General features: G+C 63.0%; 51 protein-coding genes (2 of these 51 cut by a window edge). 19 read left to right on the forward strand and 32 right to left on the reverse strand.

Features of this window, described 5'->3' with window-relative positions; genetic code table 11:
• Positions 1-851 carry the 3' portion of a zinc-binding dehydrogenase gene (locus JQN66_RS16250; protein WP_204675946.1) on the forward strand. It extends 232 nt beyond the left edge of the window, so 851 of the gene's 1,083 nt are visible here — the last part of the coding sequence; the start codon falls outside the window, past its left edge; the stop codon is at positions 849-851.
• A 39-nt stretch (positions 852-890) separates the two neighbouring features.
• Here JQN66_RS16250 and JQN66_RS16255 read toward each other — a convergent pair whose 3' ends face one another.
• Entirely contained in the window at positions 891-1,442 is a 552-nt protein-coding gene (locus tag JQN66_RS16255; protein WP_204675947.1) for a hypothetical protein, read from the reverse strand.
• 215 nt (positions 1,443-1,657) lie between these two features.
• Here JQN66_RS16255 and JQN66_RS16260 point away from each other — a divergent pair, with 215 nt between their 5' ends.
• Positions 1,658-2,044, forward strand: a complete 387-nt coding sequence (locus JQN66_RS16260; protein WP_204675948.1) for a nuclear transport factor 2 family protein — start codon at positions 1,658-1,660, stop codon at positions 2,042-2,044.
• Positions 2,045-2,125: 81 nt separating this feature from the next.
• Here the strand turns inward: JQN66_RS16260 and JQN66_RS16265 are convergent, their stop codons facing one another.
• The 3 genes from JQN66_RS16265 to JQN66_RS16275 are packed head-to-tail and all read right to left on the reverse strand — an operon-like array spanning position 2,126 to position 6,202.
• Positions 2,126-3,271: a flavin reductase gene (locus JQN66_RS16265; RefSeq protein WP_204675949.1), complete on the reverse strand. Its 1,146-nt coding sequence runs from the start codon at positions 3,269-3,271 to the stop codon at positions 2,126-2,128.
• On the reverse strand, positions 3,268-4,698 hold the full coding sequence (locus JQN66_RS16270) for an MmgE/PrpD family protein (protein WP_204675950.1): 1,431 nt from the start codon (positions 4,696-4,698) through the stop codon (positions 3,268-3,270). The genes JQN66_RS16265 and JQN66_RS16270 overlap by 4 nt, the downstream gene beginning before the upstream one ends.
• 7 nt (positions 4,699-4,705) lie before the next feature.
• Positions 4,706-6,202: a 4-hydroxyphenylacetate 3-hydroxylase N-terminal domain-containing protein gene (locus tag JQN66_RS16275; protein ID WP_149597530.1), complete on the reverse strand. Its 1,497-nt coding sequence runs from the start codon at positions 6,200-6,202 to the stop codon at positions 4,706-4,708.
• Positions 6,203-6,448: 246 nt separating this feature from the next.
• On the opposite strand from JQN66_RS16275, the gene JQN66_RS16280 reads away from it, so the two are divergent.
• Both JQN66_RS16280 and JQN66_RS16285 read left to right on the forward strand, forming a co-directional pair.
• On the forward strand, positions 6,449-7,819 hold the full coding sequence (locus JQN66_RS16280; RefSeq protein WP_239464064.1) for an MFS transporter: 1,371 nt from the start codon (positions 6,449-6,451) through the stop codon (positions 7,817-7,819).
• 167 nt (positions 7,820-7,986) lie between these two features.
• Complete coding sequence (locus JQN66_RS16285) at positions 7,987-9,315, forward strand: LLM class flavin-dependent oxidoreductase (protein ID WP_204675951.1); 1,329 nt, start codon at positions 7,987-7,989, stop codon at positions 9,313-9,315.
• Between the two features lie 3 nt (positions 9,316-9,318).
• Here the strand turns inward: JQN66_RS16285 and JQN66_RS16290 are convergent, their stop codons facing one another.
• Entirely contained in the window at positions 9,319-10,284 is a 966-nt protein-coding gene (locus JQN66_RS16290; protein WP_204675952.1) for a LysR family transcriptional regulator, read from the reverse strand.
• 72 nt (positions 10,285-10,356) lie between these two features.
• On the opposite strand from JQN66_RS16290, the gene JQN66_RS16295 reads away from it, so the two are divergent.
• Positions 10,357-11,922 (forward strand): FAD-binding oxidoreductase, encoded by a 1,566-nt coding sequence (locus JQN66_RS16295; protein ID WP_204675953.1) that lies wholly within the window; start codon positions 10,357-10,359, stop codon positions 11,920-11,922.
• A gap of 115 nt (positions 11,923-12,037) precedes the next feature.
• Here the strand turns inward: JQN66_RS16295 and JQN66_RS16300 are convergent, their stop codons facing one another.
• The 13 genes from JQN66_RS16300 to JQN66_RS16360 form a co-directional block, all read right to left on the reverse strand.
• The gene (locus JQN66_RS16300; RefSeq protein WP_128470984.1) at positions 12,038-12,754 is read right to left on the reverse strand and encodes an SDR family oxidoreductase; all 717 of its coding nucleotides are present in this window, start codon (positions 12,752-12,754) and stop codon (positions 12,038-12,040) included.
• Positions 12,751-13,392: a TetR/AcrR family transcriptional regulator gene (locus tag JQN66_RS16305; protein ID WP_161567513.1), complete on the reverse strand. Its 642-nt coding sequence runs from the start codon at positions 13,390-13,392 to the stop codon at positions 12,751-12,753. The genes JQN66_RS16300 and JQN66_RS16305 overlap by 4 nt, the downstream gene beginning before the upstream one ends.
• 104 nt (positions 13,393-13,496) lie before the next feature.
• On the reverse strand, positions 13,497-15,479 hold the full coding sequence (locus tag JQN66_RS16310; protein ID WP_204675954.1) for a flavin-containing monooxygenase: 1,983 nt from the start codon (positions 15,477-15,479) through the stop codon (positions 13,497-13,499).
• Positions 15,476-16,315, reverse strand: a complete 840-nt coding sequence (locus JQN66_RS16315) for an ABC transporter ATP-binding protein (RefSeq protein ID WP_204675955.1) — start codon at positions 16,313-16,315, stop codon at positions 15,476-15,478. Before JQN66_RS16315 ends, JQN66_RS16310 begins: the two co-directional genes overlap by 4 nt.
• Positions 16,308-17,078: an ABC transporter permease gene (locus JQN66_RS16320; RefSeq protein ID WP_128470980.1), complete on the reverse strand. Its 771-nt coding sequence runs from the start codon at positions 17,076-17,078 to the stop codon at positions 16,308-16,310. The genes JQN66_RS16315 and JQN66_RS16320 overlap by 8 nt, the downstream gene beginning before the upstream one ends.
• Entirely contained in the window at positions 17,075-17,923 is an 849-nt protein-coding gene (locus JQN66_RS16325; RefSeq protein ID WP_204675956.1) for an ABC transporter permease, read from the reverse strand. The genes JQN66_RS16320 and JQN66_RS16325 overlap by 4 nt, the downstream gene beginning before the upstream one ends.
• A gap of 51 nt (positions 17,924-17,974) precedes the next feature.
• Positions 17,975-18,970, reverse strand: coding sequence for an ABC transporter substrate-binding protein (locus JQN66_RS16330; RefSeq protein ID WP_204675957.1), 996 nt, complete (start codon positions 18,968-18,970; stop codon positions 17,975-17,977).
• Between the two features lie 97 nt (positions 18,971-19,067).
• Positions 19,068-20,759: a bifunctional 3-(3-hydroxy-phenyl)propionate/3-hydroxycinnamic acid hydroxylase gene (locus JQN66_RS16335; protein WP_204675958.1), complete on the reverse strand. Its 1,692-nt coding sequence runs from the start codon at positions 20,757-20,759 to the stop codon at positions 19,068-19,070.
• Positions 20,756-21,502, reverse strand: a complete 747-nt coding sequence (locus JQN66_RS16340; RefSeq protein WP_204675959.1) for an HpcH/HpaI aldolase family protein — start codon at positions 21,500-21,502, stop codon at positions 20,756-20,758. The genes JQN66_RS16335 and JQN66_RS16340 overlap by 4 nt, the downstream gene beginning before the upstream one ends.
• A complete protein-coding gene (locus JQN66_RS16345; RefSeq protein WP_149597538.1) occupies positions 21,499-21,951 on the reverse strand; it encodes a nuclear transport factor 2 family protein in 453 nt (150 codons plus the stop codon). Before JQN66_RS16345 ends, JQN66_RS16340 begins: the two co-directional genes overlap by 4 nt.
• Positions 21,944-22,744, reverse strand: coding sequence for a 2-keto-4-pentenoate hydratase (locus tag JQN66_RS16350; protein ID WP_204675960.1), 801 nt, complete (start codon positions 22,742-22,744; stop codon positions 21,944-21,946). The genes JQN66_RS16345 and JQN66_RS16350 overlap by 8 nt, the downstream gene beginning before the upstream one ends.
• 2 nt (positions 22,745-22,746) lie before the next feature.
• On the reverse strand, positions 22,747-23,601 hold the full coding sequence (locus tag JQN66_RS16355) for an alpha/beta fold hydrolase (protein ID WP_204675961.1): 855 nt from the start codon (positions 23,599-23,601) through the stop codon (positions 22,747-22,749).
• Positions 23,602-23,609: 8 nt separating this feature from the next.
• A complete protein-coding gene (locus tag JQN66_RS16360; RefSeq protein WP_204675962.1) occupies positions 23,610-24,533 on the reverse strand; it encodes a 3-carboxyethylcatechol 2,3-dioxygenase in 924 nt (307 codons plus the stop codon).
• A gap of 656 nt (positions 24,534-25,189) precedes the next feature.
• Here JQN66_RS16360 and JQN66_RS16365 point away from each other — a divergent pair.
• Complete coding sequence (locus tag JQN66_RS16365) at positions 25,190-25,771, forward strand: hypothetical protein (protein ID WP_204675963.1); 582 nt, start codon at positions 25,190-25,192, stop codon at positions 25,769-25,771.
• Positions 25,772-25,817: 46 nt separating this feature from the next.
• Here the strand turns inward: JQN66_RS16365 and JQN66_RS16370 are convergent, their stop codons facing one another.
• Entirely contained in the window at positions 25,818-26,528 is a 711-nt protein-coding gene (locus tag JQN66_RS16370) for a GntR family transcriptional regulator (RefSeq protein ID WP_204675964.1), read from the reverse strand.
• A gap of 136 nt (positions 26,529-26,664) precedes the next feature.
• Between JQN66_RS16370 and JQN66_RS16375 the strand changes: the two genes are divergently transcribed.
• The 6 genes from JQN66_RS16375 to JQN66_RS16400 all read left to right on the forward strand — a co-directional run bounded on the left by JQN66_RS16375 (position 26,665) and on the right by JQN66_RS16400 (position 34,366).
• Positions 26,665-28,647, forward strand: coding sequence for a flavin-containing monooxygenase (locus JQN66_RS16375; protein WP_204675965.1), 1,983 nt, complete (start codon positions 26,665-26,667; stop codon positions 28,645-28,647).
• A gap of 2 nt (positions 28,648-28,649) precedes the next feature.
• Complete coding sequence (locus tag JQN66_RS16380) at positions 28,650-30,020, forward strand: carboxylesterase family protein (protein WP_204675966.1); 1,371 nt, start codon at positions 28,650-28,652, stop codon at positions 30,018-30,020.
• A gap of 146 nt (positions 30,021-30,166) precedes the next feature.
• Complete coding sequence (locus JQN66_RS16385; protein ID WP_204675967.1) at positions 30,167-31,051, forward strand: VOC family protein; 885 nt, start codon at positions 30,167-30,169, stop codon at positions 31,049-31,051.
• 42 nt (positions 31,052-31,093) lie between these two features.
• Positions 31,094-31,984: a fumarylacetoacetate hydrolase family protein gene (locus JQN66_RS16390; protein ID WP_204675968.1), complete on the forward strand. Its 891-nt coding sequence runs from the start codon at positions 31,094-31,096 to the stop codon at positions 31,982-31,984.
• A 50-nt stretch (positions 31,985-32,034) separates the two neighbouring features.
• On the forward strand, positions 32,035-33,663 hold the full coding sequence (locus JQN66_RS16395) for an FAD-dependent monooxygenase (protein ID WP_204675969.1): 1,629 nt from the start codon (positions 32,035-32,037) through the stop codon (positions 33,661-33,663).
• The gene (locus JQN66_RS16400; RefSeq protein WP_204675970.1) at positions 33,656-34,366 is read left to right on the forward strand and encodes a GntR family transcriptional regulator; all 711 of its coding nucleotides are present in this window, start codon (positions 33,656-33,658) and stop codon (positions 34,364-34,366) included. The genes JQN66_RS16395 and JQN66_RS16400 overlap by 8 nt, the downstream gene beginning before the upstream one ends.
• Before the next feature lie 61 nt (positions 34,367-34,427).
• On the opposite strand, the gene JQN66_RS16405 is transcribed toward JQN66_RS16400, so the two are convergent.
• Positions 34,428-35,261: an alpha/beta fold hydrolase gene (locus JQN66_RS16405; RefSeq protein ID WP_204675971.1), complete on the reverse strand. Its 834-nt coding sequence runs from the start codon at positions 35,259-35,261 to the stop codon at positions 34,428-34,430.
• A 257-nt stretch (positions 35,262-35,518) separates the two neighbouring features.
• Between JQN66_RS16405 and JQN66_RS16410 the strand changes: the two genes are divergently transcribed.
• Positions 35,519-37,342, forward strand: a complete 1,824-nt coding sequence (locus tag JQN66_RS16410; RefSeq protein ID WP_204675972.1) for an alpha/beta hydrolase family protein — start codon at positions 35,519-35,521, stop codon at positions 37,340-37,342.
• On the opposite strand, the gene JQN66_RS16415 is transcribed toward JQN66_RS16410, so the two are convergent.
• On the reverse strand, positions 37,327-38,508 hold the full coding sequence (locus JQN66_RS16415; RefSeq protein ID WP_204675973.1) for a glycerate kinase: 1,182 nt from the start codon (positions 38,506-38,508) through the stop codon (positions 37,327-37,329). The genes JQN66_RS16410 and JQN66_RS16415 overlap by 16 nt on opposite strands.
• 69 nt (positions 38,509-38,577) lie before the next feature.
• A complete protein-coding gene (locus JQN66_RS16420; protein ID WP_204675974.1) occupies positions 38,578-39,594 on the reverse strand; it encodes a sugar diacid recognition domain-containing protein in 1,017 nt (338 codons plus the stop codon).
• An 810-nt stretch (positions 39,595-40,404) separates the two neighbouring features.
• Here JQN66_RS16420 and JQN66_RS16425 point away from each other — a divergent pair.
• Positions 40,405-41,757 carry an integrase core domain-containing protein gene (locus tag JQN66_RS16425; RefSeq protein ID WP_204675975.1) on the forward strand — a complete coding sequence of 451 codons (1,353 nt, stop codon included), beginning with the start codon at positions 40,405-40,407 and terminating at the stop codon, positions 41,755-41,757.
• A gap of 95 nt (positions 41,758-41,852) precedes the next feature.
• Here the strand turns inward: JQN66_RS16425 and JQN66_RS16430 are convergent, their stop codons facing one another.
• Entirely contained in the window at positions 41,853-42,032 is a 180-nt protein-coding gene (locus JQN66_RS16430; RefSeq protein ID WP_204675976.1) for a hypothetical protein, read from the reverse strand.
• A 169-nt stretch (positions 42,033-42,201) separates the two neighbouring features.
• Here JQN66_RS16430 and JQN66_RS16435 point away from each other — a divergent pair, with 169 nt between their 5' ends.
• Both JQN66_RS16435 and JQN66_RS16440 read left to right on the forward strand, forming a co-directional pair.
• Positions 42,202-43,638 carry an IS1380 family transposase gene (locus JQN66_RS16435; RefSeq protein WP_204675977.1) on the forward strand — a complete coding sequence of 479 codons (1,437 nt, stop codon included), beginning with the start codon at positions 42,202-42,204 and terminating at the stop codon, positions 43,636-43,638.
• A gap of 233 nt (positions 43,639-43,871) precedes the next feature.
• Positions 43,872-45,356 (forward strand): SulP family inorganic anion transporter, encoded by a 1,485-nt coding sequence (locus tag JQN66_RS16440; protein ID WP_204675978.1) that lies wholly within the window; start codon positions 43,872-43,874, stop codon positions 45,354-45,356.
• Here the strand turns inward: JQN66_RS16440 and JQN66_RS16445 are convergent.
• A complete protein-coding gene (locus JQN66_RS16445) occupies positions 45,353-46,288 on the reverse strand; it encodes a GGDEF domain-containing protein (RefSeq protein ID WP_204675979.1) in 936 nt (311 codons plus the stop codon). The two genes, JQN66_RS16440 and JQN66_RS16445, sit on opposite strands and share 4 nt — an antisense overlap.
• A 227-nt stretch (positions 46,289-46,515) precedes the next feature.
• Here JQN66_RS16445 and JQN66_RS16450 point away from each other — a divergent pair, with 227 nt between their 5' ends.
• Positions 46,516-47,211: an EAL domain-containing protein gene (locus JQN66_RS16450; protein WP_204675980.1), complete on the forward strand. Its 696-nt coding sequence runs from the start codon at positions 46,516-46,518 to the stop codon at positions 47,209-47,211.
• Here the strand turns inward: JQN66_RS16450 and JQN66_RS16455 are convergent.
• The 4 genes from JQN66_RS16455 to JQN66_RS16470 all read right to left on the reverse strand — a co-directional run bounded on the left by JQN66_RS16455 (position 47,173) and on the right by JQN66_RS16470 (position 51,128).
• Positions 47,173-47,394 carry a hypothetical protein gene (locus JQN66_RS16455; RefSeq protein WP_239464065.1) on the reverse strand — a complete coding sequence of 74 codons (222 nt, stop codon included), beginning with the start codon at positions 47,392-47,394 and terminating at the stop codon, positions 47,173-47,175. The two genes, JQN66_RS16450 and JQN66_RS16455, sit on opposite strands and share 39 nt — an antisense overlap.
• Before the next feature lie 2 nt (positions 47,395-47,396).
• Complete coding sequence (locus JQN66_RS16460; RefSeq protein ID WP_204675981.1) at positions 47,397-48,827, reverse strand: glycosyltransferase family 2 protein; 1,431 nt, start codon at positions 48,825-48,827, stop codon at positions 47,397-47,399.
• Between the two features lie 123 nt (positions 48,828-48,950).
• Positions 48,951-50,567, reverse strand: a complete 1,617-nt coding sequence (locus tag JQN66_RS16465) for an AMP-binding protein (RefSeq protein WP_204675982.1) — start codon at positions 50,565-50,567, stop codon at positions 48,951-48,953.
• 219 nt (positions 50,568-50,786) lie between these two features.
• Complete coding sequence (locus tag JQN66_RS16470; RefSeq protein ID WP_239464066.1) at positions 50,787-51,128, reverse strand: DUF1801 domain-containing protein; 342 nt, start codon at positions 51,126-51,128, stop codon at positions 50,787-50,789.
• Between the two features lie 288 nt (positions 51,129-51,416).
• On the opposite strand from JQN66_RS16470, the gene JQN66_RS16475 reads away from it, so the two are divergent.
• Positions 51,417-52,805, forward strand: coding sequence for an MFS transporter (locus JQN66_RS16475; protein WP_420870935.1), 1,389 nt, complete (start codon positions 51,417-51,419; stop codon positions 52,803-52,805).
• Between the two features lie 15 nt (positions 52,806-52,820).
• A complete protein-coding gene (locus tag JQN66_RS16480; RefSeq protein WP_204675983.1) occupies positions 52,821-53,237 on the forward strand; it encodes a DUF1801 domain-containing protein in 417 nt (138 codons plus the stop codon).
• Here the strand turns inward: JQN66_RS16480 and JQN66_RS16485 are convergent.
• From JQN66_RS16485 to JQN66_RS16500, 4 genes are all read right to left on the reverse strand, one after another.
• Complete coding sequence (locus JQN66_RS16485) at positions 53,234-54,343, reverse strand: hypothetical protein (RefSeq protein ID WP_204675984.1); 1,110 nt, start codon at positions 54,341-54,343, stop codon at positions 53,234-53,236. The two genes, JQN66_RS16480 and JQN66_RS16485, sit on opposite strands and share 4 nt — an antisense overlap.
• 73 nt (positions 54,344-54,416) lie before the next feature.
• On the reverse strand, positions 54,417-55,277 hold the full coding sequence (gene purU / locus JQN66_RS16490; protein ID WP_204675985.1) for a formyltetrahydrofolate deformylase: 861 nt from the start codon (positions 55,275-55,277) through the stop codon (positions 54,417-54,419).
• A 335-nt stretch (positions 55,278-55,612) separates the two neighbouring features.
• Positions 55,613-56,224: a sarcosine oxidase subunit gamma family protein gene (gene soxG, locus JQN66_RS16495; RefSeq protein WP_204675986.1), complete on the reverse strand. Its 612-nt coding sequence runs from the start codon at positions 56,222-56,224 to the stop codon at positions 55,613-55,615.
• Positions 56,217-57,005 carry the 3' end of a sarcosine oxidase subunit alpha gene (locus JQN66_RS16500; protein WP_204675987.1) on the reverse strand. 2,115 nt of this gene lie beyond the right edge of the window, so 789 of the gene's 2,904 nt are visible here — the last part of the coding sequence; the start codon falls outside the window, past its right edge — the gene reads right to left on this strand; it ends in the stop codon at positions 56,217-56,219. The genes soxG and JQN66_RS16500 overlap by 8 nt, the downstream gene beginning before the upstream one ends.

The following is a 57,005-nucleotide window of genomic DNA, read 5'->3' on the forward strand; positions in this document are numbered from 1 at the left end:
GCGACCATGTGATCGCCACCGAAATCAGCTTCTGCGGAGGCTGCGAGGAATGCGTCAACGGAGCAACCTACCGCTGCCTCTCCCCGCAGCATGCGCTGCGCGGCCCCGAAGCCCCGGCCCGCCTGACGCGCAACGGCGAGCGCGTGGAAGGCTTCGGCGTCGCCGGCTTCGCCGAGCACACCGTGCTGCACCAGAACAAGCTGGTCCGCGTGCCCAAGGACATCCCGTTCGCCCAGGCCGCGGTCCTCGGCTGCGCCACCGCGACCGGCGTGGGCGCAGTGCTCAATGCCGCCAAGGTCGCACCGGGCGAAACCGTGGCGGTAGTCGGCCTGGGCGGCATCGGCCTGAACGTCATCCAGGGCGCCAAGCTCGCCGGCGCAAAGACCATTATCGGCATCGACCTGCAGCCGCAAAAGCTCGAACTGGCCAAGAAGTTCGGCGCGACCCACGTCATCAATGGCGGCGAAGAAGATGTTGTCGCTGCCATCCGCGCCATCACCGGACGCGGCGTGCACCATTCCTTCGAAGCCATCGGTTTGGCCGCCACGCAGCGCCAGGCCATGGAGGTCGCCAAGACCGGCGGGCACGTGTACTTCATCGGCATCCCGCAGGGCAAGCCGCTGGAAATGAATATCATGCTGGATCTGCTGATTCCGCAGCGCAGCCTGCACGGCATCTACATGGGTTCCTCCACGGTGCGCAAGGACATTCCCTACTATGCGGAGCTCTACCTGCAGGGGCGGCTGAACCTCGATGACCTGATCGCACAGGAGATCCCGCTGGACGGGATCAACGATGCCTATGCGAAGCAGGAGACCGGGGCTATCGCCCGCTCGGTCATCCGCTTCTAGCTTTCTGCGCGGCTGGCCGCAAGCCAGCCGCGCAGGACGCTACTTCTGCTTGCCTTCGGCGTCCTTGCGCTCAACCAGGATTGCCTGCACCTGGCTTTCGGTATCCGGCGCGAACCCATAGAGCTTTCCATCGGCCTGGTGGACCCAGAATCGTCCGCACAGATCTGTGGTGCTGGCCTGCGCGGTTTCTGGCCACCAGTCCGCCTCCAGGGTACGGGTCTTGGACATCTTCTCGGGCTCCAGGTTCTTCGTGCGCGAATCAGAGGCATAGGCCTGGGCAAGTTCGGCATCACTCGGCTCCCCCACGATTTTCAGCGGCTGGCACTGTCCACTATCCAGCCCTCCGTCGTAATCCATGACGAAGATCCGTTCACTGCCGGTATTGCGCTGCACCAGCTCGATATTGGTGCCGCCGTCGGGAACCCACGTTGGAAGCAGGCCATCGGCCACGGCATCCTTCGACCTCTCTGCGGTTCGGGTTGTGGATTCGTCGAGCTTGTCGCCAAACAGATCACTGGCGCTGCATCCGGTGAGCAGCAGGGCAAATGGAAGGGCCAGGGCGCCAGCGGCGAGGTACTTTTTCTTGAGCATGATTCCATCGTAGAAACCCGCTGGCACCGTGGCATCGGCGTCCCGGGGTAAACCTGCGCCGGCGGGCTCATACCCTCGGCTGAGTCCCGGCCAACCCTTTCTGCACCCGGTGCCAGATCGTCTCACTGGGCAAGAACTCCGTCCCGAAATCTCCCATCGACCTCACGCTATTGATAAATTACCTGCAAGCCCACCACTAAATAGGAGAGCGAACGTTGACCACCCTCGATCCCTCGAAGTCGGAAATCGAACTGCGCGACGCGGAAGACCAGCGTCTGGCAGCCATGCTCGCAGGCGACCTAGCCACCTTGGAAAGGCTGCTGTCCGCAGACCTGCAGTACACCCATTCCACCGGCCGCGTCGACGATCGCCAATCGCTGCTTGAGCTGCTGGACTCCGGCGCCACCAAATACCTGGCACTGCACCACGACTTCGATTCGATCACCCACGAGGGCAATGTGGCAGTCATCGAGGGAACCATGAAAATGCATCTGGTATCCGGCGGCGTGGAGAAGCACCTGGAAACGGTCAACCGCACGGTCTGGGCCAACGCCGATGGCCAGTGGAAGCTGCGCCTCTTCGTAGGTTCCAAAGCCGCCTAGCTCCGCTTAATGACCAGGCGGCGGCAGGTTGGATTTCCCCAACCTGCCGCCGCAACTTTTCACGCTAGGTCCCCTGAAGGCCTAGACCTGCCCGCCGTGGCGTTCCACCACTTCTCGCGCCAGGGTCTTGCCGAACTCGGTGTGGGCTGCCAGTGCCGCTTGGGCAGCCGGCGCATCTCCGGAGGCCAGCGCTTCGGTCAGCTCTGCGACGTGGCGGTGATCCAGCTGCCGCGACCACTGCTCTGCGGTCAGGGCCTGGCGCCACACGGTGCCGATGCCCAGGCGGCGGAAGGAATCCACCAGCTGGCTGGAGCCTGCTACGCCGACCAGTGCATCGTGGTAGGCAACGTTCAGCGCCAAGAACTCTTCCAGGTCGGATTCCGAGGTCTCGCGCAGGTCAGCCAGCTTCGCGGTGATCTCGCGCAGATTGGCGATGGTTTCCTCAGAAACCTTGCCTAGGTGCGAGGCGATCACACCGGATTCAATGGTGGCACGCGAATCATAGGCCGAGTCGGTCAGCTCGGCGGTGATCGGCTTCGGCTGGTACTTTCCGGTTTCGGTGCGGAAGACCAGGTGTTCGCTTTCCAGCTTCACCAGGGCGTTGGCCACATGATCAGCGTCGGCACGGGAAGCCGCGGCGATGGCATCGACATCGAGGTCTTCGCCCAGCGGACTGGTGCGCAGCAGCACCCAGTTGCGGGTGGCTTGGTAGGCGGCCAGTTCCTTGGTTGGCTCCAGGCGTCCCATGGTTCCGCGGTAGTAGGCCAGCGGTTCGCGGTCATGCGCTTCAGCGTGGCTGACCAACCCGAGGAACACCGTGTGGGTACCTCCGGTCGGTGTTTCTGCCACATGGCACACGATCGTGGCCAAGGCGCCGTCGATCAGCGGGATGCCTTCCTCGGAGAGCGTATGCGGCACGGTGGCGAACTTGTCCTCGCCCTTGCGGCCGAAGTGGAAGGCCAGCGCCCCCTGGTCCTCGGCCAGGATGTTGATGCCGAAGATGCCGGCTTCCACCACCCGGTCGTGGGTGGAGCTGGAGCGGTTCAGGCAAGCGAGCATCATTGGCGGTTCCATCGACAGCGAGGACACTGCGGAGGCGGTGGTGCCGTAGAGCTGGCCGTCCACAGCGGTGGTGATCACCGTGACGCCGGAAGCGAAGTGGCCTACGACGTTGCGGAAGATGTTCATGTCTACCGGGGTGACCGATTCAAGGTTGGTGATGCTCATGAGAGTTGCTCCTGGTAATTCGGGGTGAAGTTTTTGGAAGGGTCCAGCGCTGCGATCAGTTCATTGACGTCGCGGGCGCTGGCGAGGTGTTCGAGCTGGTGCAGCAACGCGTCTTTGCGCGCTGCCAGCTCAGGATGGGAGAACTCGAGATTCTTCGAGAACTTATCAACGACCTGGTCATGCTCCAGGGCTGTGCGCAGGATGTTTCCGTCCGGATGTTCCACGCGCACGTGGCGTATTTCGCCGTTGCGCAGCCGTGCGGTGATTTCAGCGGTCAGGCGCTGGCTGTTGGGCAGCGAGGCCACCAGCTCGATCCGTCCGAGCATCTGCGCCAGTACCGGATCGGCCAGCGCGTTGGCGGTCAGGTGCTCCGGGCGGACCGTTCCATGGATCAAGGCGATCGCCGCGGTGGCATGCACCGAGAACAGCGCTGCCACGGTGCGGGTGTCCCCGGCCTCGAAGCGCGCCCCCACGAATCCGTTCAGGGTCCGTTCGCTCAGGTGCACGGTCAGGCATTCGATGTCCTTGTAGTCCACCGAGCCATCGGCCACCAATTCCGCGCAGGCCTGCAGCGATGGCTGCGCTGCGCGGCAGCTGGCAAACGGCTTGATGGTGCAATCGCCATGGAAGCTTTCGCCCAGACCTTGAACTGCCAGTTCCGGCTGCGCGTCGATGCCGAACAGCTGGAAGTAGCCGTGCTTGCCGGTCAGCGGGTCAGCGGCTGATTCCAGGCCGGCCTTGGCCAGCTGCGCGGCGGCGATTCCGGATCGCGCGGCGAAGGCCATGGGCAGCTTGAAGCTGTTGGCGCCATCGAAGATGGCGGCCACGTTGCCCGCGGCCTGGTTCACCGCGATGCCTGTTGCATGCCGCGCCTGGGCTTTGGTCAGCCCGAGCATTCGGCTGGCGATGAACGCGGCGGCCAGGGTATTGAGCGTACCGGTATTGTCCTGCCCCGAGTACACATCGAAGCCGCCAGCGATGGCCAAGCGGGCTGCCAGGTCATCACCCAGCGCCAGCGCGGCCAAGGTTTCTTCGCCGCTCGCCCCGGTCGTTTCGGCCAGGGCCAGCACGACGGCCACGGTGGTGCCGGAAATATGGGCTGCCACCTGTTTGCCGGCTGGGCCTTCGGCTTCCACCGGCTCGAAGTCGAAGGACCGGATCAAGGCAGCATTCACGAAGGCCGCCGAGGTGGCCGGAAGCTTGATTCCGGTCCCCAGCACGGTGGCTTCTTCACCGCTGCCCCAGGCTTTGGCTACCTCGATGAGGCCCGCCGCATCATCGGCACGGTGGCCTGCTACCCCGACTCCCACGGAGTCGAGCAGGCGCTGGTTCACACGCTGGATCGTTTCCTCTGGCAGCTGGGCGTACTGGGTTTCCAGCAGGTGCTCCAGCAGCGCATCGAGCACATCGGGCGTCGGGTTAGCCATGATTTCCTCAGGCGCGCGTTGCCGCGGCGTCGAGGTCCAGTCCGGACTGCTCTGCCAGAACCGGGTCGATGCCCAACTCCGCGAACATCGCCTCGAAGGCACCGGTTTCGCCCTTCATCTGGGCCTTGCGGTGGTCCAGGCCGCGGGCACGGCCCACCGAGCCCAGGTAGAAGCGCTCGTAGAGCTCGATGCGGCTGCCCAGCGCGGATCCGGCGAAGTCCCACGCGGTGCGGAAGATCTTGGCGCGTTCCTCCGGCGCAATGCCGTTGGCCCCTGGCAGGTACTTCTTCAGCAGTGGGCCCAGGCGAGGATCCTCGAAGGCGGACGCGGTCGGGGTGGCCAGCAGGTTGTGCGAGCCCATCGACTTGATGATGTCGTTCACGCGTGCCATCCAGATTGGCATCATGGTGCGCAGCGCGGAGATGTCATCGTGGCAGAAGAACGCTCCGCCGCCCCATTCCGAGGCGTTGACCTCGGCCGAGTGGATCACGGCGCGGGCGATGCGCAGGTAGGAGTAGATTTCGCCGAGCATCGCAGCGGTGTCCGGCTTGGTATCGGTGGCGGTGACCTTGGCCATCTGCACGCACAGGTCATAAGCGAATTCGAGCTTCACCGATGCGCGGATGGCGGTCTGTTGCTGGGTGTTTCCGGTGGCGGTGCCGGCATTCAAGGAGTTGTAGACATCCAGCTGGCCGTCGATGAAGACGCGGTCCCACGGAACCAGCACGTCGTCGAAGATGATGACCGCATCCTGCTCGTCGAAGCGCGAGGAGAATGGCTTGTCCACCACTGGCTGGTCCACGCCGTAATGGTCGCGGCATACCGAAACCACGCCCTTGGTGGCGACCGGGATGGCGAAGGACAGCGCGTATTCCTCGAAGCCCTTCTGGATCGGCACGGCCGGGTAGACGTAGAGCTCGTCGGCGATGGGGCCCAGGGTGGCGAGCATCTTCGCGCCGCGCACGATCAGGCCTTCTTCGGTGCGGTCCACCACGCGCAGGGTCAGTTCTTCATTGATGCCCTGCAGTTCGCCGACCGACTTGTCGATGGCAGCGTGCACGATGGTGTGGGTCAGGGCCAGGTCCTTCTCCTGGACCAGGCGCCAGTAGTTCTGCAGGCGCTCGAAGTAGACCGGGTCCCCGGACTTGGCGAAGATGTCAGGGCGCGAGGCATGGCCGGCCAGCACGACGTTCACATAGTCCGGGGTGCGGCCGAGCATGCCGTTGGAGTAGCGGGCCAGGCGGTCGAATGCGCGGTGGCGGCGTGCGATGTCTTCCGCGTTCTTCGGGCGAAGCAGCGAGACGTTATGCTGCTCGCCGGTCTCTTCATCGACCATCAGGCAGTCATCTGCATACTTGTGCTGGTAGTCGAAGTACGCTGCCATGCCGTTGATCGATCCGGCAAAAGCCGGATGCTCGGTGACGTCAATGCGCTGATCTCCCAGCCAGACCTCGCGGGAATCCTTGAGCCCTGCCAGGTACTGCTCTCCAGTGCGTGCACTCATCTTTGCTGCTCCTTATCGGGCGTCCCGCCAAGCGGGTTCAAAAATATATTCTGTGCATCAGTTTATATAACCTCTGTGATCCAGATCAAGTCACTCGCTGAAGAAATTTTTCAAAACCGCTGAATTCCACGGTTTTTACCCGCTCAAGAAAATATTATTAGTCTTAAAATGCGTAAAAAGTGGACAGTGCGAGTGAAATAAGACACTATGGCTTAAGTCACATCAGCGAAAAGGAAGGGTTCTCAGGTGTCCTCATCACAGCAGAACCGCCCAGCACAGGCAATGGAGCCCAGCGACTCCCTCAATACCAAGGATTTGCGCCGCATTCTCGGTTCCAGCTTCTTGGGCAGTGTCATCGAGTATTACGACTTCATCTTGTACGCCACCGCGGCGTCGCTGATTTTCGACAAGGTTTTCTTCAGCAACCTGACCCCTGGCTTGGCTCTCTTCGCCTCCTTCGGCACCCTGGCTGTCGGATACATCGCCCGCCCGCTGGGCGGCATTGTCTTCGGCCACTTCGGCGACCGCTTGGGACGCAAGAAGATGCTGGTGCTGTCCATGATGATGATGGGCGTAGCCACCGTTGCCATTGGCCTGCTGCCAACGACCGCAACCATTGGCGTGGCCGCCCCGATCATCCTGGTCCTGCTGCGCGTGGTCCAGGGCGTCGCGGTCGGCGGCGAATGGGGCGGCGCCACGCTGATGGCACTGGAACATGCACCAGCTTCCAAGCGCGGTTTCGCGGCATCCTTCGCGAATGCCGGCGCCCCGGCCGGCGGCCTGCTGGCCACCTTCCTGGTCTCCTTCGTCTCCTTCTCCACCGGTGATGCCTTCCTGGAATGGGGCTGGCGCCTTCCATTCATCTTCTCGGCAGTGCTGATCATCATCGGTATGGTCATCCGCCTGAAGGTGGCAGAAACCCCGATTTTCCAGGAAATGGATGCGAAAGCGACCGAGCGCCAGCAGGAACGCAAGACCCCGATTTCACTGGTGCTGAAGAACCACTCACGCACGGTCATCATTACCCTGATCGCTTCGCTGGGGTTCTACACCTGCCAGGGCGTCTTGACCTCATGGGGCGTTTCCGAAGCCGCCGCCCAGGGAGTGGACCGCTCCTTCGTGCTGAACACCAAGGGCTACGCTGCCATGGTCACCATCGTGGTCTGCCTCTTGGCCGCCAAGCTCTCTGACAAGTACGGCCGCAAGACCATCCTGACCATCGGCGGCATCGCCGGCATCCTGTGGGCCTTCCCAGCAGTCTTCCTGATGAGCAATGGCACCGGCTGGGGCTTCGCAGTAGCAGTGATCGTCGGCAATGGCGTCATCCAGGGCATTCTCGCCGGACCGATTGGCGCTTACATCTCCGAGCTGTTCCCGGCCGAAGTCCGCTATACCGGCGCGTCGCTGGCCTACCAGGGATCCTCAACCCTCGGCGCCGGCTTCACCCCGATGATCTGCACCGCTTTGGCCGTCAGCTTCGGCATCACCGCGGTTGGCATCTTCTGGGTGGCGATCCTGGTGATCGGACTGATCGCAATCCGCATCAGCCCGGAAGGCGCCGCATTGTCTCCGAAGACCGCTGGCTCAGCATCGGCCGACGCAAAGCTGAACGCCTAACCCCACCGCCGGTCCGCGTACCTGTCGGTACGCGGACCAGTTTTTGACTTCTAACATCAATTTTTCTGAATGCTATGGCACAAAAGTTCTCTATTTACTACTTTATGGACTCTTGTAAACATGGATTCAGTGCTTCCCGTCGCATTCGCAGGAAAGGATGAGTTTCAATGACTCCCAAGAACCCCCAGCACATGGTGCTCACCACCTTCATGCTGCCAGCTGGCTACCACAAGGACTCGTGGCGCATGGACGGCTCGCGCTCCGAGGAGCTGGCCAACCTGGAATTCGTCTACGACCTGACCAAGATGGCTGAAGACGCCAAGCTGGATGCCATCTTCTTTGGCGACATCGTCCATGCCAACACCGTGATGCGCGGCGACATCAAGATGAACGGCTTCTACGAGCCCATCTCGGTACTGTCCGCACTGGCAGCACGCACCAAGAACATCGGCCTGATCGGCACCGTCTCCACCTCCTTCTCGGAGCCATACAACTTGGCCCGGCAGATGGCCGGTCTGGACCACATGTCAGGTGGACGCGCAGGCTGGAACATCGTGACCAGCTCCGATGGCTTCCAGAACTTCGGCATGGACAGCGCTCCGGATCCAGCTACCCGCTACCGCCGCGCCACCGAGTTCGTCGAGGTAGCCAACAAGCTTTGGGATTCATGGGAAGACGACGCCGTCACGAACGACAAGGAATCGGCCTGGTACGTCGATACCGACAAGATCCACCCGATCAATCACGAAGGCGAATTCTTCAAGGTCCAGGGCCCGATCAACATGCCACGCAGCCCGCAGGGCCGTCCGGTGCTGGTCCAGGCAGGATCCTCGGGACCGGGCATGGAGCTGGGTTCCTCGGTGGCCGACGGCATCTACACCGCGCAGCCGCTGAAAGAGCCTTCGGTCGAGTTCTACGCGAAGTTCAAGGCCATGGCCGCGGCCAAGGGCCGCAACCCCAACGATGTGAAGATCATCCCCGGCATCCTGCCGATCCTCGGCGATACCCAGGCTGAAGCAGATGAGCTGGCCGAAGAGCTGGCCAACCACATCCACTTGGAGAACGGCCGCGTGCAGGTTGGCGCCGATCTGAAGATGGACCTGTCGTCGCTGGACTTCAACGAGAAGATTCCAGCCGAATGGTTCTCCGATGACCCGGCGCTGGGTTCGCGCTACCAGATCTACCGCCGCAAGTCGGTGGACCAGGGCATGACCCTGCGCGAACTGATCGTCGATCTGGCCCGCTCCACCGGCCACCAGTGGATGGCCGGCACCGCCTCGGCAGTGGCCGACCGCATGATCGACTGGTTCGATTCCAAGGCCTGCGACGGCTTCAACCTGAACGCCCCGTTCAACCCGGGCGGCTTCAAGCTGATCTGCGACAAGCTGGTCCCGGAACTGCAGAACCGCGGCTACTTCCGCACCGAGTACGAGGGCACCACCCTGCGGGACAACTTCGGTTTGTCCTACCCGTCCTCGATCCGCTCGCGCGTCTAGCCGCTAGGCGCGCCGGCCTGCAGTCTCGAAGAGCTCAGCTGCCACTTCCACCCAGGCTTGGGCACGGGAGTTCAGCCGCGAAGTACGGGGCCAAGCCACCGAAACCGGAACGACTGCAATATTTCCGTCATCCAGTTTCAGCGGCTTGAGCACCACATTCAACTCTTCATAGGGCGCCTCCAGGGCCGGCTGCTGGAACAGCACCGCCACACCACGGCCGGTGCTGACCAGCGAGCGGACGGTCGCATAGGAACGCGAACGGTGCCGGATCATCGGCTCCAGCCCGCTGCCCTGATAAAGGCCGAGGATGCGCTGGGTGATCGGCTCGGATTCGAAGAGGACCAGCGGCTCCTCGGAGATTTCACGAAGCGACACCGAGGGGTTGCCCGCCAGCGGATGACCCGACGGCAGCAGGATCTGCGCTTCGGCCATCGCCACGGTGGCCGAACGCAGGGCAGGCGAGATCTCCGATCCGTAGAGGAAGGCGACGTCGATGGAACCATCGAGCAGCGCGTCCTGCATTTCCTGGTGGAATCCCTCCAGGAAATCGACTTCCACCTTGGGGCACTGCTGGGCGAAGGCGCTGAGCATCGGAGGAATGATGACCGGCCCCAGGGGCATGAAGCAGCCAACGGTCAGCGGGCCTTCCAGCTCCTCGCGAGTGCCCTGGCCCATGGTCTGCAGATCGTGGGCCCGGTCAAGCAGTTCGCGGGCCTGGAGCAGCACCATCTTGCCGCTCGCGGTCAGCGTCAGCCCCTTGGCCCGGCGCTTGACCGCCAGCTCGGCACCCACGATGCGTTCCAGCTCCGCGATGGACATGGAGATGGCCGAGGGCGCCAGGTGCAGCCGTCGGGCGGCTTCGGCCATGGTTCCTGCTTCGGCGGCGACAACGAAATGCCAGAGCTGGCGCAAGGTCAGCTGAGGGTGGGACACAAGACTCATGGCATCAAGCTTATTGATGATGGCCATGGGCAAAGCAAGTTTTCTAGATTAAGACAATGAGGCCGCGGCACCTGCCAACGGCCAGTGGAAGGGTGAATCATGGATCGTCGTGAAGAGTTTCTTCGGGCAGCCAAGGAAATCGTGGGCGCGGAGAACGTTGTTTCCCTGGGTGATTCCGAGGGGTATCTTGATCCCTACCCGCTGAACCCGGGCCGCACCCCCTGGCCCGGCGTCCGTCCGGCCAACACCGAAGAAGTACAGGCCATCGTCAAATTGGCCACCGAGCACGAGGTTCCGCTGTGGACCTTCTCCTGCGGCAAGAACCTGGGCTATGGCGGCCCGGAACCGCGCGATACCGGCATGGTGGCGCTGGATCTGAGCCGCATGAAGCGCATCATCACCGTCGATGACCGCCTGTGCTACGCCGTGGTGGAACCCGGCGTCACCTTCTTCGAGCTCTTCGAATACATCAAGGAACGCGGCCTGAAGGTGTGGATGTCGGTGCCGGCCCTGGGCTGGGGTTCGGTGATGGGCAACATGCTCGACCGCGGCTACGGCATGACCCCGCTGGGCGACCACGTGAAGTCCCTGTGCGGCATGGAAGTGGTCCTGCCCGATGGCGATCTGGTCCGCACCGGCATGGGAGCCATGGACCGCACCGAGCTCGGCCCGATCTTCCAGGGCGGCTTCGGTCCGACGCTGGACGGGCTGTTCACCCAGTCCAACTACGGCGTGGTCACCCAGGTCGGCCTGTGGCTGATGCCGGCGCCGCACACCTACGTCAACGGCGACATCTTCGTCGACGATGAAGCGCACCTGCCGCAGCTGATCGATATCCTCACCACCCTGCGCCGCGAAGAGATCATCCAGAACAATGCGCTGTGCGGCAACGTTGTCCGCGCGGCGACCATGCGCGGGTCCCGTGCCGATTTCTGGGATGGCGAAGGGTCGATCCCCGACTGGCGGCTGGAAGAAATGCGCCAGGAATTCGGCATTGGCCAGTGGAACTGCAAGTTCGCCTTCTACGGCGACCGCGAGCTGTGCGAACGCCGGCTGCAGATCGTCAAGGACCGAATCAGCGCCATCCCCGGTGCCCGCGTTGATGCCCGCTTCTACTCGGGCGAAGAGGGCCTGGCCTTGCAGCATGATGACATCGCCGCCCTCGACCGCACCCAGATGGCTGGCGTCCCGACCCTGAAGCCGCTGTCCACCGTAGGCTGGGCAGCCGAAAACGGCGGGCACATCGACGCGGCCCCGATCATCCCGGCCCGCGGCGAACTGGTGGCCGAGTTCTACCAGGAAGCCAAGAAGCTCTACGAGAAGCACGGATTCGATCTGTACATCGGGTACCACCTGTACCCGCGCCACATGGTCCACGTGACGATGATCTTCTTCGAGCGCGGCAACGAGGAAATGCTCCAGCGCGCCCGCGCCCTGTACTCCGAGCTGCTCGATGCCGCCCGCTCCCGCGGCTACGCACCATACCGCAGCCACGTGGACTACATGGACCGGATTGCCGACGGTTTCGACTTCAACGGCAACGCGGCCCGCCGCTTGCAGGAGAAGATCAAGGACGCACTGGATCCGGCAGGCATCCTGGCCCCGGGCAAGCAGGGCGTCTGGCCTGCACGCTTCCGCGAAGAGCGTTCAAGCGTCCAGAACTAGCACCTGGCGCACTAGCCACAGCAATTCCCCTTGCCGCAAAAGCGGCAAGGGGATTTGTTGTACCCGGACACGGACCGATTATCCGTTGCCTGGCATGGATTCTGGCCGAAACGGCTTAGATCGAACGGGCAACTCCACCGTCAACACGAATGTTCTGTCCGGTCATATAGCTGGATTCGTCACTGGCCAGGAAGCGCACGGCCTTGGCAATCTCGGTGCTGCTAGCGGCACGGCGCAAGGGAATCTTCTGGACCCATGCTTCAGGCACCGTGCTCGGGTCCTCTTTAGTGAAACCCGGAAGCACATTATTCATGCGTATGCCTTTGGGACCGTATTCATCGGTGTACAACTTGGTGAAAGAGGCTAGGGCAGCACGGAAAGTTGCGGAGACGGGGTATTTGGGATTCGGCTCGAAAGGCGAGCTGGTGGAAATGTTCACGATGGTTCCTCCCCCATTGTTCTCTAAGTGAGGTGTGACGATGCGGCACATCCGGACCACGTTCATCAGATACATTTGCATGCCGGCTTCCCAGTCCTCATCGGTGATATCCAGGACGGGACCGGAGGCCGCGTGGCCCGAGCCGTTGACAACGACATCAATCCGCCCGTAGGTCTCCAGAGCAAGGTCAACCACAGCCTGCAGGTCTGCGGTCAAGCAGTTCGAGCCGGCCAAGCCGACACCGCCCAGTTCTTCGGCAAGTGCCTTGGCTTGGCCTGACGGCGAGAGGGCAACAATTCTATGCCCATCGCCCAAGGCCAATTCACGGGCTACCGCAGCGCCTATCCCGGAGCCTGCTCCGATAACAACAGCTACTTTCCGTGTTTCAGTCATTCAATCCCCTCATCGGATACCCGCTGAACTTCACGTGCAATCAACGCATTGACCGCGGCGGAAGAAAGCTCGGCGAATTCCATAAAATCAATCTCGTCGCCAGCAGAAGCGGCAACGTAAAATCCATCAGTGAGTGCCCGGCCGAGCACCACCATTTTTCGTGCGAAGGCCGGGTCGGCCTCCAGCACTTCATCTGGGATTTCCGGTTCAACCCGGGAAACCATCAGCTCAAACATTTCTTTTCTGACTTCCAGGTAGCGCTCACGCGCGGCATTGCCTTCCAACCGCTTTTCGAGCGCAAAGAGCAGTGCCAAGACCCAGAATGCTTCTGTCTCATTTTCGGGGTTGGTGGAACCACCGGCAGAACCTGCGATGCTGCGGCGCAGCAGGTCGCGGTTCGTTGGCCCGGTATGGTCGAGCTTCCACTGCTCAAAGCAGTAATCGATCAGGTTGGAAAATAGCTGCTCTTTATTGTTGAAGTGCCAATAGACTGAACCAACAGGCAATCCGGATAGTTCGGCGACCTTGGACATCGTGGTGCCTTCGTATCCGGCGTTAACTGCCAAAGTAAGCGCTGCATTAAGAATTGCCTTCTCGTTTTCGGGGGTTCCCTGGTGCGATCCATTGCGTCGGGCCACGAACTGCTCCTTCTCCTGTACTGCTTCAGTCAATACTGCAGAGACTACTGCACGCGGAAGCGCCCAACCCTCTTCCGCGTGCACCAAGTCATCACCGGCTCTTTTCAGCGCAGAAATTCATGCTCATCTGGACGAACGGATTCCGTTGCTTCCCAATATTCAATGTTGGTGAATGGCCAGACTTGGGAAACCCTGCCCTTGCTGTTCTGATACCACGTTCTGACATAGGGCTGACCCCACGCCATTTGGCGGTTCTCCGCGTCCACCCATGCCGTGAACCGACCCAGTGCTTCCTGGGTGACCGTCAGCGCTTTTGCGTCGCGCTTGAGCACTTCGTGAATGGCCTTGAGTGCGTACTCACTGGCTCGTTCCAGCATGAAGTGCAGACTACCGGCCACCACACCGCCAACGTTCGGTCCGTACACCATGAAGAAATTCGGGAATCCCGGAACCGTGACGCCGTTATGTGCCCGTGCATCTGCTTGCCAGTAGTCGTGGATGCGCAAGCCTTCACGCCCAACTATTTCAATACCGTCCAGGTAATCCGACGGCTTGAACCCGGTGGCATAAATGACGATGTCCACCTCGTGATGGACTCCATCCGCAGTCATAATGCCGGTTTCGGTGAATTCGGCGATCGGTGAGACTTCCAGTGTGGAGTGCTCAGCCTTGAGCGCTTGTGCCCAAACGCCGTTGTCGCGCAGCATCCGCTTGGCACCGGGCGGGTAGCTAGGGATCGCGTGCTTCAACAGCTCGGGATGGCCTTCGAACTGCTCGCGGAGCAAGTCGATGAGCTCTTCACGCACCTGGTGGTTTTTGCGCGAAACACTCAGCGGCGCCTGTGGCCAATTCTCTTCAGCACGCACGGTATGGAAGCGCCCCGGTATTCCCAAGACCGTCGTCCACAGGCGGAACCACTGGGCGTAATGCGGGACCTTGCGCACCAGCCACGAGAAGGTTTCACTGACTTCCTGGTGGTATGCCGGTGCTGGCAGCATCCATGGTGCGTTGCGTTGGAAGACCACGAGTTCTTCAACGTCCTGGTAGATCGCCGGAACAATCTGGTAGGCACTTGCCCCGGTGCCAATGACCGCGACCTTCTTGCCCCGCCAGTCGACGCTCGAGTCCCATTCCTGCGAATGCATCTGGATTCCAGCGAACTTGTCCCGATTCGGGAATTCTGGAATGTTCGGGATATCAAGCTGCCCCGAGGCACTGATCAGGGCGTTGAAGCGACGGGTCTCGGCCCCATTGCCATCTTGGGAAATCACGGCCTCCCATTGCCCCGCAGCTTCATCCCATGTGGCGCTGATCAGCCTAGTGCCATACTGGATTTCGCCGGACAAGCCGGCTTTGGCTGCCACCGTCTCCAGGTATTCCCGTACTTCTTCACCCTGTGCGAACTGGTGCGGCCAGTCGGCTTTCTGCGCGAAGGAATACGAGTAGCCGAAGGTCGGGGTGTCCAGCCGTACCCCTGGATATTTGTTCTTCTGCCAGGTCCCGCCCAAACGGGCGCTGGCTTCAATGATCTCAAAAGGCACCCCTGCCTGCGCGAAACGGTGAGCTGCCGCAATCCCTGCCACCCCCGATCCGACGATCAGCGCGGTGAACTCCTTGCCTGCGGCAGCGAAATCCTCATACTGCCACGTCGGTGCGCCGCTATTTTCAGGCAGTATCGACAGCTCGTGCTTGAGCATGTCGGCCCATTCGGAGTGGCCATTGCTCAGATAAGCCAGGATCTCTTCAGCGGCCTGCGGCTGCAGAGCTGGCGTTGCCGTGATCTGCTGATCGCGCAGCTGTATCAGTCCGGACAAGGCCACGGCCTTCCCCTTCAATACTGCTTCTTCACCCATGCCGCCATGCGGGTGGTTCTTGGTATCCACCGGGGTCAATGGGGGACGCAGCTCTTCGGCAAGGATCGCGGTATTCGACGTCGCGGCAGCGATGGCGGCCAGAAGCGCGGGCAGGTCCGCCTGATCCACGATTCGGGCCAGCTGCTCATCGCTTTCGGTGATCAGTTCGCTGTTCGCCTGCCAGAACAAGTCATCGGCTGCCGGTGCCAGGGTGTTCACGCTGTTCTCGCTCATGCCGCTGGTTCCTTGACTCGCAGGACGTCGGACTGCCCGTCGGTATTCGTCTTGGCCCGCTGGACTTGTTCGTAGACCTCCGAGCGCAGCTCGCCAAAACGGGCTTCGCTGCGGGTCGTCAGCTGGTTGCGGTCGACAGGCAAGTCGATCTTGATGTCGTTCTGGATGACGGTCGGTGAGCTGGAGAGCACCAGCACGCGTTCTGCCAAGTAGACGGATTCGTCGATATCGTGGGTGACGAACAGGATCGTCATGTTGTGTTGCTTCCAAATGCGGCGCACCAGATCTTCCAGCTCTGCGCGGGTTTGCGCATCCACCGCGGCAAATGGCTCATCCATCAGCAAAACGCTGGGCTGTGCGGCTACGGCGCGAGCAATCGCTACGCGCTGCTGCATGCCGCCAGACAGCTGCCATGGGTACTTCTTGCCGGCCTTCTCCAAGCCCACGGATTCCAAGGCATCCTTGACCCGGCGGGCCCGCTCGCCCTTGGCTACGCCGCTGGTTTTCAGCGGCAGGTCGACGTTGGCTTCCACCGTCATCCAAGGGAAGAGGCTACGCCCGTACTCTTGGAAGACCACGGCCATGCCCTTGGCCGGGCCATTGACCGGTTTGCCGTCCAGCACCACAGTGCCGGAGGTGGCGTTCATCAGGCCGGCGATACACTTGAGCAAGGTGGTTTTGCCACTGCCTGAAGGGCCTACAAGGCAAACGAATTCACCTTCATGCAGATCGAAGGTCAGCGACCTCACGGCTTCGAATTCATTGCCCGAGGACAGCTTGTAGATCTTTTGGACCTGATTGACCTCAAGCCGGACGCTGCTTTGCTGATTAGTCATTTTCGTTTTCCTTTAATCCTTCGTACCAAGCTAGGGTGCGCCGATGAACCCACCCGAAGATGATGGAGAGCACGACGCCGATCAGGCCAAGCAGGAATACTCCGCTCCACATTTCAGGGATGGCAATTCGGTTCTGGAAGTTGATGGTCCAATGGCCGATGCCGTCTGTGGAAGCGAACATTTCCGAGACCACCATCAGGATCAGCGCCACTGCCAAGGACTGGCGGATGCCGGCCATGATCTGCGGCGAGGCGCCGGGCAAAACCAGATAGCGCAGGCGATCGACTTTGTTCATCTGCATCATCTGTGCGGAGTTCTTCAAAACCTCGTCCAGCGAGGTGACGCCGGCTACCGTGTTCAGCAGGATCGGCCACATGCAGCTGAGCACAATCAGGGTGATCTTCATAGTGTCGTTGATGCCAATCAGCAGCAACAGCACCGGGATCAGGATGGTGGAGGGAACGGCTCGGATAAATTCGAACAACGGTTCCAGCAACCAGCGAAGCCACCGTACCGACCCCACGAGGACACCGAGCAGCACGCCAATGACGATTGAAATCCCCAGTCCGGCCAGCAGGCGGTAAAGGCTCGGGATGACATCCGATAAGAAGCGCTCGGCGAACCAGATGTCCACGAAGCGGTCAAAGAGCTCCAGCGGCTTCGGGATGAAGAAATTCGCGTAGAGATCCGTGTAGATGAACCACGTCGCAAGCAGAATGATCGGCAGGCCCAGCAGGTAGGCGGCCTTCTTGAGCAACGTCATAGCGAAGTGCCTCCTCGTACGCTTTGATGCCAGAACAGGGTCTTGCGCTCAACGAAGCGCATAATCATGTTGATAGCAATGCCCAGCAGTCCGCTGGTGATGATCAACGCATAGATTGCTGGTGCTGATCCATTGATCTGGGCGAAGGCCACTTCCTGACCCAAGCCCGGGGTGCCCACGATCAGCTCCACGCTGATAGCCAGGATCAGCGCAATCGTTGCCGACAAGCGCAGCCCGGTCATCAAGAACGGCAGCAGTGTGGGGAAGAGCAGGTAGCGCACACGCTGCGCGAAATTCATGCGCAGCGTCCGGGCTGTATCCACAGCAACCTTGTCCACGTCTGAGATCCCGTAGAACACCTGGATCAGCACCACCCAGAAGCAGGCGTAAATGATGATCATCAGCTCTGTGCCGATCCGTGGGCCGAAGAGCAGGGCCGCAATGGGAATCAGCGCCACGGCCGGGATCGGGCGGAAGAATTCCACTGTCGAATGGGTGGCCTTTGTCAGGATTCGACTCGAACCGATAATGATGCCCGCAATGATTCCCAAAACGGTGGAAATCGATACGCCCAGCAGCCAGGCCTTCATCGTGTTGCCCACGGCGGCCCAGAATTCCGCGTAGGCGAAATTCATCACGAAGCGTTCGAGAACTACGGTTGGCGGAGGCATGTGGGTTGCGTTCACCATCCCGGACACCGAGACCACCTGCCAGATGGCAAGGAACAGCAGGATCCCCAAGGTGCCCAGGGCAACCGGTCCCACCGAGGTCCACGAGACCCGCTTGCGCCTCGACGTGATATGTACCCTGCGAACCGATGCCGCAGGAAGCGCTGGATTACTCATGAGTTCCAGCCCCCTTTCAATTGTCGCTGGCTCAATCGCCAGGCGCTGAAGCTACTTGCTCCATACCGTCTGGTCGATGTCCGGACGTTCTTCCACGAGTCCGTATTCCTTCATCAGATCGGCGAACTGGTTCAATGCGTCTTTGTCCAGATCCGCGTGCCATTCGATGAAGTCGGTCTTCTCAGCGGCAGCCTCCGAGGTGCCCAGGACTTCCGGCAGCAGCGCCCGGACTTCGTCCTGATGCGCTTCGGCGTAGGTCAATGTCTTATCCAGTGCAGCAGTGAAGCCGTCAACCAGCTCCGGGTCTTCCTCGGTCAGAGCGCCACTGGAGACGATCACCAATTCCGCTCCGCCAAGCTTCGATTCCTTGATGAAGTCGCTGATGACGACGCCTCCGTCTGCAACAATTTGCTGCAGGAACGGAGGGCCGGCCATGCCGGCGTCAATCTGGCCGCTTTCCAGCTGCGCGGCGACTTCGTTCAAGCCCAACTGCACGAAGTTCACCTTGCTCGGGTCGCCTCCGTCCAGCGAAATCGCCTCGCGAATGCCGATGTCCCCGATGCTTCCCAGCGCGTTGATGGACACGGTCTTGCCCTCGAGGTCCTTAGCGCGCTTGATGTCTGACTTCGGACCGACCAATACTGCAACGGAATCCTCGATGATGTCCGGACGGTTCTTGGCATAGCCCGAAACGATCTTCACATCAAGGCCCTTGGTGGTGGCCACCAGAGGTGTGGTGGGGCTCGCCAGCATGAATTCCAGGCTTCCAGAGGTCAGCGACGGAAGCTGAGCCGCGCTGCCCTGACCGAGCAGCATTTCAAGATCGATGCCTTCCTCTTCGAAATAGCCCTTGTTGATGCCCAGCTGGATAGCGCCAACTGCGGAGGACGGGAACAGACCGATGGTCGCCTTGGCAAGGCCGCTGCCGGCGTTTGAGTCCGATCCCGTATCAGCGCCACCGGAGATGGAGCCCTGCGCGCAACCGGTGAGGCTAAGCGCTGCGATCAACCCGAGAGCGGACAGTTTGCGAGTGGTTTTGGTGTTCATGAGAGTTCTTTCTTTCGTGGATGGGGTGAGCCGTGGTTGGTCAACGAAAAGGAATTCGGCACCGGAATACGGCGGTGTCGTGCGGTGTGTCCGCGTCCTAGCGGGCCGGTTGGATTTCTGCGGCCTGCGCTTCAGCGATGGTGTTGCTTTCGTTCCTTCCAGCTGGAGCAATGCTGGCTTTGTCGAGAACACGATTCAGAGTCTGATCCAAGTTCTGAATGAGGCATTCAGCGGCGACCACGTGATCCGGGCGGACCACCACTGCAGAGACTGGGTGCTGATGGAACCATTGCTTCAAGACACCTGCGGGGTCGCCCACGACCTGGACTCCCGGCATGGCATTCTGCTGCGCCCAAGGAAGCTGGACGCTCGGAACTACCTGCACCAGGCTCGCCCCCAAGGCCTCGAAGCGGCGACGGCTCTGTTCGCTCAGGAAGTTCGATGGATCGTTGTTCCATGCGTAGATTCGCCAGCCGAGATCGGTAGCGTCATCCAGCAGGACCTCGCCGCATTCGCCGTCGATCACCTTGGGCTGCGGGAAGAGCATCCCGGTACTCGACTTCGCACCTTCTTCCACGGGGACCGCCTTGGAGTCCTGCGAGGTATCGTGCACCACTACCCCCCGCGTGTACTTGGGCATCGGCTTGAAGCCCTGACCCGATACGTAGGATTTGAGTTTTGGCAGATGGTCGATCACCGCTGCCGTGGCATCGCGCACCGCCGAGGTGATCTTGCTGCGATTGGTGACCACCTTGGACATGCCCACCGACAGGTCAACCATGGCTTTGACATGGTCACGCCGCTCATCCGCATAGGTGTCCAGCAGCTGATCGGTGGCCAAGCCGCGGGTGACAGCATGCAGCTTCCAGCCCAGGTTCATCGCATCGCGAATGCAGGAATTCCATCCCTGGCCTGCGACGACCGGCATGACATGAGCGGCGTCGCCGGCCAGCAGCACACGATCCTTGCGGAAGCTTTCGGCAACACGAGCATGGTGCGCGTAGACGCGGCGCCGGATGATGTCCAGGCTTGCTGGATCGTCCACATGGTCCTTGAGCAGCTTGTCCAAGAACTCGTCGCTGTCGACGAGTTCATCGCTCTCGTCTTCCATCAGCGAGAACTCCCAGCGGCGGATGCCATGCGGCAAGCTCAATGTTGCGTAGGCGCGAGATGGATCGCCGCCGAACACCGCGTGCGGGGTGCCCAGCGGATCATTGGCAACGTCGATCACCACGCCGCGCTGCGCACGGGTGGTCCCGGGGAAGCCAATGCCCAGCTTCTTGCGGGTGAACGATGCACCGCCCTCGCAACCGACTACGTAGTCTGCGCGGATGGTGCGTTCTTGCCCGGCATCCCCGATGGTGACGGTGACGCCCTGGGCATCTTGGACCAAGTCGGTGGCTTCCGCTCCAAAGCGGACGTCGACGCACTGGTAGCGGCTGATGCCTTCGAGCAGCACCTGGTCAACCAGCGGCTGCACGAAACCGTTTCGGCGAGGCCAGCCGAATTCCCGGGTGGTCGGATTGATGTTCGCGATGACCTTGCCCGACCCGTTGACGATGCGAACCTGCTGGTCCGGAACGGTGTGCACCAGCACTTGGTCAACTAGGCCCAATGTCTGCATGGCCCGCAGCGACTCGTCGTCGATGCCCACGGCCCGAGGGTAGTCGATCAGCTGCTCACGGGCCTCGATCAGGATGGTCTTGACCCCCAGCTTGCCCAGCAGATTCGCCAAGGTCAGGCCGGTGGGACCGGCGCCGATGATCAGGATTTCAGTTTGCTCGCTCATGCCTTTTCCTCCAATGCCGCGAGTGAAACCCGTGCTTGTTTTCCAACGTATAAAAGGTCGATGCCCAGTCCTGCGTAGGCCAGGGAATGGCTGCGCATGGCAGCCGCGGCAAAGGCCGGGTCGCTGCAGTACAGTCCCAAGCCGATGCCCTGCTCTTGCGTGATCGCCGCCAATTGCTCGACAGCCTCCGCCACCGGGCCCTCTTCCCAGTCCGCCCGTCCGGGCAGTCCGTAGGTCACGGCCATATCGGAGGGTCCGATGTACAGCGAGTCGAGTCCCGGCACCGCAGCGATCTGCGCGGCCGCTTCCACGCCGGCGGCCGATTCAATCTGCACGATGGCCGATACCGCTTCGTTGCCTGCTTGGCAGTAGTCCGCTCCCTGATAAAGGTTCGGGCGCGTCGGGCCAAGGCTGCGGCCGCCCAACGGCGGGTACTTCACCGCTTGCACCAGTGCACGGGCCTGTTCCACGGTTTCCACGCTGGGTGCCACGATGCCGCGTGCTCCGCTGTCGAGCAGGCGGCCAATTACTCCGGAGTCGATGCTGGCCACACGCGCGTAGACCCACTGGTTGCCGCGAGGGATTGCACGCAGCATGCTGCACGCTTGGTCGAGCCCGATCTCTCCGTGCTGCAGATCGATCATGACGCCGTCGTAGCCGGCGTTCAGCGCGCTTTCGACTACCGCCATTGAAGGGAGCGCAATGTGCAGCAGTACCGGTGCGTTGTCTGGTTCGCTGCTCATTTTTCTGAACCTGCGGCAATCTTCGCCGCATGCTTTGCGGCGTTTTCCGCTCCGAATACCGGGACGATCTCGCGGCGCTGGATCAGCCACTTGCCATCAACGTTGGTGTACTCCTCTTGGAATTCGCCAACACTTGCCGGATGCAGTGGATCTGGCTGGCTGTCGCGGAAGGTCATGTAGTAGGTGGTGCTCTTGACGACACCGTCCTCGACGTAGACGCGGGTGCCGCCGGAGAAGTGGCGCACGATTCCAGCGTTGATCTTGCTGCGGCGTTCGCCCCATGCCTTGATCGCTTCGCGGCCTTCCATCACGCCCATGGGGCCGACCGAACGTCCGTCTTCGGCGTACAGCTCATGCAGCTTGTCGGCGTGGCCGTGGTCCAGGAGCCAGTGGAATTCAGAGACCAACGCCAGGATTTCGTTGCGGATATCTGTGGTCAGTTCAGTCATTGCTGTTTTCCTTGCTGATCAGGGTCGCGGAGACTTCGCCGAAACCGTGCGAGTACTTGGCGGTGTAGGTGACGTCCTCGTCCCAGTCGACGATCATGCCGATCGATCCGGACAGCAGGATCTCGCCTGCGCGCAGCGGCTTGCCGGTGCGGATCGAGGTCTCTGCCAGCCATTGGACGGCGTTGATTGGTCCCTGCAGGACGTTGCGTCCCACGCCGCGGGTGACTTCCTCATCACCGCGATAGAGCACCATCTCCACCTCGTCCAGATCGACTTCGTCGAGCTTCTTCCGGGCTCCTCCCACCACCAGGCCTTCGCAGGCGGCGTTGTCGGCCACGGTATCCAGGATGCTCATCTTGTAGTTGTGGTATCGGCAGTCGACTAGTTCCATCGCCGGGACCACGTAGTCGATAGCTGCCCTGATGCTGTCCATGTCCGCTTCAAGGATGTCGTTCTTGAGCACGAAGGCGAGTTCGGCTTCGATCTTCGGGCGGATGAATGCCGAGCGCGGGCGGTCCACCGGGCTTTCGAAGACCATGTCATCGAGCACGATTCCATAGTCCGGCTGGTCTACACCTGCTTTCTTCTGCACCATCGGGTTGGTCAGCCCTACTTTGCGGCCCACCCTGCGAAGATTGAATTCTTCTTCGCGGCGCTTGGTGTTCAGCTCCGAGATCGCGTAGGCGGAATCCAGGTCGCCTTCCTCAAGCTGATGGCGGATGAAGTCGATGGAGGTGAGATTGGTGCGCGCCTCATACAGGGCATCCGCGAGCTTCTGGATAGTTGCCGACATGTTCAGCCCTTCCTTGAAAGAAAATCGATGGCTCGTTCGTTGAATTTCTTCGGGTCTTCCCACTGCGGCCAGTGCGCCGCATTTTCGATGACGAGCAGTTCGCCGTCGGGCAGGTGCGATGCGAGCTCGTGGCCCGTATCCACACCGCCAGTTGGCTCGTGGTCGGTCCAGACCAGCAATGTCGGGACTTTGGCCGCCGCATAGTCTTCTTCGGTCACCCGGTTCCGGAAGCGGATCTCAGAATTCTGCAGCACCAGAATGTGTCCGATGGACTGGCTGAATCCTTCACGTGAGTAGACAGCCTGCCGCATCCGAACCAGCTCGTCGGAGATCAGGTCTTCGTTGTGGATGACGACCTGCAAGCGAGCCTTGACGTTTTCGAATGTTGGGTTGTCGACGGCGTCGCGGGTGACCGAGCGTCCTTTGCTCATGGCTGGTTTACCTACGATGCGGCCCCCCGGTGCGCTGAGAATCAAGGTGTGCACGCGATCTGCATGCTTCTGTGCAAACTTCAGTGCAATCCAGCCGCCCAACGACTCACCGCACAGGTGTGCACGCTCCAGGCCGAGAGCATCGAGCAAACCGATAAGGTGCTCTTCATAGTCGCTGATTTCCAGATCGGCTGTCGCCAACGTCGAGAAGCCGTGTCCTGGGTAGTCGTAGGCTACGACGCGGTAGTTCTCGGCCAGTGCGCGGATGTTGTGGGTGAAGGCTTCGAGGTGACCACTGGTTCCGGCCAACAGCACGATGGTTTCTTCACCGGATCCGACGGTCAGGATCCGGGTGTTCCATTGGCCAATTTGCTTGTATTCCAAGGTGTGCGGGACATCGCCGATGGCCTGCCACATGGTGGTCATGCCAGTGTTCATTTGGCACCATCCGCGATTGCTGCAACGACGCCGAAACCGGCGCCCCACGTTTCCACCGGCCAGTACTTGTCTACTGCCATGGAGTAGCTGCCATGGGCGGACAGCGCAGCGAAGGCCGCGATCCAGGTACGGACTTCATGCGCGCCGCTGCCGCCTTCTGCTCCGAACCATTCGTTGGTCCACTGGTCTACCACCGACAGATCTCCGCTGCGCAGCACGTCGAGCACTTCGTTATCCCAGGCTTCGTTCAGCGGCTGGGTGCTGGCCTTGCCTTCAGCGAACTTGCGGATATTGGCAAGCATCGTTGATTCCTTGATCTCGCGCTGCTCTGGGGTCATGGTGGCCTCGATCAAGCGCTGGCGCACTTCGTCAGGAGCGTCGTCCCATACGGGGATCGGCGGATTGTGGGACAGGCCGCCGGACGCGAAGACCAGCACCTTCTTGTCCAGCTTCTGCGCCGCGCGCCCCAGTGCTTCGCCGAGCAATCGAACCCGGCTCATCGGGGTGAGCGGGAGGCCTACGGAATTCACGAAGATCGGGACAAATGGGTTGGTGAACCCGTGGCCGAAGACGAACTCGAGTGGCTGGAGCACACCGTGATCCACCTGGAGATTCTCGGAACGGGCAATGTCGATTCCATCTTCAAGGATCAATTTATGCAGTTCACGGGCGGTGTCTCCATCCACCGGCAGTGGACCGGCCGCAGTTCCCCAGTCGCCAACGCCGCTAGCCTGCGCGCCAACGCAGAACGGCGGCATCATTTCGTACATCACGCCATTGAAATGGTCCGGACCCAAGGCGATGGTGATGTCTGGAGCGAAATCTTCGACGAATTTGCGAACGTCTTCGATGGCTTCATTGATCTCGGCAAAGGTCGTCCCGCCTGGATCGACATTTCCAAACGATGGCGCGTGGGACATGGCAGCAACTGCAAGTGTCATTTTCAGATTCCCTCGGATACTTCGGAGCGCCCTAGCTCCGCGAATTCAACAAAACGTGATCTAGATCATTACTTCTAGAACCACGATTCTAGAGTCTTGCGTCACATAAGGCTAGCCCTCGGAATGATTTTGTCTCGCAAGAAAGGGTCCAAGTCAACGGGAAAGGCCCCTTTGGGCAAGGCTGTTATTCAGGGAAATAGCCATGGGAAAATCGTCTATTTATTTGTCGAACAATGCATAACTTGAGATCAAGTAGAGTTTCCCTAGAAGGTTTCAATGGCGCTCTCACGCCATGAAGACGATGCCAGGCGCGCATCGGCGTCTGATCGAAAATTGAAGAAAATTCTTCAAAAATAGTTCGCCCCTCTATCGCAGATGCGGCAATTAGGCTGCAGAGCCGCGCAGGAGGGCACTTGGAGTCGTTGGGGACAACAAGTTGGCAGCTCGTCAAGCCTGAGCGCCAGCAATGCTCGAAATCCACTGCGTGCCGCTATTAAACGGAACCGAAGTACACTGAAAACCGGCGGGGCAAGCAAGCGACTGCAGCTTGGGGCAGCTGGCGCGATGCCAGGAACCAGAGGCTCACCGACAGGGTCGAGCCATCCATTTCGCCCCTCGGCAAGAATCAAGGTGAGATGAAAGAACAAGCCGTACAGAGCGAACCGTATATCTTGGTTCAGCACACAGTGACGGACCTAGACGATTTCGTCGCGCATCCCGAAAACTACTTGGTCAGCATGTTCCAGGAGCCTGGACGCGCCGCCAGCATATGGCGGGATCGACTGAAGAGAAACCCTTACGGCAGTGAAGGTTTCCTTTCGCTGTCGTACCACGGGATCGAATTAATTCCAGGCGAGCTGTGGGATGAAGTGACCGGAATCTGGTTCGAGTTGATTGAACTTGTCGAGGAGTATCTGCACAAGGGATCAGCTGAACGGCTGTTTCCAGGCCAGCCAGTACCGCTGCGGCTGGAGGTGGAGGAACGGTCGACGCTATTCACCGTGAGCCAGCAGAAGAACCGTGTTGATCCCAGCGATTTCATTCCGGGAATCCTGGAAGAAGCCCACCGCTACTTCACTTGGGTCGAAGAAAACATCGGAACGGGCGAAGGCCAGGCGCTCCAAGCCATCGATTCCTTGCATACCGCTTTCTTGAATAGGCGCATTCCCACACGGCACTCTCGGTCCCGGCCTCTGGAACCGAGCTTCCGAGAATGACGGCGGGCCGCATCTTGCCTTGGCTGCGCCGCGCAACAGGCTCCGGCTACTTCAGCAGCTTCACGTGCGGCAGGCAGGCCAAGCCCGCCTCGCCGCCATTCTTGACTGCGCTGAGCGTGGTTTCGTAGTGGGCTCGCAACAATTGCCCTGCCAATTCGGCGTCACGGTCCAAAGCCGCCTTCAGGATGTCGCGGTGCTCCTTGTCCAGATCGCGTTTGGCATCACGCGTTGCCGGCCCGGCCCAGCGCCCGTAGAGCTGGATGAGATCCGACAGCGTTCGGGTCATCTCGGTCAGCAGTGGAACTCCGCAGGCTTCGACGAGCTTGTCGTGGAAGGTTTGGTGCGCGTGATTCCATTCCGGGGTGTGGTTATCCGGGTCTTCGTCCGAACGGCGCGGAGTACGTTCCAGGGTGTGGTGCGCGGCCATGAGCTCGCTCTCCCACTCCAATGGCGCGCGCTCGAAGCCCAGCGAGATTGCCAACTGCTCATTGACGCAACGCATCTCCACGATGTCCGTCAGTTCGGCCAGCGACAGCTCGGGCACGAAGAAACCCTTATTGGGGCGAAGGGTCACCAACTTGTCGCCTACCAGACGGGTCAACGCTTCGCGAATGACCGTACTGGAGGTTTCATAGTGCTCGGAAAGGTGGGTGAGCTGCAACCGGGCACCAGGCTCCCAGCGCCCATCGAGGATATCGGTGCGCAGGGTGTCACGGATGTGCTTTGACATCGTCTCTGAATCGGTGCGTTTGGCCATAACCCAGATCATACCAAAGTCGGTAAAGAATACATTTTTAGTTGACTTATGCATAACTTGGAGGTGACACTGGTTACATAACGCGTCTGCCGGCCCTGGCCGCGCACGGCCCGAAAAGACTTGCTAGGAGTAACCAATGAGCGAATCACTGATCGAGACCGCCACCACCAAACAGGTAGATGACCTGTACTGGCGTGACAACTACTCGGCGATCACCGAAAGCGACGAGCAGCTGCGACAGATCGTCGCAAGCACCGAACTGCCGCCGCTGATGGTGGCCCTGGCCGCTGCCACCGGCGATTACTCGATCCTGCGTGATGAGCTGCGCCCGCCGCAGCCGCCGGTTGACACCGTTGGCCAGCCGCACGGCGGCATGGATGCCGCAGCGCAGGAGGCAGCCCGCGAGCTGGCCTTCGAGGCGCTGCGCACGATCCGCGACGAGAAGATCACCTCGGTGGGCACCCTGGATGACGAGCAGGCCACCACGATCCTTGACTGGATCACCAACCAGGCCACCAGCGATTACCACGAGATGCTCAAGCACGACATGGCGCTGGTCCCGGAAGTCAGCGGCGCACCAGCCTTCACCAAGGAACAGGTAGCACCGACCCGCGACTTCACCGTGGCGGTCATCGGCTCGGGCGTGGCCGGCATGGCCGCCGCCTACCGCCTGAAGCAAGCAGGACTGGACTACACCGTCTTCGAGAAGGGCCACGAAGTCGGCGGAACCTGGTGGAAGAACACCTATCCAGGCGTGCGCCTCGATACCCCCAACTACGCCTATTCCTTCTCCTTCGCGCAGCGCGATGACTGGCCGCAGCAGTTCTCCGAAGGCGCCGAAATCCACAAGTACACCCGCGACGTGGCAGAACGCGCCGGCATCACGCAGAACATCCAGGTCGGCACCGAGGTCCTCTCGGCGACCTGGGATGAAGAAGACGGCCGCTGGGTGCTGTCCATGGTCGTGGACGGCGGCCAGGTGCAGGAACGCCGCTTCAACGCCGTGCTCACTGCCGTAGGCCAGCTGGACCGCCCGAAGTTCCCCGACACCCCGGGCCACGACAAGTTCGCCGGCATCCACGTGCACTCGGCCGAATGGAAGCCGGGCATCGAGCTGAAGGGCAAGAAGGTTGCAGTCATCGGCACCGGTGCCAGCGCCTACCAGATCGTTCCGGCGATCGTTGATGAGGTCGCCGAGCTCAAGGTCTTCCAGCGCTCTTCGCCATGGATGCTCCCGACCCCGTTCTACTACGAGGACATGCCCGAATCCGTGACCTGGCTGGTGGAGCACCTGCCGCAGTACGGCCAGTGGCTGCGCTTCTGGCAGCACTGGCTGGGCGTCGAGGGCCGCCAGCACACCACCGCCGCGGATCCGAACTGGACCAAGGAAGGCTCGGTTTCGGCGATCAACGAGCGCGTGCGCCAGCAGCTAACCGAGATGCTCAAGGAGCAGTACGCAGACCGCCCGGATCTGCTGGCGAAGGTAACCCCCGACTACATCGTGGGCGGCAAGCGCATGCTGCGCGACAACGGAGTATGGGCCGAGAGCCTGAAGAAGCCGCAGACCACCCTAGTCACCTCGGGCATGAGCGAAATGACCGAGGCAGGAATCATCGATGGCGAAGGCACCATGCACGAGCTGGATGTCATCATCTACGCCACCGGCTTCCAGGCCTCCGAATTCCTCGAGCCACTGCGCATCACCGGCCGCGACGGCCAGGACCTCCACGAATACTGGGGCGGCAACGCCACCGCCTATGCTGGCGCCACCGTGCCGGGCTTCCCGAACCTGTTCATCGTTTCCGGCCCGAATACCGGCCACGTGGTCAATGGCTCGCTGTTCTCCATGATCGAGTACGGCCTGACCTACATCCTGGATGCGCTGAACATCGTGCTGGAAAAGGACCTGAAGGCATTGGATCTCAAGCAGGACGTGCTGGATCGGTTCGTCGCGGATCTTGATGCCGCGAACGCCCAGAAGGCCTGGGGCCACCCGGAGGTGCATACCTGGTACAAGAACAAGTTCGGCCGCGTCTCGCAGATCTGGCCTTACCCCATCGTCGAGTACTGGAACATCACCCGCGCGGTGGACCCGTCGCAGTACACGGAAATCCGCTAGGCATGGGCGTCTACCAATACGCCCGGCGCAGCGCCGGCCGCTTCGGCAAGCTCAGGGAGGTCATGTCTCCTGTCGAAGCGCAGCCTGCCATCTTCCCGCAGACCCCCGGTTCGCTGGATTGGCTGCTGGGCCCTGCCCTGCAGGAACTGCCGCAGAGCGAGGACGCCTTCCAGCTCGCGGTGTTCGCACCCGCGGCGGCCAAGGACCTTCCGGTGATGGTCTTCCTGCCCGGCGGCGGCTTCGTTTCCGGCGCCGGCACGGTGCGCTGGTACGACGCGCAGAATTTCGCGGAGCAGCAGAACTGCGTGGTTGTCGTGGTCAACTACCGCGTCGGCCTGCTGGCGCATCGCGAGGCTGTGGGCGGCGGCAACCTGCCGGTAGAGGAACTGCTGCTGGCCCTGCTGTGGCTACAGCGCAACATCGCCCAGTTCGGCGGCGACCCGCGGGAAACCACGCTGGCCGGCCAGTCCGCCGGTGCCTTCTGGGCCTTCGTGCTGGCTCAGCTCCATGAGGCACGCGGCCTGTTCAAGCGCCTGTACCTCGGCTCGCTGTCCTACCAGCCGCCCATGAGCCAGCAGCTGGCCGATGAGCGCAATGCGGTCATTGCCCGCGCACTGGACGGCACCACCTTGGAGCAGGCCAGCACCGAGCAGCTGCTGGCTGCCGGCGGGGCGCTGGCTGCAGCCTGGGCCGGCCGCGGCCTGGGCCTCTACCCGAGTGCCGACGGCGCGGTTCCGGCAGACCTGTTCGACGCCCGCCAGGCAGCCTCCCGGCTGCACGTGTCCGAAGTGCTGGTCTCCTACACCGCCGATGAGGCCAACGCCTTTATCGGCATGGCTCCGGAGCAGGCGTTCAGCGTCGATGCGGTGCGCGGCTTCATTGCCGGCAACTTCGCGCAGCCGCAGGGCGTGTTCGAAGCGCTGGCCGCCGAGGCGCCCGATGCCACGGCCAAGCAGCTGATGGCCAGGGCCATGACCCTGCACCAGATCCAGCTCTACGCTGTGGAATTCGCTGATCAGGCCGTTGCGCAGGGTGCCAGCGTCCAGCTGCTCGGCTTCGAGCTCAGCTCCCCGCTGCCCAACGCCGGGTCGGCGCACTGCTTCGAGTTGCCATTCCTCTTCGGCAACCGCCAGGCATGGCATGATGCGCCGATGCTCGATGGCATCACCGAGGAAACGTTCAGCGCCGCGGCCGCCCAGCTTGGCGGTGCGCTCGGAGCGTTCATCCGCACCGGACGCGCCGCCAGCGCCTCCGGAGAGAGCCTGCCGCTGCATGCGCCAGGCGTCCAGTCGCTGACCGCGCTCACCGAATCCGGTTTGGTCCAACGCGAGATCGACCGGCGTTTCGCGGCCAAGCGCCAGGTGCTGGCCTAAGTATTTGCGCGCCCGTCCAGCAGACCCCGGTTCGCGCGGACGGGCGCGCAAATTTCTTTCGCAGTAACACTGGACAATCTAACTTAAAGTAAATAATCTAATTATCTAGATCACAATATTTTTATTGCCAGCAGAAGGGATCCACCATGGCTTGGGGATTAATCAGGGAAATGGGCCACGTGTCCATCCAGACCAATGACATCGAAGGATCCATTTTCGACGCCACGCAGCTGCTCGGCCTGCGCGTCACCGAACGCACCGGCAACGAGGTCTACCTCGCCGCCAACTCGGTGCACCACGAGCTGACCTACGTCGAGTCCGAGGTCAACGGCATCCACTCGCTGGGCCTGATCGCCCAGAACGGCGACGCGCTGCGCGAGATCCGCAAGCGCGTGGCCGACGAGAACTTCAAAATCGTCTCCGAAACCCCGGTATCCTTGGGCGTCCAGGACGGCTTCTCGTTCGTCGGCCCCGAAGGCTGGATCTTCGAGGTGTACACCGGCATGCAGCACAACGACCGCGGCCTGCTCTCCTTCGGTCCGGATCGCTACGGCCACATCAACTTCCACCCGCGCGACGTGAAGGGAATGATGGAATTCCTGCGCCGCATCTTCGACTTCCGCCTCTCGGATGTCATCGGCGACGACTTCGCCTACTTCATGCGCTGCAACCCGGATCACCACGGCATCGCGCTGATCAAGGGCCAGGGCACCTTCCACCACCACGCCTGGCAGGTCCAGTCCATCGGCGACCTGGCCAAGCTCGGCGACCGCCTGGGCGCAGCCGGCCGCGAACTGATCTGGGGCCCGGTCCGCCACGGCGCCGGGCACAACATCGCCGCCTACTACGTGGAGACCTCCGGCGCCGTAGTGGAGCTCTACACCGACCTGGAACAGATCTACGACGACGAGCGCGACCCGATCATCTGGGGCGAAGACGAGAACTGGTGGAACATGTGGTCCAACCGCCGCACCGAGGACTTCCGCACTTTCGGCATCCCGACCGTCACCGAACTGAAGACCTTCATCTAACCCGCAACGCATCGCAAACACTTTTCGAAAGGCAACACCACCATGCAGTACGTATCCTTCAAGGCAGCAGACGGCACCGAGACCTGGGGCGTGTCCATCGACGGCACCGTCCACGACCTGGGCCCCTCGGGCAAGAACCTCGCGGCAACCACCCGCGACGCCATCGAGAAGGGCATCTTCGGCACCCAGCTGGATCTTTCCGGCGCACCGACCATCGCCGAGGCCGACATCGAATTCCTGCCCTCGGTCACCAACCCGGGCAAGATCATCTGCATCGGCGTGAACTACCTGGCCCACCAGGAAGAGTCGGGCAAGACCGGGCAGACCGCGCCCACCGTGTTCACCCGCTTCGCCGATTCGCAGATGGGCCACCTGGCCCCAGCCGTGAAGCCGACCACCACCACCAAGTTCGACTACGAAGGCGAAATGGCGCTGGTGATCTCCAAGGAAGCCTTCCACGTGGAGAAGGAAGACGCCTGGGATCACATCGCCGGCTACGCCTGCTACAACGATTTCTCCGTCCGCGACTGGCAGAAGGCCGCCAGCCAGTGGATCCCGGGCAAGAACTTCCCGGGCACCGGCGGCTTCGGCCCCTACCTAGTACCGGCAGCCGACCTGGGCGACATCACCACCGCAGTGCTCGAAACCCGCGTCAACGGCGAAGTGCGCCAGCAGGCCCCCGTCGCCAACCTGGTCTTCGACATCCCGACCCTGATCAACTACGTCACCGGCTTCACCAAGCTGAACCCGGGCGACGTGATCGTCACCGGCACCCCGGGCGGCGTGGGCCTGTTCTACGGCCCGGACGGCCTGATCAACCACGGCGACGTGGTCGAGGTCGAGATCACCGGCTTGGGCATCCTGCGCAACACCGTGGCCGACGAAGCCTCGCTGCTGGCCGGCGCGCAGGCGACCGCTGGCGCCAGCGCCTAGCCTCGCACCACCCGACAGAAGCACGAACGCAAGCAAGGAAGTAGCGGGCAGTGGCACAATCCCATGAAATCGACGTCCTGGTCATCGGTTCGGGCCCCACGGGCCTGACCGCCGCCAACCTGCTGGCCGATTCCGGCCTGCAGGTAGCGCTGATCGAAAAGAACCCGGGCAGCGGCGATGAGCCGCGTGCCATCAGCGCGACCGATGAGACCCTGCGCGTCATGCAGCACTTAGGAATCATGGACAAGCTGGGCCCGGAGATGCTTATGGACACCGGAGCCCGCTACTTCGGACGGGGCGGCAAGGTCATTGCCGATGTCCGCCCGGGCAGCCCACGGCTCGGACAGCCCGGCAAAAGCCAATTCGACCAGCCGGTCATGGAGGGTCTGCTCTACGAAGCCGCTCTGGAGCGGTCGAACCTGTTCCTGCATTACAACACCGAAGCTACCGCGCTCAAGCAAGACGGTGAGTGCGTGATTGTCAGCGCGACGCGTCGAGGCGACGCCAGTTCCGGCTTCAATGGCGCCAAGGCCGGGGATCTGGGGCAAGGAGCGCACCCGGCATCGGCCAGCTCGGCCACCGAGCTCGAATTCCACGCCAGCTGGGTCATCGCCTGCGACGGCGGGCGCTCATTCACCCGCCGTGAGCTGGGCATCGGTTTGGAGGGCTCCACGCAGATGGAGCGGTGGATCGTGGTGGATCTGCTGGATGTGCCAGGAAGCCCCGAGCCATTCGCCTCGTTCCATTGCAACGGCACCCGTCCAACGGTTGTTGTCCCCGGTGTGAAGGGCCGGCGCCGCTACGAGTTCATGCTCTTCGACCACGAAGACGGGGACCAGATGCTGTCCACCGCTTCGATCACCGAACTCATCGCCCCGTACCAGGACATCAGCACCGTCACCGTGCGCCGCGCTGCTGTCTACACCGCGCACCAGCGCATAGCCGATCGTTACCGCAAGGGACGGGTGCTGCTGGCCGGGGATGCCGCCCACCTCATGCCGCCGTTCGCCGGCCAAGGGTTGAACGCTGGCATCCGCGACGCCGTGGGTGCTGCCTGGCGAGTGGCTGCAGTCGTGAAGGGCGAAGGGAGCATGCAGCTCATCGACGACTACGAACTCGAACGACGCCCGCACGCCGCTTCAATGGTAAAGCTCTCCAAGCGCATAGGATGGGTTGTCATGAACACCAATCCAGCGATCGCCAGGCTTCGAGATGAGGTCATAACCGGTACTCGTCTCGTTCCGCCACTGAACCGTTGGCTCACCGGCATGCGTTTCCTGAAGCAGCCCCACTACACAAACGGAACCGTGGTCAAGCCGATGGCCGGCACGCCACGTGCAGGGCAGGATCTCGTGGGACGCATGCTGCCGCAGCCTGACGTAATGGTTCAGGGTAGTGCCGTGAAACTCGACGACCTGCTGGCCGAGGGATGGAACACCATCCAGGTCGCCGCCGGGCAAGAGCTCATCTTCACGTCCCAGGACGGTGAAACCCGCAACGCGGTGGACACCGGCCGCGTCTTCGATGCAGCCGCCGGAACCGTGCTGCTGGTTCGCCCGGACCGCTACGTAGCCGGCATTGCTCCGGCGCACCAGCGCGAGACCCTGCTCAGGGCGATGGCTGCCAAGGCTCCCGTGCTGGCGAACTTCGGAAAATCCCCGCAGGCCGCCCATGGCTAAGGCTTCGGAAAACTCGATCTCCGGAATTCGCGAAGCCATCCTGGACGGCGTCTGGGCACCTGGCGCGCGGCTTGCGCCCCCAGAACTCGCCAAGATGTTTTCCACCAGCACCACGGTCATCCGCGAGTCGCTGACAAGGCTGGCCGGCGAAGGCCTGGCAGAGTCGATTCCCAACCGCGGATTCTTCGTGGCCCAGCTAAACCTCCGGCAATTGCGGGACATGACCGAGCTGCGTTGCGTCACCGAAGCCCTCGCCGCGTCGCTGGCGGTCCAACGAGGCGACGTCAATTGGGAATCCAAGCTCATCGCCGTCCACCACAAGCTCTCGAAAACCCCGCGACGCAGTCCCGAGAGTCCCCAGCAGTTCAGCACAGAATGGGGCCGGGTGCATCGGGAATTCCACCAACTGTTGCTCGCCCCCTGCGACTGCCCGCCGATGCTGGCTCTGTCTTCCAATCTGGCAAATTCAACATTGCTCTACCGACGCTGGGCCGCCCCCTCGTCCGCGGCCAGTTCCCGCAACGTCGAGGCCGAACATCAAGCCCTGCTTGACGCCGCTCTCGCGCGCGACGGCGAGCTGCTCGGACGGCTGCTCCGCACGCACTATGAAAGCAGCGTCCAGGTCATTCTCGACGCGGGGCTTTTCGACGCGGAAACGGCACCCACCTCATCGGGAACGACCACCGGAACCGCTGCATCATAATATCCATGTCCGTCGGGGCGGTACCGCTAATGGTGGCTGCCCCGACTCGCACGCGGTAGTCCTATTTGCCGAGGAACCCCAGCAGCAGGTCGTTGACCTCCTTGGCATGGGTCCACAGCAGCCCGTGCGGCGCGCCCTCGACCTCGTGGTACTCGGCGGCCGGCAGCGCCGCGGCGAAGCGCCGTCCGGTGACGTCGATCGGCAGGATTTGGTCCGCAGTGCCGTGCACGATCAGCGCCGGCACGTCGATCTTGGGGATGTCTTCGCGGAAGTCGGTCACCCAGGTCAGCTGGGCGGCCACCGAGGCGTAGGGCGAGGCCGCGTAGGCCAGCGCCTTGTTCGCGGCCAGCGCCTCCTCGCTCAGCCGGCTGCCCAGGAACGTCTCGGTGTTGAAGAAGTTCTCGAAGAAGCCGGTGAAGAACGCATAGCGGTCCTTCTTCACTGCCTCCAGCATCGGGTCGAAGACCTCCTGCGGCACCCCCTCGGGGTTGTCCGCGGTCTGCAGGATGAACGGCTCCAGCGACCCCAGGAACGCGGCCTTGGCGATGCGCCCGGAACCGTAGGTGGACAGATAGCGCGCCACCTCGCCGGTGCCCATGGAAAAGCCCACCAGCACGGCATCCTGCACGTCGAGGGTTTCCAGCAGCGTGTGCAGGTCGGCGGCGAAGGTGTCGTAGTCATAACCCGTGGTGGTTTTGGAGCTCTTGCCGAAGCCCCGGCGGTCGTAGGTGATGACCCGGTAGCCGGCACCGAGCAGCGCCGCGGTCTGCAGTTCCCAGGAGGATCCGTCCAGCGGGTAGCCGTGGATCAGCACCACCGGCTGCCCGGAGCCGTGGTCCTCGTAGTACAGCTCGATGTCGGTGGTGTTCTCTTCTGCCACTTTCACGGTTGCCATGCTGGCCCTTTCGCCGACGGGGTCGCGGCGTCCGCCGCGCTGCCTCCCACGCTAGGCATCGACCCGCGCCGGTGGCAAGGGTTTGGCGCAAAGCGCCAGCGGGGCCTCAGTTCAGATAGGTGCGCGCGATGCTGAAGGCCGTGCGCTCCGGCAGCGTCAGCGCGGCGGCGGATTGTCCGAGCCGCCCGATATGATGGCAGGAAAACGTTGTCATATGTCCCTCATCGACCGTGCGGTCGACTGGAGATGGAGTTGTCTTGTCGAAGAAACCGGTTTTGCTGTTCTTGCATGGTGTTGGCGACGGCGATCCGAACGACAAGTGGCGCGCCCATCTCAATGACTCCCTGCTCCGCCTGGGATATCCGGAATTGGACCTGGAACAGGTGTTGGCCCCCAAATTCGCTCACGCGCTGAAAGGCCTGGATGACAGCGTGCCGGTACCGCCGCTGACGATCAAGCAGCCCTCGCGAGATGCCGCGCGGACAAACCGCCGGGAGTTCGAACGCCGGATGGGATCCGTCGAGTTCCACCTCGGACGCCACAACGCCGGCAAAGGCACGTGGTTAGGCGACACCCTGGTCAACGCCACGGTCGGGTTCCCGTTCTTTAAACAGGCCGACAACTACCTGCACAATCCGGCGATCCGAGCTAACGTCCTGCAGCGCATCCTGGATCAGGTGCCGACGTCGGGCCAGGTGGTGCTCGTGGGCCACAGCCTCGGCTCCGTGATAGCCGCCGATTTGGTCCGCCGCCTACCAGCTACGGTCGAGGTTGTCGGCATGGTGACCCTCGGAAGCCCTCTGGCCAGCGGCAAATTCAATGTCGACGACCTGCGAAAGACCTTGAAAGAGCCTCCGACGAACCTGTCATGGTGGGTGAACTTCTGGAACGCGAACGATCCGGTATCCGCGCATCGCGGTCTCACCTCGGTGTTCCCATGGATCATCGATTTCCGGACGCACACCGCTGTGCTCCCGCATTCAGCGCATTACGCGACGGGATACCTCGGCGATGATGCCGTGGCCAGCGCCATCGGCTACGCAATGTTCGGGTCGTTGTCCAGGGAAATCGTTCTGAGCGAGACCGGCTTTGATATTCCGTTGGACTACCCCGAGCAGCTCACCCTGCTGGCGTTGCGCTACGCCTACCTGATCAAGGATCAGCTGGCAGGCGACAAGAAGCTTTCGGGCGACCTGCTCGACCGCTATGCGGGAGCGCTTCGGAATGTTCAGGCCACAGCGGTCGAAGCCATCAGGAAACGAAACCACGATGAAAACCGGCCGATGCCTGCCGCCATTGCCCGGTTGGCCTTTGACCTGTCCGATCCGCAGGCATTGGCCCCCGAGCCAATGCCAAGCCGCCATTTCTCCAAGGACGAAGCAGTGGTGCTGCTGACGGTCTTGGCCGCCGAGAACATCATCAAACCTTTCGAAATTTCGGTTCCCAAAGAAAAGCTCCAAGTAGCGTTACGGGATCTCACCGCCGAGATGGGACTGACCAGCCAATTCGGCGCCGATGTCTTCGCTGCCGCGAAGACCGCTCAGGAAACGTTGGGCGGTGGGCGCGGAATCAATTGGATCAAATGGGGAGCGCTAGGAGCTGGAGCCGCAGCCATCCTTCTGGCCACCGGCGGTCTGGCACTGGCCGCCGCACCGGGTCTCGTCGGCGCGGCTGTGATCACCAGCGCCTTGGCATCATTTGGCCCCGGCGGCATGATTGGCGGCCTGTTAACTGCAGGCACCCTGGTCACCGCAGGCGGAGGAGGCGTTGCCTACGGCCTTGCCAGCCCCGGAACATCAGCAGAAGCCTTCGAGGCGGTCGTCGAGCGCAGGCTGGCGGCCGAAATTCTGAGGGAACGCCAGCATCTCGACCCGGACCCGACCGCGTGGTCGACATTCACCGACATCGAGCGAGCGGTGCGTCGTGAAAGCGAGCGGCTCGACGAGTTCTCGGACGAAGGTTCCCCGGCACTCAAGGAGCTGAAGCGGAAAATCGAGGCAGTAGAGCGCGCCTTGAAGTACCTTCGGGACAAGGAGCTGGAGCCTGCGCTTCTCTCAGAGGACAGCTACTCCGCCGTCTGACCATGCAGATAGGTGCGCGCGACGCTGAAGGCGGTGCGTTCCAGCAGCGCGAGGGTGTCGGCAGACAGCTCGGCCAGGCTCGCCGGGCCAGGGGCGATCGAGTAGGCCGCGAGGATTCCGGCCTCGGCCAAAATCTGGTCCTCCAAGCTGACCGAGCCGGCGATCACGATGACATCTCCCCCTGCGGCCTGCAGTACCCCGGAGACTACCTTGCCCTGCAGGGACTGGAAGTCCAGCCGTCCCTCGCCCGTGATCACCAGGTCCGCGCCGCCCATGATGCGGTGGGCGTCCAGCACCCGGGCGACCAGTTCCCACCCGGGAACCAGATCGACTTGGAAGTAGCTGCCCAGGCTGAAGGCCAGGCCGCCGGCGGCACCCATGCCTTCCTGCTCGCGCAGCACCCGCCCTGTGGCAGCTTCCAGCACATCGGCCAGCCGGCCTAGCCCGGCATCGAGGGTTGCGATGTCCTTTAGGGAAGCGCCCTTCTGTGGCCCGAAGATCTCGGCGGCGCCGTTCTCGCCCAATAGCGGATTGGTGACGTCGCAGGCGATTTGCCACACGACGCCGGCGGCACGCGGGTCCAGCCCGCTTGCATCGATGCTGTGCAGGTCGTTCAGCGGGCCGCCGCCCGGCTGCAGCTGGTTGCCGCCTGCGTCCAGGAACTTGGCCCCCAAGGCGGACAGCAAACCGGTGCCGCCGTCGGTGGTGGCGGAGCCGCCCAGGCAGAGGATGATCTGCTCGGCTCCGAGATCCAGCGCCTTGGATACCAGGGCTCCGAGCCCGTAGGTAGTCGCCGTCAGCGGCTGGCGCGGCACATCCGCGACCTGCGGCAGGCCGGCGGCTTCGGCTGCTTCGACTACAGCGACCTTCCCGTCGGCAGACAGCCCCAGCCGCGATTGCACCGGCCGGCCTAAGGCGTCGGTGGTTTGCACCGGCATCGCGTCGGTGCCCCAGGCATCAATCAGCGCTTCCAAGGTTCCCTCGCCGCCGTCGGCGAAGGGCACGGCGGTCACTGAGATTTCGCGGTCCATGCTGGCGGCGCCGGCGAGAAATCCGGCGCTGATGGCCTCGGCGACCTCGCTGGCGCGAGCACTGCCCTTGAAGGAATCGGGTACCACTGCGATTTGGAGCCCAGCGGCCGGCGGAGAGTTCGGTGTTGTGGTCATATATTGATCCTATGGAGATTCCTCCATAAGTCCTATAGGCACAAGCCCATATTCCAACCGGTTTGGACTCTAGAATATGTGCATTTCGCCCAGTCGGGCCCGGGCGTAGATGGAGTTGAGCAGGGCCAGCAGCTCGCCGGGAACCCGCGGATCACTGCCGGTGACCTGCTTGATCCGGTCCATACGCTGGATCAACGTATTGCGGTGGACCGTGAGCCGCGCGATGGCTTCGGTCTGCGTCGCACTGGCGGCCAGCGCCAGCAGAGTGAGCGCATGGTCTTCGCTGATCTGGGCCGTGCGCCGGGCCAGCGACCGGCAGTGTGATTCCGGCGCCCTGGCCGCGGACAGCGCCATGTCCTCGTTCCAGAGCTCGCGGAGTCCGGCAGCTGGAACCAGTGCAGGCACCGCGCCTAAGGTCCGCAGGTTCTCGGCGTCGACCAGCAGGTCGCCGGGCTGCGTTCGAGGCAGCCCGAGGATCGCTCGTGCAGCAGCCGGAACTTCGATTGGGCCGGAGGACAAAACCCACCGGGCACTGTTGATCTTCAAGGCAGCTTCGTGCGGTTCGGGATCGTCCTCGTCGAGCAGCAGGCTCAGCGACCATGGCGCGGTAAAGCCAAGCTGCTTGAGCTGCCCAGCCAAGGCCTTGTCGGTCGCGGACCCTGACACGAGCCCGGAGAGCATGTCGCTGATCTGGGTAGCGCGCACAGTGCTGCGAACATGTTCTTCCTGCTGGGTGAGCAGCAGCTGCACGGTCAGCGAAATCAGTTGGGCCAGCGACGCAACCTCTTGCGGCGTCCCGGTTACCCCCACGACACCCTGCACGATGCCGCCTGCATAGAGGGGCACGTTGACACCCGGCTGCTGCCCGGACACCGGATCGGCTTGGGCGGTGAAGACCGTGCGGTTCTCCTCCAACGCCCTGAGCGCGTCCGGATGCGGGTTGCCCAAACGCTTCGGGTCGGAGGACGCGATGATAATCCCTCGCTCGTCCATGATGTTCAGCGGGTGGTCGATGCGCGGCGCGATGGTCTGGACAACACGCAGCGCCACCGCGTGGGTGAGTTTTCCGGTTTCCTTCTGCGCCATAATTGGTAGTCTACCCACCATCTGACCTCGCGTCTTTTGGCTTCGTGGAGGTTGAGCCAAGCTTCTGCACAGAGTCGCGAGGTAATGTCGTAGACACCTCCTTGAGGTGCGAGTGATGATCGTAAACTCCCGTCGGCTTCGGCCGGCGGGAGTTTTCACGTCCGGCCCGGAGTACACGGCCGGCGAAGACTCTTTGCCCACGCCGGGCTCGGGCAAAGCCGGGGCATAGCCTTGCTCCCTAAAGTGGAACTTACCTTCCTCAAGGTGCGAGTGATGATGTAAGTCTGGCTCCGTTGCGCACGGCAACGGAGCCAGTATTTTTTAAGACCCTCCGGCGCCGTACCCGTCCAACGTGTCGGCATTCTCCAGATGGCGCTCAGTTCCGACATAGGAACCGGCAATACAGTGAAAGTACCTCAAAAGGTGCGAGTGATGATCGAGAAGCCCCCAACGAAATGATTTCGGTGGGGGCTTCGAATTTAAGTCGTCGACCGGCGTGCCGATACCGCCGAAATGCTTAGCTTGCAGCTCGGAATTCCAAAGCTCGGGCACAGGGTGTGTTCCTAGAATTGAAGTACCTCATAAAGGTGCGAGTGATGATCGTGAAGTTCCCGTTGGATTTCCTCCCAACGGGAACTTTTCTTTAACCGTGTTTTCTATCGGGACTTCGGTGACAGTTCTGTATCAGGACATCGGTGACACTTCCACGATTAAAGTGGTAACACTTCACCCGGATCTTTAACCCCGGCAAAACCACACAGCCCGCCCCACGGCACAAGGCCAAAGGGGCGGGCTGGTGGACTGGTATTCGTGAAAAATGATCCAGTCGACCCGACAATACGCCTTGCCATCGCCCGATGGCCAGAGGACGCACCCAGAGGCGCTGTCACCGCGTTCTGCACCGAACACGACATCAGCCGCAAAACCTTCTACCACATCCTGAAACGGGCCCGCACCGAAGGGCAAGCCGCCGCGTTGGAACCGCGCTCCCGCCGGCCGAAATCCTCACCGAATACCACTAGTGAAACACTCAAGGATCAGGCCGTGGCCATGCGTAAGACCTTGGAGGATTCCGGGTGGGATCACGGGCCGATCAGCGTGCACGACAAGATGCTCAAGCTCGGCATGCAAGCCCCGTCGGTCGCCGTGTTGGCTAGGATCTTCCGCGAGCGCGGTCTGATCACCCCGGCCCCGCAGAAACGCCCCCGGTCCTCGTTTCGGTCGTTCCGCTATCCGATGCCCAACGCCTGCTGGCAGTTGGACGCCACCGAGTATGTGTTGGAAGGCGGACGCAAATGCGTGATCTTCCAGCTTATTGACGACCACTCCCGCCTGGCCGTGGCGTCCTTGGTCGCCAAGACGGAGAACGGCGCGGACGCGGTGAAGGTCTTCCGGGCGGGCGTCGCCGCCCGCGGTATGCCGCAGCGGTTGCTCAGCGACAACGGGGATGCGCTGAATCCGATTCGTCGGGGCATGACCAGTGAGCTGGTCGCCTACGCCAACAGTCTGGGCGTTGCCACGATCACCGGTAAACCGTTCAAGCCCACGACGCAGGGGAAGAACGAGCGGTTCCATTCGACCTTGTTCACGTGGCTGAAGAAGCAGCCATTCGCCAAGAATCTGGCCGAGCTGCAAGCGCAGATCGATGTCTTTGACCAGGCGTACAACACCCAACGCGGGCATCAGTCCTTGGAGGACCGGTGCACGCCGCAGGAGGCGTGGGATGCCACTGCGGTGGCCGAGCCGTTGGCGCCGGGTGAGTGGGTGAAGCTGAGCACCACACCTGCCCCCACCAGTGCAGCAGCTGCCTTCGCCGCCCTGCCGGAGGGCGCGGGCCCGGACGCGGGCAAGGACGCGGCGGCGAGCCCGGAACCAGTGAAGCTCAGCGCCACGCTACGGGCCGAGCGCATGGAACCTGCCGGTAGCCAGCTGATGAGGGTGAACAAGAACCGGTGCTTGCGGGTGGCCGGCGTCCAGCTCTATCTGGGCAAGCTGCTGCGCTCAACGAAGGTGGAGGTCCTCTGGAAGCAGGCGGAGTTGATGGTGGTCTCGATGGATGGCGAGCTGATCGCGAAATACGGTTTCCCCTTCCCCGAGGGGGTGACGTATTTGAGCCTGCAGCACGCGAAGGCGAAGTTCCAGAACATGCCTGACGTGGAGTGACTGTTACCGATGTCTCGATACATCAAGTGTTACCGATGTGGTGATACAGAACTGTTACCCATGTGTCGAGACATCACAACTTTTCTTTAACCGCCCTAGCCTTCGATATGCCAGCCCTTGCAGTGTTCGCACGCGTAGGTGCCCAGCTGCTTGCCAGTCACCTTGGAGTGCCTCAACGCGGCCTTGAGCGCGATCGCGTTATTGCGGTAACGTTGCTTCCCCGCGGTTTCGCAGATATTGATGGTGCGGTCGGTGGGATCCTTCGATGTGGCCATGACAGTAATCTAACAGCCCGCCGCCGTGCTGGAGCCTGCCGGGCAACTAGCCCAGTGGTTTCATGGCGGGCACGTCATTAACAGTCATTAAAACGAAAAAGTGACCCGGACTTGGGACAATAGGAGTGTCTAAGCTTCTAATCCACCAAAATCAAGGATCACCTTTTCGATGATCAATTCTACCCTGACTTACCCCGCGCCACGAGTTGAACTCACCGGCCAGCACTTGGTCGCCCACGCCGGACTGTCCACTCTCGGCAGCCTGCTTAACGCTCTGAACTTCCGGGCGCTATGCGAAGACCGATTTTCCCAGTTCGTGCCAACCGCCGCGAGGCATCGGCCGGGCAAGCTCCTCGCTGACCTGACGCTCATGCTTGCCGCCGGCGGCGAGCAGGCCTGCGATACCGACATCCTGCGCACCAGCGCAGGCGTGTTCGGGCCCGTCGCCTCCGAAGCTACCGTCAGCCGGTTCATGGGACGGATTAAAACCATGCCCCAGGCCTTCGCCTACGGGTACCAGACGATGAGCAAAATCTTGCGCACCAAGCTTTGGGACGCGGCGGGCAAGCGTAATCCCGCCAAACGCGCCACCCGCCTCAAGCCGTTGATCATCGACATCGATGCCACCTTGGTCCAAGTCCACTCAGATAAACAAGGCGCTGCAGGAAATTACAAAGGCGGGTATGGCTTTGCGCCGATGGTTGCCAGCGTGGATTACGGCCATGGCTGCGGCACCGGCGAGGTTCTCGCCGTGCTGCTGCGTCCGGGTAACAAGGGCGCGAACTCGGCTAAAGATCATATCGAGGTCCTCTCGCAGGCCCTGGCAGTATTGCCTGATGATCTCTACCAGGAGGACGGAACACTGCATGGTGAACGGATCCTGGTGCGCACCGATAGTGCCGGCGCCTCGCGGGAGTTCCTGAACCACCTCGAATCGCTGGGAATCCAGTTCAGTACCTCGTATTCGATGCCCGTTATCAAGGAACGGGAAATCGGGTGGATTAGCGAGAAGAAGTACTGGGAACCAGCCACTGACCAGCAAGGCAAGCAGTTGCCGGATGTGTGGGTGGTGGATGCCACCGCCGTGCTGAAGCTGAAGGACTACCCTCCCAATACGAGAGTCTATGTCCGGGCCGAACCTTTGCATTCCGGAGCGAAAGCCACGTTGTTTGATACTGACGGGAACCGGATCACCGCGTTTTTGACGAATTCTCCGTATTACGTGATTCCGGAGTTGGACCGCCGGCATCGGGCGCGCGGGCGGTGCGAGAACCGCATCAAATCCCTGAAGCATGCGGGCTTGAATAAGTTGCCCTACTGGGATTTCGCTGCGAATCAGGCCTGGGCGCTGCTGGCCGCGTTGGCTGTGAACCTGCTGGCCTGGATGCAACTGGTGGCCCTGCCTGCGGGGCACGAGGCAGGAATCTGGGATCTGAAACGGTGGCGGTATCGGCTGTTCAGCATCGCCGGGAAACTGGTCAGCAGTGGCAGGCAAGCACGGTTGCTGCTCCCCGAGAGTGCCACGGAAACCGGGTTGATCATGCTCATTGCTGATGCCTGCCGGGCGTTGCATCAGCGGTGGCGTCAAGGGCAGCTCGCAGCCTGAACCAGAAGTTGTTCTTTGACCGCGGCGAGATGGAGGACTGTCAATTTGTTTCGGGGAGGTGGACCTCGACGCCCGGAGGCTGGCGCACCAAGCCCGCTTCAGCATGCCCGAAATGCAAAATGACCGCTGAACCCCGGAAAATCCTGAGTCTCAGCGGTCTTTGGCTACATGATGAAAGCGCTGGGCTAGGATGCATAGGTACGGAATTCGGCGAGCCAGAGAACAGGTCCACCATGGGAACGGCGGCATTGACCCCACTAGAGCGGCAGTCGGTGTGGCGCACCCTGAAGTCTATCCGGCTGCTGAAAACCGAGCTGCTGGCCGGGCTGGTGGTCTCGCTGGCGTTGATTCCCGAGGTCATCGCCTTCACCGTCATCGCCGGGGTGGATCCGCGGGTCGGCATCTTCGCGTCGTTCACCATGTCGGTGGTCATCGCCTTCACCGGCGGGCGGCCGGCGATGATTACCGCGGCGGCCGGAGCCGTGGCCTTGGTGGTTGCTCCGCTGGTGCGGACGCACGGAGTGGAGTACCTCTTCCCGGCCGTGATCCTGGCCGGAATCATCCAGATCCTGCTGGCCGCGCTGGGTGTGGCCAAGCTGCTGCGGTTCATTCCGCGGCAGGTGATGATCGGTTTCGTGAACGGCCTGGCCATCTCGATCTTCCTGGCGCAGATGCCCGAGCTGGTCGATGTACCGTGGGCCGTGTATCCGCTGGTGGCCGCCGGGATCGCGATCGTATATCTGTTCCCGAAGCTGACCACTGCGGTTCCGGCCCCGCTGGTCGCCATTGCGGTGCTCACCGCGGTGACCGTGCTCGCGAAGATCGCGGTGCCCACGGTGGGCGAGAAAGGCGAACTGCCCGAGTCGCTGCCGGTCTTCACCCTGCCGACGGTTCCGCTGGACCTGGATACGCTGCGGATCATCGCGCCGTTCGCGGTGGCGGTGGCGTTCGTCGGCCTGCTGGAATCGCTGCTGACCGCGAAGCTGGTCGACGACATCACCGATACCCCGTCGAACAAGACCCGCGAGTCCTGGGCGCAGGGCGCCGCCAACGTGGTGACCGGCTTCTTCGGCGGGATCTGCGGCTGCGCGATGATCGGGCAGACCATGATCGGGGTGAAGGTCTCCGGCGGGCGCACCCGGATTTCCACGCTGTTCGCCGGGGTGTTCATGCTGCTGCTGGGGGTGGTGTTCGGCGACGTGGTCGCGCAGATCCCCATGGCCGCGCTGGTCGCCGTGATGGTGGTGGTCTCTGCGGCGACATTCAACTGGCACAGCATCCGGCCCTCCACCTTGCGGATGATGCCCAAGAGCGAAACCTTCGTCATGCTCGTCACCGTGGCGCTGACCGTGGCCACCGGCAACCTGGCCATCGGCGTGGGCGCCGGCATCCTCACCGCGATGGTGCTGTTCGCCAACCGGGTGGCGCATTTCGTGACGGTCGAACGCAGGGTGGATGCGGGAACCGCGGTGTACACGGTCACCGGCGAGCTGTTCTTCGCCTCCTCCAACGACCTGTACACGCAGTTCAGCTACGCGCAGGACCCGGAGCGGATCGTGATCGACCTGGGCGCATCGCACGTGTGGGACGCCTCGACCGTGGCGGCGCTGGATTCGGTGAGCGCCAAGTACGCCGGCTACGGCAAGCACGTCGAGATCCGCGGGTTGAACGAGCCCAGCGCCCGGTTCCGCGACCGGCTCAGCGGCCACCTGGATTAGTCGCGCCGCCCAGTCCGCTCGCGCTTGGAGATGTACATGGCGCGGTCCGCACGCAGGATCAGCATGCTCAGGTTGTCCTCCGGGGTCGCGGCGGCCACTCCGAAGCTCCAGCGGTGCTCGGAGGAGGCGTGGATGCGCTCCATGAGCTGCTGGGCCTGGTCGAACCCGGCGCCGGGAAGGATGAGCACGAATTCATCGCCGCCCAGCCGGGTCACCAGATCGCCCTTGCGCACCGATTTCTTCAGATGGCGGACCAGGCCGCGCAGCGCCTCGTCGCCCGCTGCATGGCCCAATTGGTCGTTGATCTGCTTGAATCCGTCCATGTCGACCAGGGCGACGCTGACCGGCTGGTTCTGCTTGCGCGCCTGCACCAGCGCGGCGTCGCCGTAGCGGCCCAGGGCCCGGCGATTGTGCGCTCCGGTGAGCACGTCCAGCTCGGTTTGCTGCGTGAATTTCCGCTTCACGTAGCTGCCGACGAACATGCCCACGACGGTGAAGAACACCAGGCTCAGGACGTTGAGCAGCCCGTTCTGGTGTTCGGTGCCGACCGCGGGGCTGAAGAGCATCGAATACCAGATGGTGAAAACCAGCACCGGGTAGATGGTGGCCCGCGAGATCTTCGGCGGGAAAACCCACGCCAGGTACAGGGCGATCAGCGGGAATTCCTGGAGCCTGAAGACGATCTGCTCGTGGTTGACGGTGAATCCCACGAAATAGACGAACGCCGTCAGCTCCACCAAGGCGCCGGCATACGCGATCCACAGCGGGAATGCGTCGCGCAGGACCACGATCAGCGCCACCACGGCTACCGCCCCGGCGAAGCGCCCGAACGCCACCAGGTGCAGCGCCTCGGAGGCGAAGGTATTGAACAGGTTCAGGCCGTAGAAGACGGTCAGGAAGCAGGCAACCATTCCGGTGACTGCGATCTCCATGTTGGAAATGCTGCGCACCCGGGCAGGAAGCAGCCTGGAGCGCCAGGAAGTACCTGACCTGCCTCGGCGGTCTACCTGATTTCCCAAGCGTCGTCACCCCATTGTCTGCATTTTGCTTCCCAACACGCCGCATCGGCGGGGTCGGCACTGTAAGATCTGCATCGGGCGTGTGCTCCGGCTGACCTTGGCCAGGCGCAACTCACGCTCCCTCACTCGTTAGGCAAAAAGTGAAGTTCGTTTTCCAGCCCCTCATTGACCTTCGAAACAAGACTCTACTGGGTTTCGAGGCTCTGACCCGATTCGACGACGGCCGCGGCCCGCAGGAGCATTTCAGCCAGGCCCGCGCCGAGGGCCGGCTCATCGACCTGGAACTGGAAGCCATCCGGGGAATCCTCGAGGCCAGCCGGGAGCTGCCCGACGGCTACCTTGTCACGCTCAACGCCTCCGGACCGACCATCGAGGCCTTCGCCGCCGCCGCGCTGCAGCTGGATGCGCGGCTGGTGTGGGGGCTGGAGCTGAACGAGGAATCCGAACCTTGCAGCTCCGGCCGCGCCCGGCAGTACGCCGACACCCTCGGCTGCCTGCTGCTGATCGACGACGCGGGCGTCGCCTACGCGAACCGCGAGCGCATCGAGTGCCTGCACCCCGACATCGTGAAGCTGGACCGCAGCATGATCACCAACTACGGCTCGTCCGCGAAGGTGCGCGGCATGGTTGCCAACCTGCTGGAAGCCGCCCGGGAAACCGGGGCCAAGACCCTGGCCGAGGGAATCGAGACCCCGGAGCATCTGGACCTGGTCGACGAGCTGGGCTTCAGCTACGCCCAGGGCTTCTACTACAGCCGGGGCCTGCCCGCACAGGAGCTGGCCGGTGCCATGCGCGAGTTAAACCGGCGCGTCGGGATCGATATTCCGGGTTTCTGAACGGCGCTCGCGCCCCTTGGAACCGCCGAAGCGGATCGGCGGCAGGATCTTGGTGATACCCAGGATCAAGTAGATCACCGTGTTGATCGCGACGAACGATGCCAGCACGCTGAACCACTGCGCGTAGAGCACCGACTCGGGCAGCAGTATGCCTCGCGGGACATAAATCGCCATTTCCATCATGACTAGGCTTCCTTTCGGGCCGGCACGTGCTCGACGTGCTTCCAGTCGGCGCTCTTGGCAAATGCGATGTCCCAGACACCCTTGAGGAAGGCCAGGTCCAGGAATGCGTCGTAGACCAGCTCGGGCAGCACCAGCGCCGCCAGCAACCGCGCCTTCCAGCCGCCGCCCCAGGCGGTGACCACGCGCTCCACCGCGAAGACCAGCCCGAGCAGCATCCAGAACGGGAACCACACCCAGGTGTCCATGGAGATGAGCATCAGCACCATCAGGAAGAAGTAGCTGAACAGGGCGATGACCCCGTAGCCGATGCCGATCTGCTGCGACCAGTAGCGCACGGTCTGCGGGGTGACGCCGTAGGCGCCCAGGTTCTCCAGCGCCCCGCGCTGCCAGCGCAGGCGCTGCGCCCAGAGCATCTTCCAGTTGGGCATCAGCTCGGTGACCACGGTGCACTCGTTCGGGGAGGTGATCAGCGCGCCCAGGGACTTCAGCGCGATGGTCAGCTCGTTGTCCTCGGTCAGCGCGGCGGTGTCGTAGACCTCGCCGTGCCGGCCCGGGATCGTGGTGCCGCGGGCGGCGGCCACCTCGCGCAGCGCGGTCGCGCGGAACACCGAGGCGGTGCCGGTGAGCACGAAGACGCGGCCGTCGCGGCGGGCGATTTCGCGCTGGTAGCGGGCGTATTCGTTGCGCTGGAACTGGCCGAGCACCCCGTGGCCTTCCTCGCCGTGGAACAGCCCGCCCACGGACATCAGCGCACGGTCGGCGGTGAAGCGGTCGCGGGCGGTGGCCAGGAAGTCGGTGCCGATCTGGCTGTCGGCGTCCATGACCATGACGCAGTCGTTCTCGCCCATGCCGGGCAGGATCTGCGCCAGCGCCTGGTTCAGCGCGCCGCCCTTCTTGTGCGTGTTGTCCACCGATTCGAACACGTCCACGCCGTGCGCGCGGGCGACATCCACGGTGCCGTCGGTGCAGTTGTCGGCGACCACCAGGATCCGCGAGGGCAGGAAGCTCTGCCCCTTCAGCGCGTTGATGGTATCTCCCAGCGAGGCTTCTTCGTTGTGCGCGGGGATCAGCACGGTAACGGTGACTGGCCCGGCGTACACGCCGCGGGTGCGCGCCATGATGCGCTTGGGGGCCAGCGGCCGGGAGGACTTCTGGATCGGGGTGCGGCGGTAGCGCAGGGTGACTACGCGTTCGCCGATGACGACGAACAGGATGAGGGCCAGGGCGATGAGCACCGCGCCGATGAGGATCGACAGGTCGGGCAGCTGGGTGCTGTAGAACGTGGACCAGATGCCGCCGAGCCGCACCTGGACCGGATGCCACATCTGCGGCGTCGTCCCGCTGGCGCTCAGCACCCACCACAGCAGCAGCGCTGCCAGCACCACGATGACGATGACGGCGATACCCACGAGGCGACCGAAATGCTTATGCATATCTATCTTTCGGAAATAGGAAAAAATAATCAGCTGTGGGACCCCAGCTAAAACCTATCCCATCGCCCGCGGATTCGTCCGGGAAACGCCGGTGGCACCCCGGCAAACCTTGGTTTTCCCCACCTAGGAAAGATGAAGCTGCGCCGCGGCGTCCTCGCGCAGCTGGTTCTTGCGGATCTTGCCGGTGACGGTGGTCGGGAACTCTTCCAGAATGCGCACGTAGGCGGGGATCTTGTAGTGCGCCAACTGCCCTTCGCAGTAGGCGCGGATCGCCTCGACGTCCAGCGGCTGGCGGCCGGCCTTCATCCGGAGGCAGGCGCAGATCACCTCGCCGAATTTCGGGTCCGGCACCCCGATGACCGAAACGTCCTCGATGTCCGGATGCTTGTAGAGGAACTCCTCGATCTCCGCCGGGTAGATGTTCTCCCCGCCGCGGATCACCATGTCCTTGATGCGCCCGACGATGGTGCAGTAGCCGTCCTCGCGCATCACCGCCAAATCCCCGGTGTGCATCCAACCCTCGGCGTCGATGGCCGCGCGGGTTTTCTCCTGATCGTCCCAGTAGCCGAGCATCACCGAGTAGCCGCGGGTGCAGTACTCGCCGGTCTGCCCGCGTTCCAGGGTAGCGCCGGTGGCCGGGTCGACGACCTTGATCTCCACGTGCGGGTGCACGCGGCCGATGGTGGCGGTGCGGTGCTCGAAGTCGTCATCCGCCCTGGTTTGGCAGGAGACCGGGCTGGTTTCGGTCATGCCGTAGGCGATGGACACCGCGCTCATGCCCATGTCTTCCACGCAGCGGCGCATGACCTCCACCGGGCAGATGGAGCCGGCCATGATGCCGGTGCGCAGCAGCGAAAGGTCGTAGCGGGCGAAATCCGGGTGGTTCTGCATCGCGATGAACATGGTGGGAACCCCGTACAGCCCGGTGCAGCGCTCCTCGGCCACGACCCGCAAGGTGGCTTCCGCGTCGAAGCCGGGCGCCGGGATGACCATGGTGGTGCCGCGGGCCACGCAGCCGAGGTTGCCCATGACCATGCCGAAGCAGTGGTAGAACGGCACCGGGATGCACAACCGGTCCTCTTCGGTCAGTTTGATCATGCCGGTGACCTGGTAGCCGTTGTTCAGGATGTTGCGGTGGCTGAGCACCGCGCCCTTGGGGTAGCCGGTGGTGCCGGAGGTGTACTGGATGTTGATCGCGTCCCCGGGCGAGGTGGCGGCCAGCCGCTCGGCCAGCGCCTGGTCCGCGACGGGCTCGCCCTGCGCCAGCAGCTCGTCCCAGTCGCCGGTGTCCAGGTAGACCACGCGTTGAAGGCTCGGGGTGTCGGCGGCGGTGGCCTGCACCATGCCGCGGTAGTCGCTGGTCTTGAACCGCGTGAGCGTGATGAGCATGCGCATCCGGCTGTGGTTCACGGCGTAGGCGTACTCGTGGGTGCGGTAGGCCGGGTTGACGTTGACCAGGATGACCCCGAGCTTGGCGGTGGCGAACTGGGCGAGCACCCATTGCGCGCAGTTCGGCGCCCAGATGCCCAGCCGGTCCCCGGCTTCCAGCCCGGCGGCGAGCAGCCCCTTGGCCAGGCGGTTGACGTCGGCGTCCAGCTCGGACCAGGTCCAGCGCCGGCTGGCGGCGGCATCGACGAGCGCCTCGCGCGCCCCGAAGCGGGAAGCCGTGTCCTGAAGCGTCGCGCCGATGGTCTTCTCGAGCAGCGCGGGTTCACTCTCGCCCTTGGCATAGGCCTTCATGCGTGTACTCCCTGGGTCTTCAGCGGATTGCAGGCAGCGGCGCCGTGGTGTCCGGCGTCACATTTCACACCCTAGCGCGCGGGCGGGGTCCAGCCAAGCAACTGCGGATTCCCGGCAGCCCGTGCGAGATGAAGGCTCCGGGTCTACCCTTCAGAAGGCAAGGAAAGCATCGGCGGACCCTGTGCAGGTTCGCCGATGCTTCCGTCATCGGGATCGGAGCTAGCCGGCCGCCTTGGCCACCAGCTCGCGGATCCGCTGTTCGGCGGACTCGTCCAGCGCGGTGATCGTCCAGGCGACCGGGTGCATGTGCGCGCCCTGCTCGAACGCCGGGTTCACGACCTCGCCGAAGCCGAACACCAGGTAGTCCTTGTCCGGCTTGATGTAGCAGATGTCCTTACCGTCCTTCACGTAGAACGGCAGGCCCCAGCGGAGGACGGGCTCCAGCCCGGGAGCGGTCTGCCGGATGATGGCGTGCAGGCGCTCGGCAATCGCGCGGTACGGTTCCGGGGACGCGGCGAGCTTGGCGAGGACCGCGTCATCGCCCTTCTTTCCGAAAATCATTGGCTGGCTCCTTCGGGTGGCTGCTGGAAATTCACGGGCGGGACTCGGCGGCGTCGTGCCCCGACGCCATCCTACGTCCTGCCGCCGGGGGCGCGCAGATGATTTTTTCGGCTCGATCAACCGTCAGGAATCCCCGCGGAATCCCGGCCGCCGAGGCCAGGAGCGGGAACCGCCAGCCGCAGCATCCTTGGTGCTTGGCAGGTTTCCCCGCTGTCCTGCTGACACTGTCGGTAGCTGTCCGTATCCTTTTCACTACCGACAAATGCCGCACCGACCCGAGGAATCGACATGAGCGAGATCCCGCAGGGAAGCGATGTTCATGATTCGAACCCTCCGGTTCCGGAGCATGGAATGCGCTCATTCCTGCATATCCTGATCAATACCGCCGTGGCCAACCTGACCACGAGCTATCTGTGGTTCGCACTGACCTTCTGGGTGTATCTGGAAACCGAGAACGTCATGGCCACCGGCATCATCGGCGGCGCCTTCATGCTGCTGATCGCGATGTTCTCCATGGTGTTCGGCAGCATCGTGGACCAGCACCGCAAGAAGACCGTGTTCGTCTTCTCCGCCGCCGTCACCGCGGTGATGTTCACCCTGGCCGGGCTGCTGTACCTGTGGCTGCCCACCGAACGGATCCTGAACATCGGCGGCTGGGAATTCTGGCTGTTCTGCATCGTGATCCTGCTCGGCGCCATCGTGGAGCAGATGCGCGGCATCGCGCTGTCCACCACGGTGACCCTGCTGATCCCGGTGGAACGGCACGCGAACGCCAACGGCCTGGTGGGCACCGTGCAGGGGCTGGCGTTCATTGCCACCAGCGTGTTCTCCGGGCTGTCGATCGGCCTGCTGGGCATGGGCTGGACGCTGGTGATCTCCATCGCGCTGGTGGTGCTGACCATGCTGCACCTGGTCACCATCTCCATCCCCGAGCACACGCCGCAGGCCGATCCGGCCGCCGGCACGGGGAAAACCGCGAACCTGCGGCTGGGCTTCACCACGGTCATGGCCATCCCGGGGCTGCTGGCGCTGATCATCTTCTCGATGTTCAACAACCTGATCGGCGGCATCTACATGGTGCTGATGGATCCCTACGGGCTGACCGTGATGTCCGTGGAGGCCTGGGGCATCACCTTCGGCCTGGCGTCGACCGGCTTCATCGTCGGCGGCGCGATGGTCGCGAAATTCGGCCTGGGCAAGAACCCGATCCGCACGCTGCTGGTCCTGGTCGCGTGCATGGGATTCCTGGGCGCGGTCTTCACGCTGCGCGAATGGGTGTGGCTGTATATCGTGGGCATCTGGCTGTACATGTGCCTGATTCCGGCGTGCGAAGCCGCCGAGCAGACCGTCATCCAGAAGGTGGTGCCCTTCCGGAGGCAGGGCCGGGTGTTCGGCTTCGCCCAGATGATGGAAGCCGCCGCGGCCCCGATCACCGCTTTCCTGATCGCCCCGCTGGCGCAGTACCTGATCATCCCGTTCATGAAGAGTTCCGAGGGCGACGCCGCCTTCGGCTGGCTGGTCGGGCAGGGGCAGGCGCGCGGCATCGCGCTGATCTTCCTGGTCGGCGGGCTGGTCATGATCCTCGTGGCGCTGCTGGCCATGACCACCGGCCAGTACCGCAAGCTCTCGGAAATCTTCCAGTCCACCGAGCCGTCACCGGCCGCCGAGCCAAGCTAACCCAAGGAGTCTTCCATGGCCACCGCCGCCAAAACCCAGCCCACCGATGCCAGCGTCGAGGACTTCCTCGCCGCCGCGACCCCGGCCCGGCGCCGCCTCGACGGAGAGGCGCTGGCCCGGATCTTCGGCGAGGTCACCGGCGCGTCCCCGGTGATGTGGGGTCCGTCGATCGTGGGCTATGGGCAGTACCGGTACGTCTCCCCGGTCAACGCGCGCACCACCGGCATCTGGCCAAAAACCGGGTTCTCGCCACGCAAAACGGCGCTGTCCATCTACGGGCTCAAGGACTTGCCCGAAGGCGCAGCGCTGCTCCCGGATCTCGGCACGTACACCGAGGGAGCAGGCTGCGTCTACGTGAAGAAGCTGGAGGACATCGACGAGGCGGTGCTGCGCCGGCTCATCGCGATCGCGTTTTCACGCGGCGACGATTAGACCGCTTCCTCGAAGAAGGCTTCCACCTCGCTGATGCCGGCGGAGATCACCGGGACCAGGCGCTCGTCGATGCTGTAGGCCTCCCCGGCGCGCTGCAGCAGGCCGAAGCGCGCGAGCGAGGCCATGGCCTCGGTGGCCTCGGGCAGCACCGAGTCGTAGATCTTCGCGCCGACGTTGCGGCGCAGGCCCTCCAGGTCGCCGTCGCGGCCGGTGGAGGCGGTGACCAGCAGGTTGCGCACCACCAGGTAGTGGGCTTCGTCGCGCAGGCTGCTCTCCATGGTCGGATTCAGGTGCGCCTGCACGCAGGCCACTGCCATTTCGAACAGCAGCTGGGCGCTGTCGGCTTCCTCGCCGTCCAGGAATTCGGCGAAGGCCTCCTCATCGCGCACGATGCTGTTTTCGTTCGTTTCCGCCACGGACATCATCGCGGCGTTCCAGATGTAGTTGAACATCAGCGGGGCCGGCTCGTCCGGGTCGATTTCCTGCGGATCGATGCCCATGGCGGCGAAGACCTTGGCCCGCGCGGCATTGGAGAATTCGCTGAAGTCGCTGATGTCGATGCCGTCGCCGATGGCCACGGCGAAGTTCTTCACCGCGTCGAACAGCTCGGTGCCGCGCAGCAGGGCGCAGATTTCGGCGTCGCCCTCCGCGAAGCCGTCCAGGGCGTCCTCCAGCATCTCGCGCGCTTCCTCGAGGTTCTCCGCGCCGCCCTCCCACAGCCCGCGGTCTTCCGCGAAGCTGAAGAAGTCCAGCCAGGTGGAGAAGATCGGCTCCGGCGCCACGTTGTCCGGCAGGTTGACCAGGAAGTCGGCCAGCGCCTGGCCGAAGACCTCCGGGTCAAGGTCGAACAGGTTGGCGCTGCGCGCGGTTTCGGCGTATTCCCCGCCGATGGTGCGGATGACGTCCAGCTGGATCTCCGCGGCCTGGGCGGCGTCCGCCGGGGAAAAGGCGGGAACCTGGGCGGCGACCCAGGCGACGTACTGGCCGCGCAGCGCGTCAACCGACAGCTCGGCCTGGATCTTGCGCACGCTGCGGCCGCGCTGCGCCGCCTTGGCAGGGTTTCCTGCGCCGGAGTTCTTTTTGCCTTGACGCTTCTTGCTGGCCATGAGCCGTCCTTCGCTTGGGTGGAGGTTTGCCATTAAGCCTACGGGCAATGGCTGGCCGCCTGCGACCCGGACGCTAGCGCAGCACCACGGTGCGGTTGCCGTAGAGGAACACGCGCCCCTCGCAGTGCCAGCGCACCGCGTTGGACAGCGCCTTGCATTCCGAGTCGCGGCCGGCGGCCACCAGGTCCTGCGGGCCGTAGGTGTGGTCCACCTCCACCACCTGCTGGGCGATGATCGGGCCCTCGTCGAGTTCCGAGTTCACGTAGTGCGCGGTGGCGCCGACGGTCTTCACGCCGCGTTCCCACGCCTGGTGGTAGGGCTTGGCGCCCTTGAAGGAAGGCAGGAACGAGTGGTGGATGTTGATGGTCTTGCCGGACAGCTCGGTGGCCAGGTGGTCGGAAAGCACCTGCATGTAGCGGGCCAGCACCACCAGCTCGGCGCCGGTCGCATCGATCAGCTGCAGCAGCGCCGCCTCGGCCTGAGGCTTGGTGTCCTTGCTGATCGGAATGTGGTGGAATCCGATCCCGTACCATTCCACCAGAGAACGGTGGTCGGGATGGTTGGAGGCGACCCCGACCACCTCGATGGGCAGGTCCCCCGAGTGCATGCGGAAGAGCAGGTCCTGCAGGCAGTGGTCGAACTTGGAGACCATGATCAGCACCTTGGTCTTCTCGCCGCGCTCGCGCAGCTGCCATTCCATGTCGAACTGCTCGGCGACCTCGGAGAACTCGCTGCGCATCGTAGCGAGCAAATCAGGGGCGCCGTCCCCGGCGAAATCGACGCGCAGGAACAGCCGTCCGGCGCTCATGTCGTCGTACTGCTTCAGCTCCACGATGGTGCGCTGCTGCCTGACCAGAAATCCGGTCACCGCATGCACGATGCCGATGCCCTCCGGGCACTGGAGGGTCAAGACGTGCCGAACCTGCTCGCTCATGGTCCACTTCCATTCAGATGTCTGGGGCGGAACGCGCCCTGAGGGGCCCGCCCCGCCGAAAAGTTTGGGTTTGGTTTCTTCGCCCGTGGTGTTTTCAGGCTACTCCCGCCGCGGCGGTCTGCGCCGTGAAGCCCCCCAGGCCCGGCGGCAACCATCAACCCGCCGGGCAGGGCCCGCTCAACGCTCCGCCGCCCGACCTCCCGAATCGGCGGCGGGGCGCAGTCCATCCCGGCTGGGCCACGTCGGCACCGGCCGACGGGTTCCCGGCACTGGAGGTGCCGGGGAAGCCGCCGGCCCCGAACCGCCCGGGGCCCGGGATGGAGGAATTTGCCTGCCTAGGCGACCGTCGGGGAGGCGAATTCGGTCATCGCGTCGATCAGCCAGTGCACGGTGTGCTCGGTGAAGGAGACGCGCGGCAGGACGTACCAGGACTGCTCGCCGGTGCGCCACAGCAGCACCGGGATATTCGCCAGCGTGGTGGCGATCGCCCGGTTGACGCCGAAGGCGCGCGGGTGCAGGTCCGCCGGGCAGCTCTTGCGCAGCACCAGCGGTGCGGCCGGTCCGGACAGTTCCAGCACGCTGCGGTTGGCCGACAGGTCGATGACCTGGCCTGGCTCTCCGCCCAGCGCCGCGACCAGTTCGCCGGCCAGCCCGGAGCCCTCCGGGGCGATGGCCAGGAACTCATCCGGTCCCAGCCAGAGCACCGCGGTGCCCTCGGCGGCCCCGGCGACCTCGCCAACCTGCTGCGGCAGCCCGGTGCCCAGTGCCGCGGCCAGCGCGGCATGTCCGGCGCTTCCGGGCACGGCGCGCACGCCGACCTGGGTGGCGAAGGCGATTTCCCGCAGCACCACCGCACCGGCGGTGGAGCCCTGGGCCATTGCCTCGGCCAGGTGCTCGGCCGGTGAACGGCGCAGGGAGGTGGATTCAATCAGGGTGTTGCTAGCCATCGCGACGGCTCCCTTCCGGGTCGAAAAGTACGAGATCGGATACCAGGACATCGACCAGCTGGCCGTTGACCGGGGTCTTGAGCACTTCGCCGATGCGGCTGCGCCCGTTCTTGATCAGTGCCAGGCCGAAGGTGCGGCCCAGCGCCGGCGAGTTGTAGGAGCTGGTGACCCAGCCCTCCATCGGGGTGCATCCCCCGGTTTCCACCGCGCCGTCGGCGACCAGGGCCGCGCCCTCGGCCAGCCGCAGCGTGGTGTCCACCGGCAGCACCGAGACCAGGTGCTTGCGGTCCTCGCGCAGGTTGTCGGCCCGAGCGAAGGAGCGCTTGCCCACGAAGTCCTTGAGCTTGGAAACCACCCATTCCATGCCGGCGTCCTGCGGGGTCACCGTGCCGTCGGTGTCCTGCCCGACGATGATGAAGCCCTTTTCGGCGCGCAGCACGTGCATGGTTTCGGTGCCGTACGGGGTGATGTTGAATTCCTGCCCGGCGGCGAACACGTCTTCCCAGACGCGCAGGCCATGCCAGGACGGGATCGCGATCTCGTAGGCCAGTTCGCCGGAGAAGGAGATGCGGCTGATGCGCGCCTCGATGCCCGAATCCAGGGTCACGTCCCGGAAGGACATGAACTTGAACGCCTCGTTGGACACGTCCAGCCCGCTGGCCAGCTTGGCCACCACATCGCGCGAGCGCGGACCGACCACTGCCACGGTGGCCAGCTGCTCGGTGACCGAGGTGCAGGTGACGTCCAGCTCCGGCCATTCGGTCTGCAGCCATTCCTCCAG

This window comes from Glutamicibacter protophormiae (genome assembly GCF_016894325.1).
GTDB lineage: Bacteria > Actinomycetota > Actinomycetes > Actinomycetales > Micrococcaceae > Glutamicibacter > Glutamicibacter protophormiae.

What these genes read in the sequence shown, in the direction of transcription:
- JQN66_RS16255 (WP_204675947.1), bottom strand. Translation starts at nt 1,442, where the DNA reads ATGCTCAAGAAAAAGTACCTCGCCGCTGGCGCCCTGGCCCTTCCATTT.
- JQN66_RS16265 (WP_204675949.1), bottom strand. Translation starts at nt 3,271, where the DNA reads ATGAGCATCACCAACCTTGAATCGGTCACCCCGGTAGACATGAACATC.
- JQN66_RS16270 (WP_204675950.1), bottom strand. Translation starts at nt 4,698, where the DNA reads ATGGCTAACCCGACGCCCGATGTGCTCGATGCGCTGCTGGAGCACCTG.
- JQN66_RS16275 (WP_149597530.1), bottom strand. Translation starts at nt 6,202, where the DNA reads ATGAGTGCACGCACTGGAGAGCAGTACCTGGCAGGGCTCAAGGATTCC.
- JQN66_RS16285 (WP_204675951.1), top strand. Translation starts at nt 7,987, where the DNA reads ATGACTCCCAAGAACCCCCAGCACATGGTGCTCACCACCTTCATGCTG.
- JQN66_RS16290 (WP_204675952.1), bottom strand. Translation starts at nt 10,284, where the DNA reads ATGGCCATCATCAATAAGCTTGATGCCATGAGTCTTGTGTCCCACCCT.
- JQN66_RS16295 (WP_204675953.1), top strand. Translation starts at nt 10,357, where the DNA reads ATGGATCGTCGTGAAGAGTTTCTTCGGGCAGCCAAGGAAATCGTGGGC.
- JQN66_RS16300 (WP_128470984.1), bottom strand. Translation starts at nt 12,754, where the DNA reads ATGACTGAAACACGGAAAGTAGCTGTTGTTATCGGAGCAGGCTCCGGG.
- JQN66_RS16310 (WP_204675954.1), bottom strand. Translation starts at nt 15,479, where the DNA reads ATGAGCGAGAACAGCGTGAACACCCTGGCACCGGCAGCCGATGACTTG.
- JQN66_RS16315 (WP_204675955.1), bottom strand. Translation starts at nt 16,315, where the DNA reads ATGACTAATCAGCAAAGCAGCGTCCGGCTTGAGGTCAATCAGGTCCAA.
- JQN66_RS16320 (WP_128470980.1), bottom strand. Translation starts at nt 17,078, where the DNA reads ATGACGTTGCTCAAGAAGGCCGCCTACCTGCTGGGCCTGCCGATCATT.
- JQN66_RS16325 (WP_204675956.1), bottom strand. Translation starts at nt 17,923, where the DNA reads ATGAGTAATCCAGCGCTTCCTGCGGCATCGGTTCGCAGGGTACATATC.
- JQN66_RS16330 (WP_204675957.1), bottom strand. Translation starts at nt 18,970, where the DNA reads ATGAACACCAAAACCACTCGCAAACTGTCCGCTCTCGGGTTGATCGCA.
- JQN66_RS16335 (WP_204675958.1), bottom strand. Translation starts at nt 20,759, where the DNA reads ATGAGCGAGCAAACTGAAATCCTGATCATCGGCGCCGGTCCCACCGGC.
- JQN66_RS16340 (WP_204675959.1), bottom strand. Translation starts at nt 21,502, where the DNA reads ATGAGCAGCGAACCAGACAACGCACCGGTACTGCTGCACATTGCGCTC.
- JQN66_RS16345 (WP_149597538.1), bottom strand. Translation starts at nt 21,951, where the DNA reads ATGACTGAACTGACCACAGATATCCGCAACGAAATCCTGGCGTTGGTC.
- JQN66_RS16350 (WP_204675960.1), bottom strand. Translation starts at nt 22,744, where the DNA reads ATGTCGGCAACTATCCAGAAGCTCGCGGATGCCCTGTATGAGGCGCGC.
- JQN66_RS16355 (WP_204675961.1), bottom strand. Translation starts at nt 23,601, where the DNA reads ATGACCACCATGTGGCAGGCCATCGGCGATGTCCCGCACACCTTGGAA.
- JQN66_RS16360 (WP_204675962.1), bottom strand. Translation starts at nt 24,533, where the DNA reads ATGTCCCACGCGCCATCGTTTGGAAATGTCGATCCAGGCGGGACGACC.
- JQN66_RS16365 (WP_204675963.1), top strand. Translation starts at nt 25,190, where the DNA reads ATGAAAGAACAAGCCGTACAGAGCGAACCGTATATCTTGGTTCAGCAC.
- JQN66_RS16370 (WP_204675964.1), bottom strand. Translation starts at nt 26,528, where the DNA reads ATGGCCAAACGCACCGATTCAGAGACGATGTCAAAGCACATCCGTGAC.
- JQN66_RS16375 (WP_204675965.1), top strand. Translation starts at nt 26,665, where the DNA reads ATGAGCGAATCACTGATCGAGACCGCCACCACCAAACAGGTAGATGAC.
- JQN66_RS16380 (WP_204675966.1), top strand. Translation starts at nt 28,650, where the DNA reads ATGGGCGTCTACCAATACGCCCGGCGCAGCGCCGGCCGCTTCGGCAAG.
- JQN66_RS16385 (WP_204675967.1), top strand. Translation starts at nt 30,167, where the DNA reads ATGGCTTGGGGATTAATCAGGGAAATGGGCCACGTGTCCATCCAGACC.
- JQN66_RS16390 (WP_204675968.1), top strand. Translation starts at nt 31,094, where the DNA reads ATGCAGTACGTATCCTTCAAGGCAGCAGACGGCACCGAGACCTGGGGC.
- JQN66_RS16400 (WP_204675970.1), top strand. Translation starts at nt 33,656, where the DNA reads ATGGCTAAGGCTTCGGAAAACTCGATCTCCGGAATTCGCGAAGCCATC.
- JQN66_RS16405 (WP_204675971.1), bottom strand. Translation starts at nt 35,261, where the DNA reads ATGGCAACCGTGAAAGTGGCAGAAGAGAACACCACCGACATCGAGCTG.
- JQN66_RS16415 (WP_204675973.1), bottom strand. Translation starts at nt 38,508, where the DNA reads ATGACCACAACACCGAACTCTCCGCCGGCCGCTGGGCTCCAAATCGCA.
- JQN66_RS16420 (WP_204675974.1), bottom strand. Translation starts at nt 39,594, where the DNA reads ATGGCGCAGAAGGAAACCGGAAAACTCACCCACGCGGTGGCGCTGCGT.
- JQN66_RS16430 (WP_204675976.1), bottom strand. Translation starts at nt 42,032, where the DNA reads ATGGCCACATCGAAGGATCCCACCGACCGCACCATCAATATCTGCGAA.
- JQN66_RS16435 (WP_204675977.1), top strand. Translation starts at nt 42,202, where the DNA reads ATGATCAATTCTACCCTGACTTACCCCGCGCCACGAGTTGAACTCACC.
- JQN66_RS16440 (WP_204675978.1), top strand. Translation starts at nt 43,872, where the DNA reads ATGGGAACGGCGGCATTGACCCCACTAGAGCGGCAGTCGGTGTGGCGC.
- JQN66_RS16445 (WP_204675979.1), bottom strand. Translation starts at nt 46,288, where the DNA reads ATGGAGATCGCAGTCACCGGAATGGTTGCCTGCTTCCTGACCGTCTTC.
- JQN66_RS16455 (WP_239464065.1), bottom strand. Translation starts at nt 47,394, where the DNA reads ATGATGGAAATGGCGATTTATGTCCCGCGAGGCATACTGCTGCCCGAG.
- JQN66_RS16460 (WP_204675981.1), bottom strand. Translation starts at nt 48,827, where the DNA reads ATGCATAAGCATTTCGGTCGCCTCGTGGGTATCGCCGTCATCGTCATC.
- JQN66_RS16465 (WP_204675982.1), bottom strand. Translation starts at nt 50,567, where the DNA reads ATGAAGGCCTATGCCAAGGGCGAGAGTGAACCCGCGCTGCTCGAGAAG.
- JQN66_RS16470 (WP_239464066.1), bottom strand. Translation starts at nt 51,128, where the DNA reads ATGATTTTCGGAAAGAAGGGCGATGACGCGGTCCTCGCCAAGCTCGCC.
- JQN66_RS16475 (WP_420870935.1), top strand. Translation starts at nt 51,417, where the DNA reads ATGAGCGAGATCCCGCAGGGAAGCGATGTTCATGATTCGAACCCTCCG.
- JQN66_RS16480 (WP_204675983.1), top strand. Translation starts at nt 52,821, where the DNA reads ATGGCCACCGCCGCCAAAACCCAGCCCACCGATGCCAGCGTCGAGGAC.
- JQN66_RS16485 (WP_204675984.1), bottom strand. Translation starts at nt 54,343, where the DNA reads ATGGCCAGCAAGAAGCGTCAAGGCAAAAAGAACTCCGGCGCAGGAAAC.
- purU (WP_204675985.1), bottom strand. Translation starts at nt 55,277, where the DNA reads ATGAGCGAGCAGGTTCGGCACGTCTTGACCCTCCAGTGCCCGGAGGGC.
- soxG (WP_204675986.1), bottom strand. Translation starts at nt 56,224, where the DNA reads ATGGCTAGCAACACCCTGATTGAATCCACCTCCCTGCGCCGTTCACCG.